Origin of the sequence: Periweissella fabalis (genome assembly GCF_012396505.1) — a bacterium.
Taxonomy (GTDB): domain Bacteria; phylum Bacillota; class Bacilli; order Lactobacillales; family Lactobacillaceae; genus Periweissella; species Periweissella fabalis.
Genome location: NZ_JAAXPN010000001.1, coordinates 519,045 through 576,715 on the forward strand (window position 1 = coordinate 519,045; position 57,671 = coordinate 576,715).

44 protein-coding genes and 1 other annotated feature (1 of these 45 only partly in view) are annotated in these 57,671 nt (G+C 35.5%); of the genes, 6 read left to right on the top strand and 38 right to left on the bottom strand.

Annotation, left to right across the window (positions count from 1 at the left end):
- Positions 1 to 855, top strand: partial view of an MFS transporter gene (locus tag HF964_RS02675; protein WP_168721498.1) — the 3' portion only. The gene continues 369 nt to the left of window position 1, outside the view; 855 of the gene's 1,224 nt are visible here — the last part of the coding sequence; its start codon lies beyond the left edge, outside the window; the stop codon is at positions 853 to 855.
- 116 nt (positions 856 to 971) lie between these two features.
- On the opposite strand, the gene HF964_RS02680 is transcribed toward HF964_RS02675, so the two are convergent.
- From HF964_RS02680 to HF964_RS02720, 9 genes are all read right to left on the bottom strand, one after another.
- Entirely contained in the window at positions 972 to 1,970 is a 999-nt protein-coding gene (locus HF964_RS02680; RefSeq protein WP_210726977.1) for a WxL protein peptidoglycan domain-containing protein, read from the bottom strand.
- A 524-nt stretch (positions 1,971 to 2,494) separates the two neighbouring features.
- A complete protein-coding gene (locus HF964_RS02685) occupies positions 2,495 to 3,766 on the bottom strand; it encodes an alkyl/aryl-sulfatase (protein WP_168721500.1) in 1,272 nt (423 codons plus the stop codon).
- Between the two features lie 324 nt (positions 3,767 to 4,090).
- Positions 4,091 to 6,274, bottom strand: a complete 2,184-nt coding sequence (locus HF964_RS02690) for a type IA DNA topoisomerase (protein ID WP_168721501.1) — start codon at positions 6,272 to 6,274, stop codon at positions 4,091 to 4,093.
- Between the two features lie 336 nt (positions 6,275 to 6,610).
- Positions 6,611 to 7,648, bottom strand: a complete 1,038-nt coding sequence (locus HF964_RS02695; protein ID WP_168721502.1) for a sensor histidine kinase — start codon at positions 7,646 to 7,648, stop codon at positions 6,611 to 6,613.
- Positions 7,645 to 8,334, bottom strand: a complete 690-nt coding sequence (locus HF964_RS02700; protein ID WP_168721503.1) for a response regulator transcription factor — start codon at positions 8,332 to 8,334, stop codon at positions 7,645 to 7,647. The genes HF964_RS02695 and HF964_RS02700 overlap by 4 nt, the downstream gene beginning before the upstream one ends.
- Before the next feature lie 163 nt (positions 8,335 to 8,497).
- The gene (locus tag HF964_RS02705; protein ID WP_168721504.1) at positions 8,498 to 8,950 is read right to left on the bottom strand and encodes a DoxX family protein; all 453 of its coding nucleotides are present in this window, start codon (positions 8,948 to 8,950) and stop codon (positions 8,498 to 8,500) included.
- 22 nt (positions 8,951 to 8,972) lie between these two features.
- Positions 8,973 to 9,746 carry a DM13 domain-containing protein gene (locus HF964_RS02710; RefSeq protein WP_168721505.1) on the bottom strand — a complete coding sequence of 258 codons (774 nt, stop codon included), beginning with the start codon at positions 9,744 to 9,746 and terminating at the stop codon, positions 8,973 to 8,975.
- 379 nt (positions 9,747 to 10,125) lie between these two features.
- Entirely contained in the window at positions 10,126 to 11,094 is a 969-nt protein-coding gene (locus tag HF964_RS02715; RefSeq protein WP_168721506.1) for a DUF4767 domain-containing protein, read from the bottom strand.
- 452 nt (positions 11,095 to 11,546) lie between these two features.
- Positions 11,547 to 14,069: an Hsp70 family protein gene (locus HF964_RS02720; RefSeq protein ID WP_168721507.1), complete on the bottom strand. Its 2,523-nt coding sequence runs from the start codon at positions 14,067 to 14,069 to the stop codon at positions 11,547 to 11,549.
- 338 nt (positions 14,070 to 14,407) lie between these two features.
- Here HF964_RS02720 and HF964_RS02725 point away from each other — a divergent pair, with 338 nt between their 5' ends.
- Positions 14,408 to 15,364, top strand: coding sequence for a WYL domain-containing protein (locus HF964_RS02725; protein WP_168721508.1), 957 nt, complete (start codon positions 14,408 to 14,410; stop codon positions 15,362 to 15,364).
- A 95-nt stretch (positions 15,365 to 15,459) separates the two neighbouring features.
- Here the strand turns inward: HF964_RS02725 and HF964_RS02730 are convergent, their stop codons facing one another.
- The 4 genes from HF964_RS02730 to HF964_RS02745 all read right to left on the bottom strand — a co-directional run bounded on the left by HF964_RS02730 (position 15,460) and on the right by HF964_RS02745 (position 21,583).
- Entirely contained in the window at positions 15,460 to 16,365 is a 906-nt protein-coding gene (locus HF964_RS02730) for a hypothetical protein (RefSeq protein ID WP_168721509.1), read from the bottom strand.
- Between the two features lie 195 nt (positions 16,366 to 16,560).
- Positions 16,561 to 18,102 carry an ABC-F family ATP-binding cassette domain-containing protein gene (locus HF964_RS02735; protein WP_168721510.1) on the bottom strand — a complete coding sequence of 514 codons (1,542 nt, stop codon included), beginning with the start codon at positions 18,100 to 18,102 and terminating at the stop codon, positions 16,561 to 16,563.
- A gap of 163 nt (positions 18,103 to 18,265) precedes the next feature.
- Positions 18,266 to 19,948: a hypothetical protein gene (locus HF964_RS02740; RefSeq protein WP_168721511.1), complete on the bottom strand. Its 1,683-nt coding sequence runs from the start codon at positions 19,946 to 19,948 to the stop codon at positions 18,266 to 18,268.
- Between the two features lie 21 nt (positions 19,949 to 19,969).
- Positions 19,970 to 21,583, bottom strand: coding sequence for an ABC-F family ATP-binding cassette domain-containing protein (locus tag HF964_RS02745; RefSeq protein ID WP_168721512.1), 1,614 nt, complete (start codon positions 21,581 to 21,583; stop codon positions 19,970 to 19,972).
- 185 nt (positions 21,584 to 21,768) lie between these two features.
- On the opposite strand from HF964_RS02745, the gene HF964_RS02750 reads away from it, so the two are divergent.
- Positions 21,769 to 22,992: a glycosyltransferase family protein gene (locus tag HF964_RS02750; protein ID WP_168721513.1), complete on the top strand. Its 1,224-nt coding sequence runs from the start codon at positions 21,769 to 21,771 to the stop codon at positions 22,990 to 22,992.
- Between the two features lie 73 nt (positions 22,993 to 23,065).
- Positions 23,066 to 23,233 (top strand): hypothetical protein, encoded by a 168-nt coding sequence (locus tag HF964_RS02755; protein WP_168721514.1) that lies wholly within the window; start codon positions 23,066 to 23,068, stop codon positions 23,231 to 23,233.
- A gap of 34 nt (positions 23,234 to 23,267) precedes the next feature.
- On the opposite strand, the gene HF964_RS02760 is transcribed toward HF964_RS02755, so the two are convergent.
- The 16 genes from HF964_RS02760 to HF964_RS02835 form a co-directional block, all read right to left on the bottom strand.
- Positions 23,268 to 24,218, bottom strand: coding sequence for a D-ribose ABC transporter substrate-binding protein (locus HF964_RS02760; RefSeq protein WP_168721515.1), 951 nt, complete (start codon positions 24,216 to 24,218; stop codon positions 23,268 to 23,270).
- Positions 24,219 to 24,232: 14 nt separating this feature from the next.
- Entirely contained in the window at positions 24,233 to 25,195 is a 963-nt protein-coding gene (locus HF964_RS02765) for an ABC transporter permease subunit (RefSeq protein ID WP_168721516.1), read from the bottom strand.
- Entirely contained in the window at positions 25,188 to 26,678 is a 1,491-nt protein-coding gene (locus HF964_RS02770) for a sugar ABC transporter ATP-binding protein (RefSeq protein WP_168721517.1), read from the bottom strand. The genes HF964_RS02765 and HF964_RS02770 overlap by 8 nt, the downstream gene beginning before the upstream one ends.
- A gap of 46 nt (positions 26,679 to 26,724) precedes the next feature.
- A complete protein-coding gene (rbsD, locus tag HF964_RS02775; RefSeq protein ID WP_168721518.1) occupies positions 26,725 to 27,120 on the bottom strand; it encodes a D-ribose pyranase in 396 nt (131 codons plus the stop codon).
- Positions 27,121 to 27,441: 321 nt separating this feature from the next.
- Positions 27,442 to 32,430 carry a pectate lyase-like adhesive domain-containing protein gene (locus tag HF964_RS02780; protein WP_168721519.1) on the bottom strand — a complete coding sequence of 1,663 codons (4,989 nt, stop codon included), beginning with the start codon at positions 32,428 to 32,430 and terminating at the stop codon, positions 27,442 to 27,444.
- Between the two features lie 318 nt (positions 32,431 to 32,748).
- A complete protein-coding gene (locus HF964_RS02785) occupies positions 32,749 to 34,239 on the bottom strand; it encodes a glycosyltransferase (protein WP_168721520.1) in 1,491 nt (496 codons plus the stop codon).
- Positions 34,240 to 34,257: 18 nt separating this feature from the next.
- Positions 34,258 to 35,817: a glycosyltransferase gene (locus tag HF964_RS02790; protein ID WP_168721521.1), complete on the bottom strand. Its 1,560-nt coding sequence runs from the start codon at positions 35,815 to 35,817 to the stop codon at positions 34,258 to 34,260.
- 96 nt (positions 35,818 to 35,913) lie between these two features.
- Positions 35,914 to 37,185 carry an alkyl/aryl-sulfatase gene (locus tag HF964_RS02795; RefSeq protein ID WP_168721522.1) on the bottom strand — a complete coding sequence of 424 codons (1,272 nt, stop codon included), beginning with the start codon at positions 37,183 to 37,185 and terminating at the stop codon, positions 35,914 to 35,916.
- A gap of 313 nt (positions 37,186 to 37,498) precedes the next feature.
- A complete protein-coding gene (locus tag HF964_RS02800) occupies positions 37,499 to 37,990 on the bottom strand; it encodes a hypothetical protein (RefSeq protein WP_168721523.1) in 492 nt (163 codons plus the stop codon).
- A gap of 204 nt (positions 37,991 to 38,194) precedes the next feature.
- Positions 38,195 to 39,184, bottom strand: a complete 990-nt coding sequence (locus HF964_RS02805) for a GMP reductase (protein ID WP_168721524.1) — start codon at positions 39,182 to 39,184, stop codon at positions 38,195 to 38,197.
- Positions 39,185 to 39,414: 230 nt separating this feature from the next.
- Positions 39,415 to 41,220, bottom strand: a complete 1,806-nt coding sequence (aspS, locus tag HF964_RS02810) for an aspartate--tRNA ligase (RefSeq protein WP_168721525.1) — start codon at positions 41,218 to 41,220, stop codon at positions 39,415 to 39,417.
- A gap of 10 nt (positions 41,221 to 41,230) precedes the next feature.
- Positions 41,231 to 42,559, bottom strand: coding sequence for a histidine--tRNA ligase (gene hisS / locus HF964_RS02815; RefSeq protein WP_168721526.1), 1,329 nt, complete (start codon positions 42,557 to 42,559; stop codon positions 41,231 to 41,233).
- A 289-nt stretch (positions 42,560 to 42,848) separates the two neighbouring features.
- On the bottom strand, positions 42,849 to 44,693 hold the full coding sequence (gene lepA, locus HF964_RS02820) for a translation elongation factor 4 (protein ID WP_168721527.1): 1,845 nt from the start codon (positions 44,691 to 44,693) through the stop codon (positions 42,849 to 42,851).
- Positions 44,694 to 44,845: 152 nt separating this feature from the next.
- The gene (locus HF964_RS02825) at positions 44,846 to 46,039 is read right to left on the bottom strand and encodes a hypothetical protein (protein WP_168721528.1); all 1,194 of its coding nucleotides are present in this window, start codon (positions 46,037 to 46,039) and stop codon (positions 44,846 to 44,848) included.
- An 8-nt stretch (positions 46,040 to 46,047) separates the two neighbouring features.
- Positions 46,048 to 46,938, bottom strand: a complete 891-nt coding sequence (locus tag HF964_RS02830) for an ATP-binding cassette domain-containing protein (RefSeq protein WP_168721529.1) — start codon at positions 46,936 to 46,938, stop codon at positions 46,048 to 46,050.
- On the bottom strand, positions 46,922 to 47,308 hold the full coding sequence (locus tag HF964_RS02835; protein ID WP_168721530.1) for a GntR family transcriptional regulator: 387 nt from the start codon (positions 47,306 to 47,308) through the stop codon (positions 46,922 to 46,924). Before HF964_RS02835 ends, HF964_RS02830 begins: the two co-directional genes overlap by 17 nt.
- Positions 47,309 to 47,506: 198 nt before the next feature.
- Here HF964_RS02835 and HF964_RS02840 point away from each other — a divergent pair, with 198 nt between their 5' ends.
- Positions 47,507 to 47,932, top strand: coding sequence for an OsmC family protein (locus tag HF964_RS02840; protein WP_250786664.1), 426 nt, complete (start codon positions 47,507 to 47,509; stop codon positions 47,930 to 47,932).
- 2 nt (positions 47,933 to 47,934) lie between these two features.
- Here HF964_RS02840 and HF964_RS02845 read toward each other — a convergent pair whose 3' ends face one another.
- On the bottom strand, positions 47,935 to 49,341 hold the full coding sequence (locus HF964_RS02845; protein WP_168721532.1) for an NAD-dependent succinate-semialdehyde dehydrogenase: 1,407 nt from the start codon (positions 49,339 to 49,341) through the stop codon (positions 47,935 to 47,937).
- A 394-nt stretch (positions 49,342 to 49,735) separates the two neighbouring features.
- Positions 49,736 to 49,990, bottom strand: coding sequence for a CsbD family protein (locus tag HF964_RS02850; RefSeq protein ID WP_168721533.1), 255 nt, complete (start codon positions 49,988 to 49,990; stop codon positions 49,736 to 49,738).
- Between the two features lie 250 nt (positions 49,991 to 50,240).
- Between HF964_RS02850 and HF964_RS02855 the strand changes: the two genes are divergently transcribed.
- Positions 50,241 to 50,681 (top strand): hypothetical protein, encoded by a 441-nt coding sequence (locus tag HF964_RS02855; RefSeq protein ID WP_168721534.1) that lies wholly within the window; start codon positions 50,241 to 50,243, stop codon positions 50,679 to 50,681.
- Positions 50,682 to 50,689: 8 nt separating this feature from the next.
- Here HF964_RS02855 and HF964_RS02860 read toward each other — a convergent pair whose 3' ends face one another.
- The 7 genes from HF964_RS02860 to recD2 all read right to left on the bottom strand — a co-directional run bounded on the left by HF964_RS02860 (position 50,690) and on the right by recD2 (position 57,656).
- Positions 50,690 to 51,085, bottom strand: coding sequence for a tautomerase family protein (locus tag HF964_RS02860; RefSeq protein WP_168721535.1), 396 nt, complete (start codon positions 51,083 to 51,085; stop codon positions 50,690 to 50,692).
- 74 nt (positions 51,086 to 51,159) lie between these two features.
- Positions 51,160 to 51,867, bottom strand: a complete 708-nt coding sequence (locus tag HF964_RS02865) for an HAD family hydrolase (protein ID WP_168721536.1) — start codon at positions 51,865 to 51,867, stop codon at positions 51,160 to 51,162.
- Positions 51,868 to 51,996: 129 nt separating this feature from the next.
- Positions 51,997 to 52,935 (bottom strand): hypothetical protein, encoded by a 939-nt coding sequence (locus tag HF964_RS02870; RefSeq protein ID WP_168721537.1) that lies wholly within the window; start codon positions 52,933 to 52,935, stop codon positions 51,997 to 51,999.
- Positions 52,936 to 53,129: 194 nt separating this feature from the next.
- The gene (gene rpmA / locus HF964_RS02875) at positions 53,130 to 53,441 is read right to left on the bottom strand and encodes a 50S ribosomal protein L27 (RefSeq protein ID WP_168721538.1); all 312 of its coding nucleotides are present in this window, start codon (positions 53,439 to 53,441) and stop codon (positions 53,130 to 53,132) included.
- 48 nt (positions 53,442 to 53,489) lie between these two features.
- The gene (gene rplU, locus HF964_RS02880) at positions 53,490 to 53,801 is read right to left on the bottom strand and encodes a 50S ribosomal protein L21 (RefSeq protein ID WP_168721577.1); all 312 of its coding nucleotides are present in this window, start codon (positions 53,799 to 53,801) and stop codon (positions 53,490 to 53,492) included.
- A gap of 23 nt (positions 53,802 to 53,824) precedes the next feature.
- Positions 53,825 to 53,892, bottom strand: a sequence feature (ribosomal protein L21 leader region).
- Positions 53,893 to 53,970: 78 nt separating this feature from the next.
- Positions 53,971 to 54,948 (bottom strand): ribose-phosphate diphosphokinase, encoded by a 978-nt coding sequence (locus tag HF964_RS02885; RefSeq protein ID WP_168721539.1) that lies wholly within the window; start codon positions 54,946 to 54,948, stop codon positions 53,971 to 53,973.
- Positions 54,949 to 55,016: 68 nt separating this feature from the next.
- Positions 55,017 to 57,656 carry an SF1B family DNA helicase RecD2 gene (gene recD2 / locus HF964_RS02890; protein WP_168721540.1) on the bottom strand — a complete coding sequence of 880 codons (2,640 nt, stop codon included), beginning with the start codon at positions 57,654 to 57,656 and terminating at the stop codon, positions 55,017 to 55,019.
- Positions 57,657 to 57,671: the final 15 nt, after the last annotated feature.

The following is a 57,671-nucleotide window of genomic DNA, read 5'->3' on the forward strand; positions in this document are numbered from 1 at the left end:
AATTCTAATGCTCTAATTGCAACACAGACCCCACGTGAACATGTTGGCCAATCACTTAGTATTTTAGTTACTGGAATGACAGCTGGTACATTGTTAGGTCCATTACTTGGTGGTGCCTTAGCTAGTGTCTTTTCATATCGAATGTCTTTTCATATTACAGGCATAATAATGTTAACAGTATTTGTGCTAACATATTTCTTTGTTAAAGAAACATTTGTAGCCCCTGTGCCTCTAAAAAACGGTCAATTACCAGTTAAAAAAACATTTAAAGATGTAACTCAAAATAAGCTAATTTTAATTTTGTTCATCACTACAATGGCAGTACAAATTGTTAATATGTCAATCAACCCTATTTTAAGCTTATACGTTCGCCAATTAAATGCCAATCCACATACGATTACCTTTGTTGCTGGTTTAGTAGCCGCCATGCCTGGTATTTCAACTGTGCTTGCTGCTCCACGTTTTGGTCGGCTTGGTGATCGAATCGGCTCACATAAAGTATTAATTTTTGGCTTTATCTTTGCAGCTGTAATTTTTTTACTTACGTCTATGACTCGAAATATTCCAGAATTAATGATTCTACGCTTTTTAACAGGGATTTCAGATGCAGCAATGTTACCCTCTGTTCAAACATTGCTTACTCGTAATACAAAAATTAGTGAAACTAGTATCGTCTTTTCATATAATCAGAGTTTCCAATCAATTGGGGCCGTTTTAGGGCCACTACTGGGAGCTTTACTTGCTAACCTCTTTAGTTACTCTGGTATTTTTGTAGCAGGTACATTCATAATGGTTTTTAATCTATTATTCTTTACGTACATTCGTAAACATAATCAAAGTAAACCAATTATGTAACAGATCATAAGTTCTACGTTAGATAGTCCTTGTTACTCTAAAATTCGATAAATTTGTTTATTACAAAAAGCGACTAACTCAAAATTTGAGTTAGTCGCTTTTTATTTAATACTATATTATTTACGGCGATTAGAAATCCAACCACCAATTGCAATAATTGCAACGGTTGCACTTATACCACTAAAAATCCATCCCCATGGTATCGGCTGTTTATCAGACGTTACCGCTTGATGTTGGCCTGCTTTGGCAATTGTTAATTGCCGCGTTAAGTGTCTTTGCTGTTTAGTTAATGCATCATCTGTATCAATCTTTAATATATACTTTCCAGCTTGAAGATGGACTCCGCTAGCCAATACATCAAGTAAAAAATTAGAATTAGGTGCAATTCGTAGCTGAGGATAGCTAACTTGGCTAACAAGCTGCTTTTTATCATTCAACACAGTTGCATTAACCTCCCCATAAAATGCAGCAGGCACCGCATTTTCTACATGTACAACCAAATTTTCATGGTGTCGTTGCCGCTCGACTTCAACATTTTGTAATACAATATTAGGCTGTAACCGTTTTGTGACGTGTAAATCGACCCACATTGATTGACTTGTAATTACCTGCTCATGTTTGTGCTTAGTGGTAAAATTCCACCCACCCATAATTAAGCCCACGAAACGCAAATCAACATTGCCTATAAATCTTCCAGTTACAGTTACATGAGCATGTGGAGCTAACGTAATAACTTTTGGATCCAAGAGTCGAAAACTATTTACAAATTGATATTTTAGTGAACTATCTGAATTAAACTTTTCGGCAACTTTAGGAGTGTCTGTCGAAATTATACCATTAGTCTTAGTATAAGCATTCCCTACTGACTGATAAATTTTAAGCTTACGATCGGTTAAATTTGTTATTACAACTTGTAAATCTTGAGGACGTTGTGGCCGAACATTTAGTGAAAAATGATTAACTACTTGCGTATTTTGATTCTTGGGTAAAATAGGTGTTAATTCAAATTCCGCTGATGCTTGGGCAGCATGGACCGGGCTAGACTGCACTAATAGAATCATACCAATACAAAAAATAATTAGTGTTATGGTACCTTGAATCTTTTTTTGCACCATTTCTCTCCTATCTATTTAATATTCTACTAAAGTATAATATTATTACACTTTAGTAGAAAAGGCTATCAATATAAATTAAAATGAATTTTCATTAATAAAAAAGACCACATATTATGTAGTCTTTTTTTATATTATATACAATATAATATATTTAAAATAGTTTATTTCCTAGTTTAAGAAATCCCCTCTTGTAAGAACTCTTAAATGAATACTGTTAACTAGCACTATTCACTATATCCCTAACACCCCATATATTTTGAATATACATTAATTATACATCAATTAAATAATATTTAAATGTATATATCTATAATAAAATGGATTATATTTATTTTTTAGTTAGCATACTCAATCAACCGTAAATTCAGCGGCAACTTTCCTAATTTCTTTTTAAGTATACTTCAAATATACTAGATTTCTAGAGCGAGTTTAGCAGTAACTTAACACTAGAAAAGAGCCATGTCACATCTCCTAGTTTTAGATATATAATGCATTAATTTTAAAGCAAAGAGTTGTAGTAAGTATTAAAGTTCAGCTTCTAATTCATTTGCAGTACTTAAATAATAGTGTCGCCCGGTTGCTGTTGTTTCCTGTTCTGCAACTAATCGCAACACTTGCACCTTACTACCAATTGTACTAATCCGTCCAATGCTTAATAATAAGTCACACAATTCTAATGCCCATAGATAATCTTTTTCCGTAATTGCTTTTTGTATAGCAAGCTCAACTTTACTTGCCCCACCAATTAAATTAATCATTTTATTGGCTGCCTCTTGTGTTGGTAAACTATGTAAATTTGTTGGGTTGCCATCAAACCATCCAACATACGCTGCAAAAATAGCTCTAACAGACCACTCAACCGTTCCATAAATTTCAGTTAAATATGGTAAATTTTTAAATTTTTCTGGTAAGGACACAGTTTCAACAACTTCTTGAACTGGTAGTCCTTGATTAATTGCAATTAAAGTTTGATTAAAGATGGATTGAAGTGCATCACGATAATTTGACAGCGTCTTTTTAACTTCTTTATATCCGATCAATGGTTCTAAATGACCAGGTAGTACATATTGTGCATCATAAGAAACTAGTAAGTCTAAACTCTTCAGCCAATTCCCAATATCACGATATTGTCCACCACGTATTGGGGCTAGGTTTGGAAAACACCCGTAATAATTATCACCACAACAAAGGACTTGTTGATCTGGTAACCAAATATATCCCATATCACCATTTTCACCAGGTGCTGTCGCAAGTTGCATCAAGACGCCATCTATTGTCCGTGCAGATACACCATTATCAATGAATTCAGTTGGTTGTAACGGCTCATAACCACGCATACCAACCATATGGCCTTCTAACTTACCAATTCCCATTGTAATTGCTTCAGCATTAGTAAGATGGTACCCCATTTGATGGGCACCACGATCATTTAAAGCATGTTTAATATCATTAATTGCCGTTAATGGCTTATCTTGATTATTAAATGCATATATATTTTCAACAGTTGCTTTAAACGTTGATGCACCACCACGATGATCTGGATGTCCATGGGTATAAATAATTGTCTTAACTGGCTTATCAGTTTCTTTTTGTAGATCAGCTAATAATTGTGCCGAAGCATCTGGAGATTCCAACGTATCGATTAAGATCACAGACGTTTGTCCTTCAATTGCAATTACATTACTGGTTCCATAACCGCTAAAAAAATAAACATCGTCCCCAATTTTTTTCATTTGGGGCTTTGTATTAATTGTAGCAAAGTCGTTTAGTAGGTCTGCACCATTTTCGACTAACATGCGTGATCCTCACTTTGGTAAATTTTATTATTATAATATAACATATTACATGAAATGTATAATATATTTTGTATATTAAATTGTAAATATTATGTTAATTTAGTGAAAACAATTTCGTATATTCTTAAACACAATGAAATTTTATAATAAATTAACAGAACAAAAGTTATTTTTTTAATTTAAAAATAACACATTATTAAATTAATTAAGATTCACAACTATTACTTAGTAACTTAGCTTTAAAAATAATTTTTAGGTTTTTCTTATATCATTCAGAATTTAAAAATAGCACGTTCATTTATAAATTATAAATGTATATTAGTATCAAATACTTGCATCATTTTCTGGAAATACAAAAGTTATTTTATCATCATTAATTTTTAATTTAGCATTAAATACTTTACCATTTTTACTTTTAAATCCTTTTAAAAGTTTCGTTTCTTGATTATTTATTAAATCACGTAATGCATTAATCGGAACTTTTTTGCCACTCCATTGCTTTGGTAATGTAAAGCTGCAATCACCATCTTTACGATAATTTGAGCATCCATAGAATTTGCCTTTATCAACGATTGCACCTGTTTGGCAGCGGGGACAATTCCCCAATATTAGCTTTTCTTTTTGCCCTGGCTGTTGGGATTTGTATAGCGCAATTTTATTCTGTAGCTCTTGATCGTTAGCTATTCGTTCAGGCGTATTCACAATAATTTGCTTTACAAAATGTTTAATCTGATTTAAAAAATTCTCTGGTGTACGTGTTTGCATACTGATTTGTTGAAGAGCTAATTCCCACTTTGCTGTCATTTCAGGACTAACAAGGAGCGGTTGAGTTGCTACTGCTTGGCATAAAATTTTACCTGCGGGACTTACTATCAAATTATTTTTTTCAACTGTTAAATACTTTTTTTGCTTCAACTTTTCAATAATATTAGCTCGAGTTGCCTCAGTACCAATTCCTTGTGTATCTTTCAAGATTGCTTGTTCTTGTGTATCGCTAAGTTTCTTGGATACCATTTTCATTGCTGATATTAATGTCCCTTCAGTCAATAATTCAGGGGGTTGAGTAAACTTTTCTAACATTTTAACATCGGCATCAACTAGTTCACCAAGGACCAATTTAGGTAGAATCATTTCCTTTTCTTCTGGCTTTTTGGTATTACCAAATAACTCTTTCCAACCAACATTAGTTTCTGTTTTACCAACGCTTTTAAAATTAGTTTGGGATATTTTAAAAAGCAGTGTCGTTTCTAAATATCTATAGTGTGGTGCAAACATAGCTATTGTAGTTCGTAGTACCAATTGATATATTTTTTGCTCTAATTCACCAAGACTAGTTAATTTTTTAATATTTGGGATTGTTCGTGTAACAATAATTGCATGATGCTCTTGCACCTTACTATCATTGACATAACGTGCTTGTGGCTCTAAATTTGGTGTTGCAAAATCAATCCCTAGAAAACGTTTGTATTTGACAAGAGTATCTTTTAAATAATTGAACTCTTGTTTAGTAATGTAATTACAATCAGTCCGTGGATAAGTTACGAGTTTGGCTTCATACAAATTTTGTACTGCCCTTAATGTCGCACTAGCACTAACCTTATATAGCTTATTGACCTGACTTTGTAAATCAGATAAAGAAAACAAACGTGGGCTTGCAATTGTTTTGGGGATCGTTATGGCATCAATCACCTCACCATATTGTTTACCTAAGTTAAGGTGATTGCTTTCCATAAATTCAACTAATTTTTTATCACCAAAAAACTTTTGATTTGGTTCTAATTTAGCACTAAATTCTATTTTTGTTTTTGTTGTTATCAGTGCTTCCAATTGTAAATAACGCTCTGGAATGAAATTTTCAATTTCATCTTGACGTTCATGGACAATTTCTAGTGTTGGTGTTTGAACTCGACCAATTGAAAATGTTCCATCAATACCATATTTTTTTAGCAACAATGTAAACAATGGACTAGCATTCATACCAACTAACCAATCACTAATTTCTCGTGTTTGAGCTTCTAGGTATTTTGGATAGAAGTCTATACCTGGCTTGAGATTGACAAATCCGGTTCGAATAGTTTCTCGCTCTAGGCTATTAATCCATAAACGTTGTATTTCAGTATTTTTAAAATTTACCTTAGCATATTTCATAATCGACCAGGCAATATTTTCACCTTCACGATCAGCATCTGTTGCAATTATTATTTTATTTGCTTGAGTTAGTAATCTTTTAACTACTTCAAATTGTTCTCGTTTGTCTACTGGAACAGTATATTGATATGTGTCTGGGAAAATAGGCAAATTATCTAATGACCAATACTTATATTTTTCATCATATTTATCTGGTGTTACCAATTCAACCAAATGACCAAATCCATAAGTTATATAAGTCTCATTTGGAAAAATTGGATCACTAATTGTGTAGTAGCCAGCATGCTTTGTCGCAGCTGCAAAACTATCAGCATAAGCTTTAGCTTGGCTTGGCTTTTCAGCAAGAATTACAGTTATCATTATTGTACTCCGAAAATAATCTTCATTATATCTAATTTGTTCGCTTTTTAAATCCACTCATTTTAGATTTTGTATTATACCATCATAACAGATTTTGAACATTTTCCAAACGCTTGTTCTGTGCTAATTTGTATCTTGTTATCAACAAAATTAAATTTAAACATGTATCGTGGTAATGTGATAGCAATCTTTTTTAAAGTAATTTACTATTAAAATACTCCCTAACTGTTAGACATATGCTAGCTATACACAAAAAAGCTAGGAAAAACAATTTTTCCTGGCTTTCTACTAGTATTTATCGCTAATGTACTTTTATAAATTTGTATATATCAATAACTAATCTGTATAGATTGGTAATGCAACAGAAAAGCGACTTCCGGCTCCAATTTTTGATTTAACTGAAATTTTACCACCAAGTTTTTCAACTAAATTCTTAGTAATAAATAATCCTAAACCATGGCCACCAGTTGCTTGATTGCGTGATTTTTCAACTCGATAAGTTCTCTGGAAAATTTTGGTTATATCTTCTTCTGGAATACCCTTACCCTCATCTACAACTTCTATATTAACCATATTGTTATCAACTTTAACATCTATCTGGATTGGTGTTCCACTTTGAGAGTATTTCAAGCTATTTTCAATTACATTATACAAAATACGATATACTACATCTTCATTAGCCTTAATTGCTGGAATAGTTTCAAAACCTGAAATCATAATTTCTCGTTGATCATGATCAATACGTGGTTTAAAGGCATTCAAAACTTTAATTAAAATATCATCAACCATAATCTCGTCTGTGATAACGTTAGTATTTTCACTAGAATTGTCAATTGTTACCTGCATCAATTCATCAGCCAAAATAGTAATACGCTGTGCATTCTCTGAGACAGATTCTAAATAGCGTTTTTTTTCATCATCACTTAAAATATCATCTGATAATGCTTGGCCAATAGCAATTAATGAAGCAACTGGGGTTTTAATATCATGAGAAAGATTAGCAATCATTTCATTTTTTTCTTTTTCACTTTGCTTAAGTTCTTCAACTTGCTGCGTAATTTGCTTTACCATTGTATTGTAATCCTTGGTTAAAGCAGCTAATTCAGTAGCAAATGGATACTTATTAAGCGTAGTGTAATGACCTCGTGCATTTTGTTGGCTTGCTTTTTGCAAATTCATAATTGTATCAAGCAACGGCTTAATGACAAAATAATTTATAATTGCAAATAGCAACGTTGAAATAATTGCAGTTGACATTACATAACTTGCTGTTCGAGTATCGATGTACATTAATTTCAGAAAAATAGTTGTCCCAATAGCAATACACAATAATATACTTGCATAAATTAAACCGAGTAATTGCTTTAGTTTCATGCGCTTACCTCCAATTTATATCCAATGCCCCAGACTGTTTTAATAATTGGCATGCCAGGTTCTGTGCCAAATTGGTTCAATTTTTCACGGAGGCGATGAACATATACATTTACTGTATTCATATCATCTAAAAATTCCGATTCCCAGACTAAATGCAATAATTCTGACTTAGAAAATACTTTATCAGGTTCTTTAGCTAATGTCCAAAGCAGTGTAAACTCTTTACTTGTTAATTCTATTAATTCATCATTAATAGTTGCTGTATAACGATCATGATCAATTACTAAATTTCCAAATTGTAATTTTTGTGATACTTCAGGGTATACTCGTCGTAAAATATTTTTCACACGTAAGACTAATTCTAAAGGATTGAACGGTTTTGTTAGGTAATCATCTGCTCCTAACGTTAATGAATAAAGTTTATCTTGGTTGGCACTTTTTGCCGAGATAAAAATAAACGTCATTTTTTCATATTTCTCAAGGACTTCTAAAATGAATTCATACCCATCCATTTGAGGCATCATTATGTCGGTAATTATTAAGTCAATTACTTGATTATCCAATATTTGTAAAGCTAATTCTGCATCTGTTGCTTGAAAAACACCATATCCCTCCTTTTCTAAGTACTTTTTTGCAATTTCGATGATTGTTTTTTCATCATCTACCAATAAGATATTTTTAGTCATTATCCGCCCTCCAATGTAATTAGTAATTTGGTCTATGTATACGAAAAAATGCACGAGCCTTATAATGGCATCGTACTTTTTTCGTTTATTGAGAATGAAGTATGGGTCATTCTCGTTAAAGGCTATTGATTACTAGTATCAGGTATAGTGTATAAGAAATTAGCTACATCATCAATTCTTGATTTCGTTTTGCTTTAAATTTTGTAAGTAATTTAAACACTCGGTAATGGTTGGCACGTTTGAAGAATACAATCAATAATATTGCTACCAACATTTGAATTGGATAGATATAAATCATATTTGATAACCAATAATTGGTATTCATAAAGACAGCCCCTGCTAAAGCTCCCTTTGTAAGTACACCAAAAATTAAACCTAAACCAACGCAAACTTCTCCAAGCGGAATCAAAATATTGAATACAGGAAATAAGTGGCCTACAATATTAACAACGAAAGCTTGATACCAAGCTGGAATCCCATTACTTGTTTGGTGAATTGAATTAACTAACCCAAAAATATCAAAGTGTGCTTGAAACTTAAAGATACCTTGTTGTAACCAAGATAGTCCTAATAAGATTCTTACAATTGAAAAAATAATATTGCTAGCTTTCTGCATCGATTTTCCTACTTTCAGTTAATTATTTAACGTCAGCAGCACCAAATGTTACGTGTGCTTCATCACAGTGAATTAAAACTTGCTTGAAGTCTTTGATGTTAGTGCCAGCTGGAAGTTTAATTTTTTGGTTAGCATCAGTCAAACTAATTTTACCAAGGTTAATGGCACCGTTATCAACAGAGCCATCCTTTGAAAGGTAAATATGTAAGTCTGGACCAGCAACAGTTTTAAAGTTTGAAAGATCAATTTCATTACCATTAACTGTTACATCACCAGAAACTTGCTTACCATTTTGACCCTTAAATGAACCTGTTAATGAAGCAGCAGTGTCAGTAGTTGTTGCCATATTTGCATCTGCATTATATGTTGCATGACCAAATAATGCGTGGGCTTTATTACAGAAAATTAAAACATCACTATACTTCTTAACATTTGTACCCTTTAGACTAAATGTTTGTGTCTTTTTAGTCAATGAAATTGGTGCTAAATCAACACCACTCTTAGGATCAGTCCCTTTAGCTAAATAAACATGTAAATCTGGCCCAGCTGACGTACTAAAGTCAGTAAGCGTTAACTTATCACCTTTAATCGAAACATGCCCCGCAACCTTCATTTTGTTATCGCCTTGGAAAGACCCAGTAAATCTAGCAGTATTAATTGTTTTAGTCATCGAGCTAGTTGCTTCACTACTCTTTGATGATGAAGATGATTGAGCTGAATTACTACCACATGCTGCAAGTAAAATACCAGCTGCCCCAACGGCAAGTAAGGTTCCAAATAACTTAGATTTTTTCATGATGTATTCTCCTAAAATATAAATAGATTTGCTTTGTACTATCAAGCTATGTATACATCTTATCAACTAGTTCTTAATAAAGAATTACACGCCTATTTAATAACTATTAACTGCTAATTTTTTTTAGTAATTAAAAAATGTTTGTCTCATAACTACCTTGTAGTAATAATTTAGACTACAAATATTTATTTAAAAACCAAGATACTAGTATAAAACACGAATATCCCGACTAAACTTTAAATTCAGTCGGGATATTCGTGTTTTATCTTAACTAACTACTTTTCACTAGCCTCAAATAATTTAATAATGGCACTGATTTCATCATTTTCACATCTATAATCAGATACTAAGTAATCTTAAAAAGTGAATTTTATTAAGACTATGGTTTTAAATTAATAATTTGTGCAGCATAATTAATATCGTTTTGTTGCTTACGAGTCCGATATGTTGCCATAATTAAATCATGTAGTGAAATCTTCTCTTCTGGGTTAACAAGATCATTAGATTTCATCTCTAATTCGTTGGCATTATACTTATAGCCTAGCTTAGGGCTTAGATTATAGTAGCCAACTTTTAAAGGCCCATCTTCAACATGCATGATTGAGAAACTTTCTTCATGTGCAATCGATGTAATTTTTTCGTTAGAAAGTGACATATAACTTTCAAGCATTGCACCAAGTTGTCGGTAATCAAATGTCATACCTTGGTACTTAACTAGTTGCCATCTTGTATCTGGGCTTAATTTATTTAACTCTTTAGGAGTAGCTGTATAAATTTTGGTGAATGCTGTCACCAATTGCTTATTTTGTGAAAGCTTGACATAGATAAACCCTTTTTTAGCTTGGCTATTAGTTGTATTAACAAATACTAATGGTTTTCCATTATGGATAGTCATTAAGTATAAATGATCTGCATCTTTGAGACTTGCATTAGTCGCATCGGAATAAATTGCAACCACATTATAATTATATTTATCAGCACCGTCTTTACTAATTCCTAACTTCATCTGACCACCATTATAAATTAAATTACGTTTACTAAAATCTTGTGGAAATGTATACCCTAAATAATTACTCCCAGCAACCCCTGGATAATAACGTAAAAAATGGCGAGCTGGTTTATATGATTTTTGCCATTGTTTTACGAACTGGTCTAATGCCAAACTTTGACGATTATTCCACTGAACATTTGGCAATGGCTGTTGTTGAGCTATTTGCTTAGTATTAGTCTCATTTCTTTTAAATTCAAGTGCCGATGCATTCTGTGTAGTAATCTGGTGATTACTACAGCCAACTAGGAACGGACTAATAAATAGTAACATTCCTACCAGTATTTTTTGTTTATTCATTCAATTACTCCCATTTTTAATACATCATTATATTCTATCGTTAATTAACGGATAATATCAATTAAAACCCGATAAATTGTAAAAGTATTATCTAATCATTTCGTACTTTTAATTATTAAATAATTATAAAGTTTTAAAAAAAACATTAATATATTAAAATATAACTATCAAATCAATTATTGGGGGATCATTTTGATTATTCTTTCTACTATTATTGGCCTATATTTTGCACGTAAGTTCCGTAATATACAAGCCTATATAAAAATTAAAACAAATAATAGTTCATCTAATAAAAAACGCATAAAATAATTATGTTCAGAATATGGCAAAGGCCTCCTTGAAGAAAAATTTTTCTTCAAGGAGGCCTTTGCCATAATTCTTGATACTGCTAGTTTCTTCTAATTTTCTGCATTCACCTTGATTTTAAAGCCAACTATTACAAAAAGAATCTATTAATTACCTATTAATTCAATATCACTAGTATCACTTAACACTTTCTGCAATGCTTTAAACATCATATTTAACGAAAGCGTATATGCACACCGATGCTTACTAAAATCATCAAATAATGGGGTTAATACAGCATTACATAATGTCCATGGATCAGTATATTGATAAAGCGCTCTTGCGAGGTGTCCAGATTGATCTCTAACAAGATCAGTAACTAGTTGTCGTGCTTCAATAGGTAAAATAAAGTATTCTCGAGCGAGATTTACAAATTGTTCCCTAGCCACTTCAATTATGAATTCTGCATCAGTTAATGTAAATTGTTTCAATGGCGATGGTATACCTCCAAAATGTTCATTGGCTTTTTTGAGTCTATCGTATAAAATGGCAGCACTTATCCGCCCTTTAAACAAAATAGCAACATCATCTATATCGATATAATCAACGCTAGGTACCTTTTTCATAATTTGGCACCTCAATTCCATCCCGCGTGGACTTAAACTGCTCAATCCAAGTATTTCTTTTAAAACCTTAACGCTATCTGCATCTTCTAATAAACTAAAAGCTAATTTTGAATCACTAAATAAATTTGTACTTAAGCCAAGTTGTCTAATCTCAGCACTTAAAAGATCTTTAACAAAATTAAATCCGTCTGCTTTTAATCCCAAGTATGCCGTATTTAAAAGAGCTTTTTCTTTATCTGTACCATACCAGCGGCTAATTACATATGCAACAGCTAAGCTAATTGATATGTTCTGCTTAGCACTAATTGTTTCTTCCACTTCGTTATATTTTATTAGATCTATATTCCCATTTACTGCCAAATGAAATACTTGATCGTAAGAAAAAAAGCCTTTAGCTATTATCTTTTTAGCAAAATCAATATTATCAATGGATGGAATATCACCATTCTTTATCCGTTCTGACATTAATTCAATAGCTTGTGTATACTGATCAAATGGCACCTCTATTTGCATTAAGCAACCTTTTGAATCCCAATATCTAAACTGTCCCTCATCAAAAGCATCATTAATAACCTCATGAACATTTGCAAAATATTTACCAGGAACTTTGTTAAAATATTTTTCTTTTTCCTCGTCAAATTCAGAGAATAAAGTTAAATTTTCTAATTCATTATCTCCCAAGAAAATCAAATTTTCGGTACTATTTATTGTGTTAATTAACCTAATTGAAATGATACCGTTTCTATCAACACTTACTTCCAATTCATACTGATTTTCATCTAAATCTAAGAAAAAATCAACCGAATTAAGCACTCCTAATACATTTAATTGATTAGCACCTTGTAGAAACGTTAGCTGCTCGACATTCTTTTTATTAATCACTATTTTTGGTGCCACATTGGGTATGATTGTATTACTACTTATTAACTTAACAAAACTACCATTACTTTGTTCAAGAACAACTGACATTGCTGTAATATCTATTACTGTAATGTCTTTATTCAACGTATTCGTTAAAATTGCGGCTTGAATAGCTGTTCCTTTCAAAGCCATTACTTGATCATCAATAACCGTCACATTAGTGTTACCTGAAGTAATAAGTGTTTCCTTTATAAGCGGAACTTGGCTACCACCACCAGCAAGCAAGATATTATCCACCTCACTAATTAAATAACTTGCATCTTTACACAACCTCTCGATAGGTTGTTTTAGTTCATTTATTAATGATGCTACTAATGTGTTAAAATGCGAACGTGATAAACAAGTGTCAATATCAAGTGATTGATTACCATTATTTGTAACGGCTACAACTTTAATATTTGTTTCTTCTTTTTCAGAAAGTTCAATCTTAGCATTTTCAGCAGCAACTGTAAGACGTTTAATTACATTACTGTCATTTGATAGATCAATTGCGTGCTTACTATAAAAATCTTGTACTAACCATTCAACAATTCGATCATCAAAATCATCACTACCAAGACAATTACTACCACTAGAAGCTACTACTTCAATAACATCATTATTTATCTCAACTAACGATACATCATACATTCCAGCACCAATACTATAAAAGATATTTAACTCATTAGCTTGGAATTTCTTTTGCTCAGCATACGCTAATGCAATTGCAGTTGATTCATTGATTAAATTAACTTTCTCAAAACCAGCTATAGTAGCTGCTTGCTTCAATGCTTTCCTTTGCACATCATTAAACATTACTGGTACGGTTATTACAGTCTCAGTGATACTTTCCCCTAATTCAAATTCAGCTGTTTCCTTTAGATCCTTTAGAATTAGTGCTGCAATCTCCACAGGTTTATAGAATTTATCATCAATCATTATTCGATAATTTTGTTCTCCCAAATGGCGTTTGATTGACTTAATAACATGTCGCTTAGTAAAAGTATATTTAGGTATGTCATTACCAATAATTGGTTGCTTTCCCAAAGCTACTCGTGAAGAAATTATCATATCTTTTGCACCACTTTTAATAACTTGTGGCATGTTGTGTGTAAATACTGCAATTCCTGAATCATATGTTCCAAAATCAATTCCAATTAACATAAAGCTTCCCCATTTATATGTATCCTTATTCTGCATTAAAGGCTATCATTTTCCCTTAAAAATTATTATATTCTATTAATTATGTGTTACTATTTTTAAACAAGTTAGCCCGATATTATGTGTTATTTTAGCATAAAAATTAATTATTATTTATAGGTAATACATTATCACCACCTTTATTATATTTTACTATTTATTTAGTTTATTTAATATTTAATAAATATTATTTATTAAATTATACTATAATTAAGAACGTAAATTCGATAAATTACCATCTATAAATTATTAAATATGTTAAATTTATTCTTCTTTTTAGATATTATACGAGGTATTAAATTATGATAATCAAAGATTCAAAACGACTCTTAAACTTGTTATTACGGCTTATTGCAGGTGAAAAAATTGACCGTGACACATGGATTGAAACCAATGAGCTTAAGTTACGAACAGCACAAAATGATTTCAAAGATATTGAAAATGCTATAGGTAACGATCATCCATTATATGAAGTTGTACGTGCTAATAAAACAATATCGATTGTGCGCAAAAATGCTCTTGATGAAAAACATATTTTAATTATTAGTAAATTAATACTAGCTTCCAGAGCATTCGTAAATGTAGAAAAAAGCACTTTAATTAGTAATTTACTGCTATTAACGAATAATCAAAACGTCAAAATCATTCGTCATAGTCTAGCAAACGAGACAAATGATTACAAGGCATTACAACACAATCGTCCACTAATTAATTTAATTTGGCAATTTACAATATGGATTGAAACACGTCAAGTATTATCTTTTGATTATAAAAAAATGGATCATACTACTAAATCATATATTGGATTACCTATTGGTTTATTTTTTGATACATACTATTTCTATGTCATAATGCAACGAGAAAAAGACGGTAAAAATTTTCAAGCATTCCATCGTATTGATCGCTTCAGTAATCTTTGGCCTAATAATAAAGTTAAAATAATTCATCCCGCAAGTCTAAATACCCTAGAAGAAAATAAAATTCGGGCAACTAATAATTTAATGCAACTTGGCTATACAATTCCGATTGAGTTTGATTTTACCGGGAATCCTGAAGCAGCTCTTGATAAATTTCCAGACGCAATTATTTCTGATAAGCAGATACCTAATGGTGTGCACATCAAAATACCAAATGCTAATAAAAAAGGGGCTATGATGTGGTTTTTAAGTCAAGGTTCCCATGTCAAAGTAACAAGTCCAGCTTCTTTAATTACCGATATTCGTAATGAAATCGACGCTCTTCAAAAAATGTATAACTAAAATAGTAAGCTTACCATGTAGTAAGCTTACTATTTTAGTGTGCAATATATTTGCACTTTTTATTCATTTCACCATTATCTATCATATTTTATACTTTACATACTCATTAAATATCGCCCTGAGTCGATCTTTTTAAACTTAACTACCTCCTTATTAGCTGTTATTAATTGCTTTTTACTAATTGGTTGTGTCGTTTCAATTCCTAGGGACTGTTTAACAAATTCGAAAATACTTCCAGTTAAAAATTGAAGTGTGGTGTCTAAATTAGTTTGAACTACTTTGGCAACATATACTTGTCCAGTTTGTGTCTCTACAATAAAAGATTCTGCCGGAAATATTTCTTTAAAAATCGGGCTTCCCTTTGTTTCAAGTAAACAAGGTACTTTATTTTCATACCATGCATTAATTCCTTCTCTAAACCAAGTTTGTGTTTGACCAATCCATGGGCCGCGCATAATTGGAATTGAAATATCATTTATACTTGATTTATCATCCATTTTTATTGGTAATACTTGGCCTATTTTTTTATCATTAATCATCATTTCAATCAAATTATCTCGATTAAAACTAAAAACTTTTTGTTGAATCCTTAGACAAATATTCAATCGATTGGTTAATACTTCTGATAAATAATAATCTGAAATTAATTCATAAATTCCTTGAAGACTTGCTTGATCTACTTCCCCTAAAAATGGAATTTCCCATTCCTTTTCACCTACTTCAACAGTCGTCACAGGAAAAGACTGTAAATCTGTTAATGCGGTTAAATAGTCTAAATCAATATTAGTAAATGCATCCGATGTAATTTCCAATATTGCTTGGAGATAATCAATTGGTAATTCACCACGTTTACACCATTTAGTATAAATATTGACTTTAACGTAATCTAAATTATCTGCCATTGCTTGATTAAGTATAGTAATTAAGTGAGCCCTGCTACCTTTCTTTATTTTCCATAGCCATTGTAAAATCATTTTCATATCTATTAAATCTTTCGTCATCAATCACGACTCCTTTTCGAAATATAGATAACTTTCTTTTTTTGAAAGTTAATATTATTGCATAATTAAATATACCCTAAACAACATATTAGTACAACTGTTTTTGAAATATTTTTATATTTCAAAAAAACGATGATAAAAAAACGTAAAATCAAACTTTTTAAATTAGTTAATAGTTGATTTTACGATTATTTTTTATTTTAAAGACAATGCAGCGACATCAATTTCCCACGGTAACCAATCACGGAAAAATTCACCTTCATGACTTACCAAAATTAAATTACCTTCAAAACGAATCAAAGCTTTCTTTAAGGCTTGTTTAGTATCTTCATCTAGGTGATTAGTTGGCTCATCCATAAGTAAGAAGTTACTTGGAACAAGTTCCATCATAGCTAGTTTAACTTTGGTCTGTTCACCACCAGATAATAAATGCATTTCTTTTTGTGCATTTGCTGCATTTATTCCGGCAGCTCCTAATCGTTGCCGTGCCATGCGTGGCTCCAATTTAGGAAAAGCATCTGCCATTACTTCAAGTGGTGTCATTTTATCATTCGCCCAATCTAAATCTTGGTTAAAATAATTGACTTTTACAGCTGGTGCAAAATTACTTTCACCATTAAGCGGTTCAATTAGTCCCAAAATTGATTTAATCAAGGTTGATTTTCCGGCTCCATTAAAGCCTTTAAGAAGTAATTTTTGCCCATGTGTCATCGCAAAACTAACAGGACTTAATAACGCATGTGTGTAACCCACTGTTAAATGCTTAACTTGCAATACTTCCTGAGATTGCATTGGAACGTATGGAAAATCAAAACTTGCGTGCAACTCTTCATCTGGTGCCTCGATTACTTCCATTTTTTCAAGCATTTTTTCACGTGATCGTGCTTGCTTAGATTTTGAACCAGCTTTGTTCTTGCTAATAAATTTTTCTGCTTTGGCAATTACAGCTTGTTGCTTTTCAAAATTTCGAAGTTGTTGTTCACGCTTCTCAGCTTTTTGTCGCATTGCTTGTTGGAAACTACCGCGGTATTTAGTTATTTTCCCAAAAGCAATATCTGCAATTGTATTAGTTACTTGTTCTAAAAACTCATAATCATGAGAGATAATAATCGCGCTACCATCAAAGCCTTGTAAAAATTCAACCAACCATTCAATATGTGCAGTATCCAAATTATTAGTTGGTTCATCCAAAATTATGACATCATCATTTTCCAATAACAATTTAGCTAAAATAACTTTAGAACGTTGACCACCTGACATTTGGCCCGTTAAATGGTCAGCACCTATCGAATTTAATCCCAATCCAGTAACCACTTTGTCAATTTTAGTATCAAGTTCATAAAAATTAGCAGTTTCCAATTGTTCTTGTAGTTGACCAGCTTTAACTAGTAATTCTTCATCAGCACTTTCACTATATTGAGCATATAGATCATTAATCTGCGCTTCTTTGTCAAATAATTCTTTAAAAGCAGTTTGCAGAAATTGATACATCGTTAAATCGGCGGGTACTTCAGCGTATTGATCTAAGTAACCAACTTTTAGATTTTTCTGCCAGTTAATCATCCCTGTAACAGGTAATGTTTGGCCTGTTAAGATTTTAATTAAGGTTGATTTACCTGCCCCATTTTGACCAACGATTCCCATGTGTTCGTGCTTATTTAATTGAAATTCTGCGTCTTCATACAGTTGTTTATCTGCAAAACTCATTGATAAACCACTAACTTCTAATAATGCCATTTAACCCTCTTTCTCGTTATCAAACGTCCTCATATTCAATCCATGTTACGCTTTTATATTGATGATTTCAACCGTGGGTACTAAAACAACAAAGAGGCCGAAGAAAACGTCTTCAGCCTCTTTTGATATACTTTTGTATCTAGGCACCTTTGGTTATACTGCTTTATTTACCAAATTGTAGCGCATAATTACGCGCATCTAGACGTTCAAAACTCAGGGCCTGCGTCCCAAAACGTTTCAGATCTATTAAGGTAATTACTGTTGCCGGAGCTAGTTTTAAACTCCGACGCACATAATCATAAATATTGCCCTCAATAAACTCAAGGCGGGCCTGCATCCCAGTCCCCGTTAATTGGGCCATTAATTTAGTGCCTTCAGGCGTATACAAAGTTACGACTTCATTGATCGGGAAATGGGCACCTAAATCAACCGATGGAATTTGGCTAATACATGGGGCATCCCCTTGTGTCCAGGCATTAATGCCAATTTTATCCCAGGCAAACTGATTACTATAGCGTCCACCAAGCATTAAATTAATTTTAAAACTTTCGTGATATTGGTTATCTGGATGTGCCTGTAAAGCTTGTCGTTCAGCTAAATATGGGCCTAATTCTTGTTGCGTAATCCCGGTTGGAGCTTGCTCCATGGCTATTTCAAGTACTTGGGCTGGTGATAATGGGACTGCTTGTTGCCAATCACTTTCACTAGTAATTAATTGGATGATGGTCGCATTTAATTGTTCGAGAAAATCTTTAGCCACAGTCCGATTTTTACCATTCGGTACATTTTTAAGTGCTAGTTTAGTGCCTTGTTTATTGACTAATTCCTTAATGAGTTGCGTCGCTTTTTGATTAGCAACTAACACAATATTGTAGCCTTGAATTGCTGAGTTTGGTAACTTATAATCAACTAATTTAAGCCCAGTCCCATCAAAAATACCAACTCGGCCCGCCCCTAATTCATGATCAAGCGTCACATATGCATTAAATTGGACTTCTGGTTGATCAGTTAATTTAATTTCTCGTGGAATTCCACCTTTATATGATTGCAGATATTGGGCTGCATGGATTGGATTACCGGTCGTTGTTTGTAATAAAGCTTTACGGTGATTTACCAATACATCCCGTAACGTCGTTTCATCAAAAATTTCACGCTTACCATCGATAATTATTGTTAGCACTAATTTTTGTTTCAAAATGGCTAACCAAAAATTTTCAAAGATCGTGGCAATTAAGCCTTGTGGTTCCGTAAAAGTCTTACGAACACATGGAATAACAATCCGCACCCCAGGTTTAGTTGGAGTAAATAATGCAGTTGATGGCGTTACCCCTTGGCGTAATTTACCTTTACCGCCATACGTTTGACCATCAAGTTCATGATCAAGTAATTCCACCCAACTTTGTAGTTCAGTAATCGTGGCATCCGGTTGCATTGTTTGATAATACGCAATATTTAATTCTGACCCGGCCATTAATTCGCGTCGGACCGCCTTTTTTAACTGCGGTCCTTGGACATTGCTGGCTGTAATGATTAACGCTTGTACGTTTGGTAGCTGTTGCCAACGATCCATTTGGGCTACAACTCCGCCAGTATATGAATCTTGCACCGCTAAACTTTCGATATGTGTAAAAATTTCATCAAATCCTGGTAATTCGTTATGGTCAATTGCCGTTACATTCAAAGTTAATTCAATTGGTTGTTTAGAATTAATGGGGGTTGCTAATAACTGAGTTGCTAGTGCTCTTAACATTGAGGTAACCCCGGCTTGTTGGGCATCTAAAAGCGATTTGCTGAAAACGGTTTTAGTAATAGTCTTGCGTGTCTTAAATTTATAAAAGTTTTTCACGTTGCTGCCTCCTTGAAACTCTTAATCAGTTGGTGTGTTAAGTGATAATGTACTGATATCTAACACATCGGGTAGCCAATCTTGATAAAAATCAGCCTCATGACTGACTAAAATTAAATTACCAGTGAATTTCTTTAAAGCTCGTTGCAATGCTTGTTTCGTTGTTTCATCCAAGTGATTAGTGGGCTCATCCATAATCAAAAAATTACTTGGGGTTAAGGTCATCAAAGCCAGTTTAACCTTGGCTTGTTCCCCACCCGATAATAATGCTAGTGGTTTTTGGGCATTTTGCTTATTAATCCCCGCGTTATCTAAACTGCGCCTAATTGGTTGCAATTCCATCTCAGGAAATTGATCACGTAGCACATCTAATGGCGTTAATTGATCATTTTCCCAGGTTAAATCTTGATTGAAGTAATTAACGACAATCTCTTCCATAAACTTGCTAGTACCGGCTAATGGAGAAATTTTTCCCAATAAAGTTTTAATGAGTGTTGATTTACCAGCTCCATTAAACCCCACTAACGCAAGTTTTTGTCCCGCCACCATTTCAAACGAAATTGGTTGGATTAACGCTTGATCATAGCCGACAGCTAAGTTATTAACGGTTAAGGTCGTTGCTGGTACTACTGGACCAGTTTCAAAAGGTTCATCATAAATGGCATACGGATCTTCCATCTCAACTTCGACTGGTTGATAAACCGGAAAATCAAAATATGACCGTAAATCTTGGCCTGGCGCATCGACTAAATTCATTTTATCAAGCATTCGCCCCCGTGACTTAGCTTGTGTAGCTTTGGTACCGGCTTGGTTTTTATCAATGAATTTTTGCGTCTTGGCAATCAATTCTTGTTGTTGCGTAAATTCACGTAATTGGCGTTTACGATTTTCATTTTTTTGGCGCATCGCTTCTTGGAAACTACCACGATATTTAGTCATTTCCCCAAAGGTAATGTCAACAATACTATTAGTTACTTGCTCTAAAAAGTCGTAATCATGTGAAACAATCATCGTTGTACCTTCAAAGGCTTGTAAGAAGGTTACTAGCCACGCAATGTGGACCGTGTCCAAATAATTAGTTGGTTCATCAAGTAATAAAACTTCATCGTTGGCTAATAATAACTTGGCTAAAATTATTTTTGATCGCTGGCCACCTGATAATTGTGCCGTTTTGTGGTCAGCAATGTCGTTTAATCCTAAACCAGTGATAATTTTTTCAACTTTAGTAGCTAAATCGTAAAATTCGGCTTGTTCAAGTTGTTCTTGAATTTGTCCCGCTTGCATTAATAATTGCTCATCACCAGTTTCAGCAAATTTTTCATAACATGCACTCATTTGTACTTCCAATTGGTACAATTCGGTGAAAGCTGTCGCTAAAAATTCTCGGACAGTCAAATCATCATCCACGGCAGCGTATTGATCTAAATAACCAATCCGTACGCCTGGAAACCATTTGATCGTTCCATTAACTGGTAAAATTTGTTCAGTAATTAGCTTAATTAACGTTGATTTTCCAGTCCCATTTTGACCAGTAATCCCTACGTGTTCGCCTGTTTGTACTTCAAAACTAGCCTCATTATATAATTGCTTATCATCGTAACTCATTGATAAGTTACTAACTTCTAACAATGCCATTGCTATATTCTCCTATTAATCATAATTATTCCTATTAATCAAATAAAAATTATATTATAATAAAAATTATTATTTGGACTATAAAAGGAATTTTTTATGAAAAAATTTATCTCGTATACTGGTTTATCATTAACTATTGTTGCTATTTTTTTACTTTTTGTTACGCATTACATGTTGATTTAAGCATGGACGAATCATTTACAATCGCGTTAATTAATCACAGCCCTTGGGATTTAATCAAAACTGATGCACTAGATGTTCATCCGCCATTATCTTATCTTATTTTTAAAGCCCTCGCTTGGCCTATTAGTCACTTTACTAATTATATTAACTTAGAAATTATTTACCTACGCTTATGGAATGTTGCTTTTGGTATACTTAGCATCTTTTTTCTAAGTAAGATTATTAAATTATATCAAAAGCAAATCAATTATTATATGCTCAGTGCTTTTATCATTTTGTCACAAATCGTCATGAATGGTTTAACTTTGCGCATGTATCAAATTGCGACCTTATTTTTAATTCTCGAACTATATAATTTGCTAAAATACATTAAAGTACGACAACAACGTTATCTTTGGTTTACTTTGTTATTTGCAAGTTTAAGTGCTTATTCGCACTACTTCGCCGCTATTTTTGCCGGTTTGATTCTTTTTTATTACTGGTTAACGTTTTGCTTCCAAAAAGACCGGGATTTAATAATCAAATTACCTTTATTAGCACTTTGTTTCGTTATCACGAACCTTCCCTGGATGACTGTTGCAATTAAACAAATAAGTTCCGTGAAAAAAAAATACTGGATTTCACCAGTTGAATCATGGAATGCCGTCTTCCAACAATCTTTTGATTTAAACTTACTACCCATGTATACGTATTTATTGATTGGACTCTTATTACTACAAATTATTTTTTGGTGGTTTCACCATGATCATCCTTTTGCATTAATTAGCTTCGTGACATTACTTTCATATCTAACAGCCTACTTAATTGGCGTAATTGAAATTTTGAATAATCGCCCAATTTTGATTGACCGTTACCTCTATCCGATGTTTTCGATTACTTTGTTCTTCACTTTAATGAGTTTAAGTGAACTGAAAATTACTAGCTATCTTAAGTATCCGATTTATCTGGCCATTATTGGTTGTGCCTTATATACTATTCCATCACAAGTAAGTCAATTATCAAAGTTTAGCCCGATTACTTCCGCTAATCTTTTTACTAAAAGTATCGTTGGTTCAGAAGTAATTACTCCTAATAATTATAGTACCACGGTTAATGTCTTAAATTTAGCTGCTAAAAATCCAAGGTTTATTTATTGGATTCCCCTAAATAATTATACGTTTGGAACAAAATTAGTCCAAACCCCCCAATTATTTAAGGCCGTTTATCCAAATATCAAGCCATATTAGCACCTCTTAAGTTGAAACTAGTCTAAAAACACGTTAGAATAAACTTATAGTATTGTTCGGGGGTGTTGTTTAGATGACATTAGGAAGACTAAAGCTATTAATTAATATATTAGCTATTATTTTATTGATGGTTAGCTTGATATCATATCATATTGTTACCGTCCAAGCATTTATCTTAATAGTTGCTATTAAGTTTATTCCGGGCTTTTTCTTACCAAAACATCAATCAAAAAAACAGTAATATTAGCTTATCGCTATCATTACTGTTTTTTTAATTATCTATATTTACTATTTACAATTAATTCTAATGGTGACTTAATATTTTTAGGTAAGGTTTGCTTATCAAAATGATCAAAGACCGCTTGCATCGCTAATTTTCCCATTTGATAAGGTTTTTGAGCTACCGTTGCAGCCATTTGGCCATTTTTAACTGCCGTTAATGCATCTTTTGAACCATCAAAACCAACTAAAATAATATCGGGTTTATTCCTTAATGCTTGCACAGCACCCAAAGCCATTTCATCATTTTGAGAGAAAATTCCTTTAATATCAGGATGCCCTTGGATGATATTTTCAGTCGTCGTTAAGCCTTGCGCCCGATCAAAGTTGGCAGTTTGCTTGGCAACGATATTTAATTGTCCTGCCACAGCGGTATCAAAACCTTTACCACGTTCACGGGATGCTGAAGCACCTGGAATTCCTTGTAATTCAGCAATTTTAGCACCATTACCAAGTTGCTTTATCATAAATTTTGCGGCCATTTTTCCACCTTCAATTGAATTTGAAGCAACCAATGTTAATATCTTACCACCATTTGATGAACGGTCAACGGTAATAACTGGGATACCGGCATTATTAGCAGCCTTAACTTCTGGCGTAATTGCGTCTGAATCGACTGGATTAATAATTAAAATATCACCCCCGCGTTGAATCATATCCTCAACATCATTGGTTTGTTTAGCCGTATTATTTTGTGCATCAGCAATTTGAACTTTGGTACCTTTAGTTTTAGCAGTGTCATTAAGCCCATTTTTAACCGCAATAAAAAATGGATTATTTAAAGTTGATAGTGATGCCCCGACTCGAATATCTTTGGGTGCTTTTTGCGCAGCTTTATCAACTTTTTGATATGGATTTTCAAGCGTAACTATTGAACAGCCAGCAACTACTAGTAACATCAAACCAGTTAGGATACCCGTAATAAGATATTTAATCTGTTTGCTCATTTTACTTCCCCCCCCTAGGCAGCTTTCTTACGATCAATTAAGACAGCAATAATAATGACAATTCCTTTGACAATTTGTTGATAAAAACTTGATATCCCGAGTAGATTCATCCCATTGTTTAACGTACCAATAATTAAAGCCCCAATTAATGTACCCACAAGGCGCCCTTTACCACCAGTTAATGAGGTCTCACCTAAAACTACGGCAGCAATCGCATCCATTTCATAAGTTATCCCAGCATCAGGTTGTGCTGAATTAAGACGTGAAGTTAGAATAAAACCAGCAATTGAAGCCATAATACCCGATAAAGTATAAATTAAAATTGTGATCTTATTAATCTTTATTCCAGACACAAAAGCTGCTTTGGCATTCCCACCAATGGCGTATGTTTTACGTCCAAAAGCCATTTTGTGTAATAACACATACAAAATAATAAATGCAACGGCCATAATCACAATTGGAAATGGTATACCCAAGAAATAGCCACGACCTACTACTTGAAAGAAAAAACTATTGGTCATTTTCGCACCAGTAATCGGATTCCCATCTGTTAGTACATATGTTGCTCCACGAAATATAGTCATTGTCGCTAAGGTCGCAATAAAAGGTGCCGCACCACCATAGGCAATAATCATACCATTAATTCCACCTAAGATTGCTCCAATTAATACGCCTAGTAAAAATGCAAAAGCTGGATGGATACCAGCAATAATCATCTGAGCTGTAATTGCCCCGGTGAATGCTAGAATTGAACCAACAGATAAATCAATTCCAGCAGTTAAAATAACAAATGTCATTCCAAAAGCAATTAAGGCATTCGTTGATACTTGTCGTAATAAATTCAAAATGTTATTGATATCTAAAAAGCTATGATTTAGTAACGTTACTAAGAAAATTAAGAATACTAAAGCTAACACCGGTCCTAATTTACCAATAAAATCCATGACATTGAATTGCTTGCTCTTTGCGTTATTCATTAATCCGTCCCCCTGTGGCTAAAGTCATAATCGCTTCTTGTGTTGCATCTTTGGTAACCAACGTTCCTGTAATCTGTCCTTCATAAACCACATTAATTCGATCACTCATTCCTAAAACTTCTGGTAAGTCACTTGAAATCATAATTATTGCTACCCCTCGATTAGTTAGTTCATTCATTAAATCATAGATTTCCCGTTTAGCTCCAACATCAACCCCGCGTGTCGGTTCATCTAATATCAATACTTGTGAACCAGCTCCAATCCATTTCGCTAAAACAACCTTTTGCTGATTACCACCTGATAGGCTATTAACAATATCCAACGCTGATTGAGCTTTAATGGTTAACCGCTTAATCAACTTGTCAACAAACACTCGATCCGTATGTTGATCAATTACACCATATTTGGTAAAACTAGCCAAACTTGCTAAATCAATATTATCTGCAATTGTCGCATCAAGCATTAATCCTTCATCTTTACGGTTTTCGGTCACGAAACCAATTCCATGCTTAATCGCAGCCGCTGGCGAGTGATTTTCAATAAGCTGATCACGGATGATTATTTTCCCACGATCAAGATGATCTAAACCAAAAATTGCCCGCATGATTTCTGTTCGTCCCGCGCCCATCAGCCCAGCAAAAGCGACAATTTCACCCGAACGAACATCAAAATTGACATCATTAAAGACCCCACGACGACTTAGGCCCCGGGCTTGCAAATAAATATCACCAATCTGGTTTGTTCGAGTTGGGTAAAATTCCGTCAATTCACGACCGACCATTGCTTTAACAATTTGGTTAACATTGGTCTCGTCAACTGATGTTGTCATGACTGAAATCCCATCACGCATCACCGTAATTGTGTCGCATAACGCAAATATTTCTTCCATGCGATGGGAAATATAAATAAACCCCACCCCTTGTTGTTGGAGTTCTTTAACGATTTTAAATAATTTCTGAATCTCATTTTCGGTCAAAGCTGAAGTTGGCTCATCCATGATAATAACTTGTGCATTAGTCATCAATGATTTGGCAATTTCAACTAACTGCTGATTGCCGACACTTAAGTCCTTAATCAAAGTATCCAAACCAAATTCAGCGCCTAAATAATCGAGATATTGCTTAGCTTGAGTCCGCATCACTGGCGTTTTCAACAGTCCCAACCGATTAGTTAGTTCACGATTAATAAACATATTTTCAAGCACGGTCATTTCACCATAATTGTTCATTTCTTGGTGAATAAAACTAATTCCGGCTTGTTCTGCAACCAAGGCATTTTTAAATTGCGTTTTTTGGCCATCCACCTCAATTTGACCACTATCACTTGAAATTATACCCGTTAAAATATTCATTAACGTCGATTTACCAGCCCCATTTTCACCCATCAAGGCATGGATTTCCCCCGGGGCCAACCTAAAATCGACACCTTTTAAAACATTATTATTACCAAAACTTTTGTTAATTCGTTGCATTGCAATTTCCATAATACCCCTCCGTATTACTATCAAAATTGTGCGCAGTTAAATTAATTTAAAAAGTTACGCCACTTTCCAAAATAATATTGGCATATGGCGCCATCTCCCCTGTGCGGATAAATGCATGCGTATCGGCTAAACGTTTTTTCATATCGTCGTGAGGAATAAATGCTAATTCGGTATCGGGTAATAAGTTTTTAATCGCTTGCAGTTGACCAGGATTAGCGGTCTTTATTTCCTCGGCCAAATATATTTTTTGTACTGCTAATTCGGTTAAAACGTTTTGGAGTACGACATTAAAGCTAGGAACATTGTTAGTTACCGCTAAGTCAATTTTTTCAGTTCCCTTCGGTACTGGCATCCCAGCATCACCAATTGCGAGGGTGTCAAAATGCCCCATTTGGGCAACTACACGAGAAATATCTGAATTAATAATGCGTCCTTTTTTCATATTAAATTCCTTTCAACGATCAAAATGTAATTAAGTAAATTTGTCTACATTCCCATTTTACCGATATTTTAGAGCGCTTTCAATTATTAACTAGAGATAATTCATTTGTTCATCAGCCGCGTAATGGAATTGCATATTATTTCCCGAAAATTGTCTATTTTTTTAAACTAATTTAGTTATTACAAACCTGAAATCACGATGTTAAAAAAATACCCCTCGAAGAAAATTCTTCAAAGGGCATTTTAGAATATTTAAATATTGTGCCATATTAGTGTGTTGTCTCACACCATACTTCCGTTGACGGTTTAATTAAATACTTTTTTACTTATCATCATGTTTCTTCCGACTACTTAGTCCTAATAAACCAACCAAGCCCAGCATTACTTCACCAATAATTGTTAACATCGTTGCCGTTTGTGATTGTTCATCAGTCTTAGGCAAGCCGGTTTGTGTATTAGTTGGCAGTGCTACTTTTCCATCAGCATTTTGCTTAATTTCTGGTTTATTAACATTTACTGGTATCATCGGTGTTTGTTGATCACCATTATTATGATTATCATGTGCTTTTGGTTGAACCGGTGTTACACCATTACCATTATCAGTAAGTGTCGGCACAACTAAATCAAAGTTATGAATATCATTAAAAGCTCGTAAAGCTTGTTCATTAGCTAACATCAATTCTTGCGCGGCGTTTTCCGCGTTTTGTTGCGCATTTTTACTGCTATTATTGGCAAGTGTGACTTGCTTAGCAGTATTTTCAGCGGCAACTTGGGCAGCTATAACATCGGCTGGCGTCACAACATTTTGGCTAGCAGCAGCTAATGTTTGGGCTCGTAATTGACTAGCTAAGGCCCGAAGCGCAAAGAAACGTCTTTGAGCTAGCAATTGCCGTTGAACAGGTGAACCCGCAGCAGCTTTAGCAGCAGCTTGTGCATATGCGTTGGCTTGCGCAATGGCAGCTAATGTTTGGGCATCCGCAAGTTTAGTTGCTTCTGCATATTCCCGAGCTTTATCCGCGTGTTGTTGGGCAACTATTACCGCTTGATTTGCATCGGCAGCATATTGTTTAGATAACTTAAGCCATTTAGCCGCGGCTTGAACAAAGGCTTTTACCTCAGTATTATTAGGTGCTTTGGCTAACAATGCGTTGGCTTGTTTGACATATCCTTCGGCCTTAGTTACATTAGCAGCTTGTTGGCGTGCATACTCAGCGGCTTGGTTAGCCGCATCTTGAGCCGCCTTAGCACTTGCTAAAGCTGCTGGATAGTAGGTTTTAGCCGTTAAGTTAGCAAGTTCATTGGCTGCTTGATTAGCATATGATTTAGCCGTTGAAGCGTTAGTATCGTTGGCTACACTCGTTGCCGTACTATTTTCAGCATTCGCCGTTGCTTGGGCGGCTGATGCAACACTTGCTGCGGCACTCGCAACACTCGCATCACTGGCGGCCGCTGAGGCGGCATCAGAAGCATATGAGTTTGCAACTGAAGCAGCATTTGAAGCAGCTGCGGCGGCACTAGCAGCGGCCGCTTTTTGATCTTGGGCATCACTATTAGCAGTATTAGCTACCGCACTGGCGGAATTAGCGACTGAAGCGGCACTCGTGGCAGTTGAACTTGCTGCAGCAGCGGCAGCAGCCGCACTGGCAACAGAACTGTTACCACTATTGGCAGTTGCGGTACTTGCAGCTGAACTAGCAGCGTTGGTCGCATCATTAGCGGAACTTTGCGCATCACTGGCTGAACTCTTAGTAGCCATTGTGCTATCACTAGCTTGACTCGCACTTGAACTAGCATTACTTGAGTAATCACCGGCACTCGTGGCGGTTGAACTTGCGACAGCCGCCGCTGAAGCAGCACTGGCAACAGAACTGTTACCACTATTGGCAGCCGCAGTTGCAGCGGCTGAACTAGCAGCATTGGCTGCATCATTAGCGGAACTTGTCGCAGCACTGGCATGTCCACTTGCAGTGTTGGTATATGAATTCGTTGCAGTAGCACTTGAATCCGTATTCGTATTATCATTTGTAGTATTGTCAGCTGCTATATTTGTACTATCAGCAGCTGATTTAGCTGCCACTACCGCAGTGTTTGTAATAGCCTGTTGTTCAGCTAGCAACGCATTCGCTGCATCATTGGCTGCCGACGCCGCGACACTTGCACTTGAAGTAGCTATCGCTTGTTGTGCGAGCGCATTTGCATTCGCACTAGCTGCAACACTCGCAGCAGATGCGACACTATTAGCTGCAAAAACAGCGTTGCTAACGGCAGTTGAAGCCGCTGATGCATAGCTAGCCGCAGCACTCGCATATGAACCATAGGCTGGATCATTCCCATAACTAGCCGCAGCGGCCGCACTGGCTGCCGATTGAGCATTACTTAAGGCGTCATTTGCCGTTGAGGCTGCACTTTGTTGATTTTCTAAAGCTTCCGCGGCAACAGAAGCTGCACTAGCAGCCGTTGAAGCGGCCAAATTAGCATTTCCTTGGGCGGTGCTCGCAACTGATGCAGCACTCGCAGCTACACTGGCGGCACTTGAAACAGTATGCACATATGAAGCAACATTAGTGGTATTGCTGTATTGCTTCGCTAATGATTGTGCCGTTGAATTAGCCAATGCGGCATCATTTGATGAACTCGTAGCAGTACTTGCAGTGCTTGTGGCAGTTGCGGCTGTCGTTGAAGTAGCACTCGCTTTGCTTTGCGCAGCGCTATTATTGTCAACGGATGTTAAGTCCCCAACGACCACATCATAATTAACTTTGACAAAATTAATGCTTGAAGTGGCTCGTAAGATGGTATTAGCTGGTAATTTAAGCCCATCCGGCAAAGTAATCGTCCAGTTTCCACTTTGGTCCGCTTGCACCATGTATTTAGTTGCGTCATATGGATCAGCAGTTAGTGTGCCAGCTGGTAAGCCTTTAATTAGATTACCCTTACCGTCCGTTAAAGTAACATACGCCCCCGGTAAAGTTGTCCCAGAAACTGTCGTCGATTGATCAGTTACTGTTGGTACAATGTTTACCTTGTTATCGGCAGCGGTATCAAATTCAAGATATTTGTTATTCGTCAATGCTAAAGCAAGTGCATTAATAGCTACTTCTGAAGCGGATGTTAAGCCTTGTGCGGTTGCTTTTTGACCTGGATACAGACTAGCTTGATAGATTGGAATACTAAATGATAAGTATGGTCCAATGGCAGCACTATTAGGTGTCCCAAAAATAATTTTTTGCAGTTGGCCTTTAAGCGTCCCGCCGTTTTGGAAGTAAAAGACATTACTGTTAATGTTTGTGTTTTTAGTTAAATCAAAAACGAGTTTATGTGCGTGATACATTGAAATGACTGAGCCGCCACCTTGTGCATCTAGTAAGGTTACTTGACCACTACCATCAGCAGAGATATTAGCATTTGCGCCATCTTCAAAGGTAAAGTTTCCAGCCCCCCAAAGGTTGATTAAATCTGAACTTTGTGTTCCTAAATTCGTTGCTTGAACATTTAATGTTCCACCGTTACCAATTACAAATATTCCATTATTATTCAGTTGAATAATCCCCATATTTGTATTTTGTAACGCACCATTTTGGCTAATGTTAATGGTTCCGTAATCATTAACGGTCCCCGCACCGGTAATGTAAATTGCTTTGTTTCCAGTTGAATTCGCACTAGTTGAGTTATAGTTAATGACCCCACTCTTATTAACTACTACTGAACCAGTACCATCAAGATAAATTCCTGAAAATCCTGGCATGTTCAATGCTTGAAGATTCAATATTCCCTCAACAATCACTGAGCCCCCATTTGTATACACAAGCGCATTGGTCCCAGTTTCGTTTGCCCCACCAACAATGGTTCTAGCTAATGTTACTGTAGCACCTTGGTCAATCTTAAAAGTCCCACCAGCAGCCAACACAATTGCCGTTCCACCAGCTGTAGTTCCTGTAAAATTAGCTCCTGCTAATACTTCAACATTGCTTGATTCAAAAATTTCTTGGTCTCCACTACCATCTAATTGCACCCTATTCCCATCAATTGGTGATGTATATGTTCCACTTGGTAATAATTGTGTGTTAACGTTCCCAGAAATAAAGACGGGGATACCATATGAACTAATCATTTGTGAGCCTTTATAGTTCACGTTACTAAATGTTAGTGATTGAACATCAGCATTATTGGCATTACCGATTAATCGAATTGGTCCCCACCAAGAAGCTGCCCAAATATTAAGATCAGTAAACTTAACCTGAGATTGGGTATTACTGGCGTTCATTACAACAAAATTATTTTGCCAATCTAAAGTATAGTATTTATCTGTTGTCCCTGTTGCACCACTAATCGTCAAATTACGAACTGGAATACTAGATCCGGCAAAAAATGGAACATTTTTCTGTGACAAGCTAATATCATTTTGTAAATTAATCGATGTGATACTTCCATTAAACAATGCATCTCGGAATTGTTGGGCGGTTGAGACATTTGCAACCGTGCTAGCATCCTTAGCTGCCAACATTTGGGGCTTTAAAGTTGCGCCTTTAGTATCTTTGGCTGCGGTCGAACTCAATGTAGCCACCGAACTAGCACTTTTTAACGTATTCGCTACTTGGCCAGCTAAACTATTAGCATTACTTAAAGCACCGTTACTACTATTGCTAGCGGTAGTAACGGCAGTCCCTAAGCTATCAATGGTATTAGGCGTATTTATGCCCGATGCATCAGAAATTACGGTGTTAGCTGGCGTTGGTTGCGTAGTTGGATTTGTTGCTGCACCAGCATTACTAGTTGCAGCTGGACTTTCACTGGCGTTAGCTGGCGTAATCGCTGTTGTTTGCGTTGGCGGTGTTGGTTGTTTATCTGGCGTTGCTAATTCCGGATGCTCAACACTAATCGTTTGCTTAGATGGCGCAGCTGGTGCTTGACTAGGCACAGCACTATCCGCGATAGCACTACTTACTGTTGCTTGACTAGTCGCCACACTACTTACTGTTGCTTGACTGGTCGCTGCACTACTTGATATTACACTAGGATCTGTTTTGTCATCATTAGAATCAGAAATTTTTTGTCTGTAGATTGCTGTTGTATTTGTATTATGTAATTCATCAGCAGCAGCATGACTTGGCATACCAGTGATCATACCGACACCAAATCCAATAAAGATAATCGGTGCATATAACCAATTTTTACCAGCTTTATACATTTTATATCGCCGTTTTGCGATTACATTATTATGAATATTAATTTTTTTTGCATTGCCTTTCCCCCAAAATGATGTTATTAAAATCTGTTTTTTAACAACTTTAACAATAGATTCATTAAGCATATCGATGCTCTTTTCGATTATACGAGGTATTTTGAGCAATATTGTCTTTGTAATATTTTGCTAATACTTTATTTGGCTTATCAATAAAATAAGTTTTACATTATTTTAAAAAGACTTGTAATTTACTTTCTTTAAAAATAATATGCATTTAAAATGCATATTATTAAAATTGATAAATATGCTATTTTTGATAAATAAGTGCCTGTAAACTGTTTGTAAACTAATATTTTTTTCATTTTTATTTTCTAGCACTTTCAAATAAAAAATTTAGTTTTCTAAATACTGATAGGCTTAAATACAAAACACTATTTTACGGTATCAGGCCTTAATAGCTGCTTGCCATTGACTTACTAAATGTTTATCATCAAATGCTTGGGATGTTTTAAGTGTATTAGCTTTCAATGCTTGTACTTGCTTAACATCCCCAAAAGTTTCAATAATTAACTTGGCTAAATTATGTGGCGTCCGATTAGTAATCGTAATCCCGTTTTTACCATTTGTAACCAAGTTTTCATTAATATAATCTACTGCATAGCAAGCCACTGGAACGCCATGACTCATACTTTCAAGGGCATTGATCCCAAAGCCTTCATTTTCTGACGTTGTGATGAATAATGAAGCATCTTGGTAAATTTCACTATTATCAATACTATAATCCAATACATGGACGACTTCCGCTAAGTTGGCTTGCTTGATTTGTTGTTCAATTTGTTCGCGATATTCTGGTGACGCGTAGTACCCTTTCAAGTACAACTCGGTATCTGCTTTGCGTTCATGAATATTTTGGAAGACTTCAATCAATGCCGTAACGTTCTTGTCTGGTGCCAAGCGGCCAACATAAACTAATTTAGTTAACGCGGTTTGCTTATTAGTATCATCAATTGGATATGAAGCGGTTTGCAATCCTGTGGTTGCATTAACCGCATAACCTTGCTTAATTTCAGCGGCTTGCGTAGCAGTTCCTGTTGCAATCAAATCAAATCGCTTCCCTTTAGGGGCAACAATCCCTTCATATGCTAACTTAATACCTTTTTCACCGGTAATTGAATTCTTTTCCAAGTGACTTTCGTGCAAGTACGCAATTGTTTTAATGGGATTAACCACCCCCAAAACAGATTCCACCACACTTGGTCGATCAGCTACAAAGACTCCTTGGCTAGCACTATTTAATTCATTTAAAAAGAAGGTAAATAATTGATTTTGGGTATCAAAAACATAATCTTGGCCGTAGAAATCAAGTAATTTGTACATGCTAGGTGAGACAACCCCATTAATAAACATGTGCACAATTTCAATGACGGGCTTGCCATCAATATCAAAGAAGGTTTGTAAGGCTACTGAGCCATCTGGATGGTAAGTTTGTTCCATTGAAAGGAACCCCCGCCAGTCATAGAATTGCGTTAATTCTTTGTTTCCGACCCGATCAAAGTAATCAATATCACCCGCTAAACCAACAGTCCCTGGCATAATATTCATTTTAGCTAACGTCCGGCCCATGTAATCAATGGTTGAGTAGTTAGCATCAACGCCTGTCACATGATAATCACGTAATGGGACTGTTTCTAAGAAACGCACACTCAATTCTTTGCGTTCAACATTAGTGGCCTTTTGGAAATAATCATACATATTCACATATTGATCACTAGTAAGACCAAGGGTTGCGGTATCCCGTGATAAGAACCGGTTGTATTCTTTCGTTACAATTTTAGCTGCTTCGCCATTAGCTAATAAGTCCTTGGTCCGACTAATTTGCGCAAATTCAATCCCTGAATTAAAAGCATAAATATTTTCTCCGACTGAATAAATCATTTTGTTGTTCCCCCCATTTTATCGTACAAGTTTAGCATCGAGTTGCTTGGCATCATCTAAAAGTGCTTTCCAAGCATGCCAAACATTTTCTTCTGAATAACGTTTGGCTGAGTCATAGGCTCCCGTACTCAAACGTTGTAAAGTTCGTTTGTGCGTCAAGACGTTAATCATCTTTTCACCCATTGCTTTGTAATCATCAAATGGGACGACATATCTATTAATATCGTCTTGGACAATTTCATTTGGTCCATAGTTAACATCATACGTAATTCCCACAACCCCATGTGAGGTGGCTTCCATGACGGCCAAATTAAAGCCTTCCATCCGTGAGGTCAACCCAAAGATTTGAGCATCGTTAAGGACACTTTGAACATCACTATTATATCCTTTCAAAGTTACCACGTCTTCCAGGCCAAGTTCCTTAATTGTCGCTTCAACTTTCTTCTTTTCCGAGTAGTTATTCGTTGAATCCGCATACCCATACAAGTCCAACGTTACTTCCGGAACTTTAGCATGCGCAATTGCTACGGCCCGCACTAAATCATCAAGGTGTTTCTCATAAGCAATCCGAGCAACGGCCACAATTTTACCAAAAGTCCGTTCATTCGTTTTAATCCGTTTTTGGTTTAACATTTCATCGGGCACAATCCCGACTGGAATCGTGTAATTACGGCGAATACCAGGGAACCGGGCAATCACATCTTTAGCTTGTTTTTGCGTAGCTGAAACCACGGCTGAATATTGATCGATGTTGGTTAATGCATATTCGTAATTGTTATTCATCACTGAATTCATTGGATCTTGGGCATCCCCGGCTTGTGAGTTATGCAAGTGCATGACTGTAAAGGCTTGTTTACGCATCCGCGTTAAGGCTTGGTCGGCTAGTAATGATCGGTCAAGCACAAAAATATTAGTTTCATCGTTTTGTTCATTGATTTGGTTCAAGAAAAATTCAAATAATTCATCGATCGTATCAAATTGGTGGACATGGCCACCTTGTTCACTCAACAACCACCCCGTTTTTTCAACTTCATTAACAGCATTGGTGCGATGAAAGTTTCGTAAAACAACTTCTCCACTGGGAGTATACCAAGCTTCGGTGCCAATTTTATTGTCAGGAGTATACCACTGTGATAATGAACGGAACCCACGTTGATCATAAAAATCAACTCGGTATAAATTACCAAAGCCATCAAACATTTCAACTGAGAAGACTTCCTTTATTCCATGCACGTAGTTAACTCGGGCAACCATGCGATTATCTTCACGTTTAACGATAAACCGATTGTTATCAGTTTCATCCGTAAAACTTAAATTCTTCAAGCCAAAATCAATGTCATTCACATGTAATTCTTTTGGTTCAACAATCAAGGCATGTTGATAAAAATCAAACATGTTAATCATGTGCGCATCATCAACCCCCGCTGTCCGAGCTGTTACATGTAAATCGCGGAACCAGTCACGTGTTAAGAAATAATAACTGGTATCGTTCTTATCAAACAATCGTGCCCGCTTCAATTGAGCATGTTCAATCCCAGATTTATTATCCGGCATTCCAAAATTAATAAAATAAATCATCTTAAATCCCCCCCTATTTAATTTAAATAAAAAATTACATCTAAGTTAAATTTTGAGCTAAAAAAAAAGTTAAGTCAATACAATTTGACTTAACTTTTACTTATTATCTAACATTTCTTTGGCATAACTAATGTAGTAATGACGACCATTTGCACTCGTTTCTAAATCAGCTAACGCATATAACGTCTTAATTTTTAAATCAACTGCTTTTGTTTCCCCAATAGCAATTAGTAAATCACATAATTGTAAAGCCCATAAATAATCAGCTTCAGAAATAGCTGTTTCAAGTGCATTTAATACTTTATCAGATCCACCAATCAATGCGACCATTTTAGCTGAATACAAATATTGCGGCATTTTATGCAAATTAGTCGGATTACCATCAAACCAACCAACATACGCTGTAAAAATCGCACGAACCGTCCATTCGACACTACCATAAATTTCTTGTAAGTATGGTAAAGTTCGTAAGTGATCAGGTAAGCGAACTTGTTCAACAACTTCTTGAACCGTCAGACCTGCATCAATATGAGCTAATGTTTGATCAAAGATGGATGCGATTGCATCTCGATAATTACGCAAAGTAGTTTTAACAATATCTGCTCCTTCTAAAGGCTGTAAGTGCCCTGGTAATACTGTGACTGCATTATACGTAATTAACAAATCTAAACTTTGAATCCAACGGCCAATATCACGGTATTGCCCACCACGAATGGCAGCTAAATTAGGAAAAGCAGCATAATAATTGTCTCCTGAACACATAATCTTTTGATCAGGTAGCCAAACGTATCCCATATCACCGTTTTCCCCCGGGGCACTAATTAACTGTAAATGTACTCCATCAATCACACGATCAACAATTCCATCAGTGATTATTTCAGTTGGTAATAATGGTGCATACCCGCGTTGACCTTGTGTATGGCCTTCACGCATTCCAATTCCCTGAGTAATTGCTTCATCATCATTAAGACGATAGCCCATTTGATGTTGCGTACGCTTTAGTAAGACATCATTTATTTTTCTTGAATCTAGCAATTGATGATCACGATTAGCAAAAGCAATCACTGATTGTGCTGTTGCTTGAAACATACCAGCTCCCCCACGGTGATCCGGATGCCCGTGCGTATAAATAATTGTCCGTACTGGTTTTGGTGTAATTTTTTGCAATTCCATCAACATTTCTGCTGCCCGATCTGGTGAGTCTAATGTATCAATCAAAATAACACTCATTGCACCTTCAATCGCGACAGCATTGCTATGTCCATACCCAACAAATAGATGAACTCCTTCACCAAAATGGAAAATTTGCTTTGTTTCGTTTATTGTAGCAAATTCTTGTAAAATATTAACGCCACCTTTTTCTAACATTAGAACTGGCAACCCCCTTTCACCTATAATCTTCTTATATCATTTATTGTATTATACTACAATTATAGAATATAAAACTAATGTAAAAAATCAGATTTAACTAATTTATAATTTTTTACATAAATTACAAAATCAACTAAAATAAATAAGTTCAAGTAACGATGTAAATCTACGCATTTATATTAAAAATGTATAATCTCAAAGTAACAAAACTGAAATAATCAATTAGTAAACATTAAAATATATGTAAATAACATTTAATTATTCACCTATAATGTAATTATACATTACTATAGTTAGTATAAATAATCCTTTATTTAGAATTAAATTTTTGTATAAAATCTTTAAGCCGATGACTTACCATATGTTTAACATTAAGTTTATTAAAAAAATTATTTGGTAATTTTTCTCGAATATCATGTTTAGCCATCAAGATTAATATGCTACTAAAACTATCCCGATATAGCATTGGTGTGCTAGGTTCATGGATAGCCATAAAAACAAATAAATGTAAAATATCATTTGTTGGAGCTTCACTTGATTCTAAGGCAATTTTTTCTGATGTGATTAATCCATTCAAATCCGTACTTAAAACAATAGCTTCTTGTTTATCATTAGTAGGTATGAGCTTAACTAAGATTTCTTGCTTTGAAATAGCATCATGAATTTGATATGGAAAGCTTTCTTTTATAGTATTTCTACCTTTTGCTTGTTCTAATTGTTGCTTACGATCATTATTTCTACTACGCTGCTGATGCTGTGTTGCCAATAAATATTCTTGTTTATCTAAAAGTTGTTGATTCATATCCTTAGTCATATTATCAGCGTTAGTAGCTTGAATTGCCTTAATACTTTCAACTGTTTCAAACTGTTCCGTATATGCTACTTCTCCATTAATCTCGATAACCTTACTCCTTATTAAAACATCACTTTTACCGTTTAATTACCATTTTTAGTTTACTATATATAAAAAGAGAAGATGAAATAATACCATCTTCTCTTTATTTTTTTAATAAGTATCACCATTCACAATTGAATTTTTGACGATTACATAATCAACTTGGTGTAAGTCTTTTAAGACGCGGCCACCGGCATATGAAATTGCTGATTGTAAATCTTCATGCATTTCTTGGAGCGTGTTATCAATTGAACCGCGATAAGGAACAAATAATTTCTTACCTTCAACGTGGCTGTATTCACCCTTTTGGAATTGTGAAGCGGAACCAAAGTAAGTTTTAAACATCTCACCGTCAATTTCAAACTTTTCACCGGGCGTTTCCTCATGACCAGCAAATAATGAACCAATCATAACCATATCAGCACCAAAGCGAATTGATTTAGCAATATCACCATTATAACGAATACCACCATCCGTCACAATTGGCTTGCGAGCCGCTTTGGCACATAATCGTAACGCGGCTAATTGCCAACCACCGGTACCAAAACCGGTTTTAAGCTTCGTGATACAAGCTTTACCAGGTCCAACCCCAACTTTTGTGGCATCAGCACCGGCATCTTCTAAATCTCGCACCCCTTCAGGCGTGGCAACATTTCCAGCAATTAAGAAAGTTTCTGGTAAACGGGCTTTAATAAATTTAATCATGTCCATCACAGTTTCAGAATGACCATGGGCAATATCAATGGTAATGTATTCTGGTACGATGCCTTCCGCCGCAAAGCGTTCAATCAACGCATGTTCATCTGCTTTAACTCCAATACTAATTGAAGCAAATAAACCGGCTTGATGCATTTTAACGACAAAATCGTAACGAGTTTCTGGTTCAAAACGATGCATGACATAGAAAAATCCCTTTTCAGCTAAGTGCATCGCTAATGGTTCATCAATTACCGTTTGCATGTTAGCTGGTACCACCGGAATTTTAAAAGTCATTGGACCAAATTGAACTGATGTATCGGCTTGTGATCGACTTGTAATCACACATTTACGTGGTACAAGTTGTACATCTTCATAATCAAAAACTGTTAATCCATTATTCATTATCTATCCTCAAACTTTTTCATTTTAATTTACAAAACACGAACTTTATTATTTATCCAAGCCCCAAGAAAACATTATACCGAACTTTATTTACAATTGAAAGCTAAAAATGATTTTAATACGAAAAATATCCTAATAAATAAAATATAGTTCGTGTTTAACTGATGAATTCACTAAGAAATACGAACTTTACAGAAAAAAGGACTCGCTACGCGAATCCTTTTTTGATATTATTCTTCAGCCATATTAGGTTGATCGTTTTCAGCATAAACTGGTGCTTTCAAACCTAAGTCAACTTCAATTTGTTGTTTTGAAACTGGTTGTGGTGCTTCAGTCATTGGTTCAGAAGCCTTACTATTTTTAGGGAAGGCAATCACTTCACGAATGTTATCTTGCCCAGCAAGAATCATTGCTAAACGGTCAAGTCCAAGAGCAATTCCACCAAGTGGTGGGAACCCAAATTCCATGGCATCAAGCAAGAAACCAAATGCTTCATGCGCTGATTCAGCGGTAAAACCAAGTGCCTTGAGCATTTTTTCTTGAATATCCATCGTGTGAATACGGATTGAACCTGAACCAAGTTCATAACCATTCAACACTAAGTCATAACTTTGTGCGTGAGCCTGGTGGGGATCTTCACCTTCATTAAAGAAATGTAAGTCTTCTTCATTAGGCATTGTGAATGGGTGGTGTGCCGCAATCCAACGGTCTTCCTCTTCTTGGTGTTCAAAGAGCGGCCAGTTGATAATCCAAGCAAAGCCCCATTTTGATTCATCAATTAATCCAAGCGTTTTAGCCGTGTCACGACGTAAGTAATCCAAACTACCTGCAACAACATCCGCTTTAGCGGCGACAAAGAGTAATAAGTCACCAACTTTGGCATCCATGGCCGCTGTGATTTCAGCAAATTGGGCGTTCAAGAACTTCGCAACCGGCCCATTAAAGCCTTCTTCGGTAACCTTAACCCACGCAATACCCTTAGCACCGAAACGTTCGATGTATTGGGTGTATTTGTCTAAGTCTTTACGAGAGTAGTGCTCAGCCCCACCAGGTACAGTAATCCCTTTAACAGCGCCACCATTAGCAACCGTACTTGAGAAGACGCCAAATTCTGATTTAGCTGCCAATTCATTTAAGTCAACTAATTCATAGGCAATCCGTAAATCCGGCTTATCTGTTCCAAATCGTTCCATTGCTTCGGCCCATTCAAGCACTGGGAATGCAGCTGGATCAACCGTTACACCGGCAGCATCTTGCATAATCCGAGCAACCCAGCGGCCAACTAATTCACGGATTTCATCTTGGTCCATAAATGACATTTCGACATCAAGTTGGGTAAATTCTGGTTGCCGATCACCACGTAAATCTTCATCACGAAAGGCACGTGCTACTTGGTAGTAACGGTCGAAACCGGCCCCCATCAATAATTGCTTAAACAATTGGGGGGATTGTGGTAAGGCATAAAAACTACCTGGGTAAACCCGTGAAGGAACAAGATAGTCGCGCGCCCCTTCTGGCGTTGATTTTGCCAAGTATGGTGTTTCGATATCGACAAAGCCTTCTTCATCTAAGAAATCATGAGTTGCTTTAGTAATCTTTGAACGCATTAAAATATTACGTTGCATTACTGGGCGACGTAGATCTAAGTAACGATATTTCAAACGTAATTCATCAGATACACTAATTTCATCTTCAATATCAAATGGCGTGGTCTTTGCTTCAGCCAAGATTTTAGCATTGTGAACTTCAACTTCAATTTTACCCGTCTTCATATCAGCATTGATAGTCTTAGCATCACGGGCCTTAACGGTTCCTTGAATTTCAACAACGTATTCTGAACGCATTTGATCAGCAACTGCCAAAGCATCAACACTAAATTCTTCAGAAAATACTAATTGCACAATTCCTTCACGATCACGTAAAGAAATGAAAATTAAGGCTCCAAGGTCACGGCGTTTTTGCACCCATCCTTTTAATACAACGTCTTTTCCGACAAATGATTCATCAACCAATCCCGCATATGTTGTCCGTTTCATAACTAATCTCCTACTCTGCGTCATCAGCTAAGTTAGCTAATGCGTCCTCTTCATTTTCAATTAAAAATGGCAATTCTGTATAAATTTTAACCAATGGTACTTTAATTTGCTCCCCAGTTTCCATGTTCTTCAAATTAACTTCTTGGTTAGCTAATTCCTCTGGACCAATTGTTAGCACGTATAATGCATTTAATCGATCCGCCGCTTTAAATTGCGCCTTTGGTTTCCGGTCTAAGTAGTCCCGTTCAGCGGTGTAACCGTATGAACGAATTCCTTGTACTAATTTTAAAGCTTCAACGTCAGTTTCTTCACCAATATTAGTAACATAAAAATCAAGTGGTTCCACTTCAGGTAACGGTGTTTGTTCATTTTCAAGTAAGAGCATCAAACGTTCAAGTCCAATCCCAAAACCAATTCCTGAAGTTTCTGGTCCACCAAGTTCTTCAACTAAACCATTGTAACGACCACCACCAGAAATGGTTGTCCAACCATGACCAAGTGCACTTGAATTTGTCATGATTTCAAAAATCGTGTGGTTGTAATAATCTAAACCACGAACCATTGATGCATCAATTTCGTAATCTAAACCAAGCGCATCAAGCATAGTTTTTAATTTATCCCAGTGTGCTTGGGCCGCTGGTGTCAAATAATCAAGAATTGATGGAGCATTTTCAACAAACACTTGGTCTTTAGCATCTTTTGAATCTAAAACACGCAAGGGATTTTTGTGTAACCGTTCTTGTGAATCAGCACTTAATTCCGCTGCATGTGGTTCTAAGTAATCAATCAAGGCTTGCCGATAAGCGGCCCGTGATTCGGCATCCCCTAAAGTATTCACCGCCACTTTTAAGCTCGTTAAGCCAAGTGATTGGAAGAAATCAATCGCCATGGCAATAACTTCGGCATCTAAAGCTGGTGAATCAGCCCCAAAGGCTTCCACCCCGATTTGGTGGAATTGACGCATCCGACCAGCTTGCGGCCGTTCATAACGAAACATTGGTCCGATGTAAAATACCTTGTAAGGTTTTACTTGTTCGGGCGCAAATAATTTATTTTCAACAAAGGCCCGAACCACGCCGGCTGTACCTTCTGGGCGTAAGGCGATGTGGCGATCACCCTTATCGTGGAAATCATACATTTCTTTAGTTACAACATCTGAAGTATCCCCAGCTGAACGTGAGAAAACTTCAAAATTTTCAAACAATGGTGTCCGAATTTCGTTGTATTGGTAGTTATTAAATAATAACCGCGCTGTTTCTTCAACATAGTGCCATTTAAGACTGTCACCAGGTAAAAGATCCGCGGTTCCCTTTGGTTTTTGGAATGATTGTTTAGCCATTGTATTACCTTTCTATATGCGTGACTGGACAAAAAAAGCGCCCTCACTAGCACAAAATACTAGTAAGGGCGCTTAAAAAAGCACGGTACCACCTTAGTTTATCACTTACCTCGTAACGCGAGGATACGCAGCCTAAGCTGGACTTCAAAAGTGTCTTTCAAGTAAATATTAGCTTGGTTCACAGCCACCACCAATTTTCTGCGCCTAACATTTACCGTACTTTTCTTTATCTTTAGTCATCAGTTATTAAACATAAATATAACGTGTTTTAACATTTATTGCAAGTAGATTAATGACCCTTTTTAAAATCATCATCGTCATCAGTTTTAAGTACCGCCATAAAGGCTTCTTGTGGCACATCAACAGTCCCAACTGACTTCATCCGCGCTTTACCACGTTTTTGCTTATCAAGCAACTTCGCCCGGCGATCGGGATCCCCAGTGTGAATCTTAGACGTAACATCTTTTCGGTAGGCTTTAATGTTTGTCCGTGCAATAATTTTGGCTCCAATGGCTGCTTGCACGGGAATTTCAAAGTTTTGACGAGGAATAATATTTTTCAACTTACCAGTAATGATTCGCCCACGTTCGGCCGCAAAATTACGGTGCACGATGAAACTAAGCGCATCAATTTTTTGTGCATTAAGCAAGATATCAATCGTTACCAAGTCACTTTGACGGTAGCCAGCTGGTTCATAGTCTAGTGAAGCATAACCACGTGTACCTGATTTTAACTTATCAAAGAAATCAAAAATAATTTCTGATAATGGCATGTAATATTTAACATTTACCCGTGCAGCATCGATGTAATCCATTGTATCAAATTCACCACGTTTACGTTGGGCAAGTTCCATGACCGTCCCAACATAATCGTTAGGCACCATGATACTTGCATGAACATATGGTTCTTCAATATAGCGAATTGCTGAAACTTCAGGCATTTCCGCCGGATTTGAGACATCGACTTGTTCACCATCGGTCTTTGTAACATGGTATGTTACGGATGGTGCGGTCGTGATCAAGTCCAAATCAAATTCCCGTTCAAGCCGTTCTTGAATAACATCCATGTGAAGCAAGCCTAAGAAGCCAGTCCGGAACCCAAAACCAAGTGCTTGTGATGTTTCCGGTTCAAATTCTAACGCGGCATCGTTAAGTTGCAACTTTTCCAACGCTTCCCGTAAATCAGTAAATTTAGCGTTATCGGTTGGATATAACCCTGAATAAACCATCGGTGTCATTTGACGGTAACCTTCAAGTGGTTCACTAGCAGGGTTAGTAGCTAACGTAATTGTATCCCCAGATTGGGTACTCTTAATATCTTTGATAGACGCCGTAATGTAACCAACATCCCCAGCACCAAGGAATTCACGCGCAACTGGCTTGGGTGAATTAACTCCAACTTCAGTCACTTCGTATTCAGCACCCGAGTGCATCATCTTAATTTTGTCACCAACTTTAACAATGCCTTCACGAACCCGCACCGTCAAGACAACGCCACGGTATGGGTCATAAGCTGAATCAAAGATTAAGGCTTTCAATGGCGCGTCAAGTTCACCGTCTGGAGCAGGCACCGTTTTAACGATTTGTTCCAGTAATTCTTGAATCCCAATACCTTGCTTAGCCGAAGCTAACACGGCTTCAGAAGCATCAATTCCAATAACATCTTCAATTTCTTCACGGACAACTTCCGGTTGGGCCGCTGGTAAATCAATTTTGTTAATCAATGGCACGATTTCAAGATCATTATCTAACGCTAAATAAACGTTTGATAATGTTTGAGCTTCGACCCCTTGGGCAGCATCAACCACCAAGACCGCCCCTTCACCGGCTGCAAGCGCACGCGAAACTTCATATTGAAAGTCCACGTGACCTGGAGTATCAATCAAGTGGAAAATGTATGTTTCACCATCTTCAGCATCATAATGTAACTCAACTGAGTTCATTTTGATGGTAATTCCGCGTTCCCGTTCCAATTCCATTGAATCAAGTAATTGATCTTGCATTTCACGGGCCGTAACGGTATGTGTTAATTCTAAAATTCGGTCAGCAATTGTTGATTTACCGTGATCGATATGGGCAACAATACTAAAATTTCGAATATTTTTTTGGCGTTCTCGCATTTCTTCTAAGTTCATTATCGAGTCCGTCCTTTCTATCTTCCATCATTTATCTGGATTTAACGTCCCTTATGCATGCCACATGCAAAGCGGTTTAAATCTATCCTATTAATTTTACCAGTAATAGCAATAAAAAAGAACTAGCAAGTGCTAGTTCTTTTTTATTTATTTTAACTAATTGATTTAATTGTATGCCGCCATGATTGAGGTTCAAAAATAAGGTAATACAATATCGCGTTAATGAATACCCAAATTCCAGCTAACATTAAGTATAGTTCCCGAGTACTACTATCACTAGGCATTATCGTAGCTAAGACAATTGCCGTGTAGAGTAAGATGACGATCCAAAGTGGCCAACGTAACTGTCTAAACATCACAAATTGGTCATTGCGTTCCATTGACAAGTAATCAAAAAGCTTGATTGCTACCAACCCCATAATCAAAGCCAAGACGATTAATGCCATCCCCATTTGTGGTGTTTGGATAAACTTATTAAATTGGCGTAGCATTGTGTTGGCATATCGCAAGGAGGCATCAGCGTGGCCAAAGTATTTAATATTAACAAATACTTGAGGTAATAATTGTACTGATAATAAAAATAAGCCTGTTAAAAATGCACTACCAAAGCGCTTACCAATTAGCACACTGGCTAAACAAAAGAGCATGCTAACACATAATATCCAACCAAATGCATTAAATAAACTACTAAAATCACTTAATTTACTAGCGATGTTGTAGTATTGGGCTGGAACAACTAAATACGTCGTTGCAAAGTAAATCCCATACCCAACGGCAATCGCCAACAAGGGCCCACCAACTAATAAGACCATTTTAGCTAGCATGATTTTAGTCCGTTTAAAGCGAGTACTTGCTAAAAACAAATTAAAGTTTTGTGCATTATCTTCCGCCAGTAAAAACATCAAAACAAAAATAAACATGATGCTCATCGGTATAATCATGCCAGCCACAAACCAACCATTATCTCGGTGACTACCATCTTCAAGGTAACTTTCAGGCCCCATGTATTTAGTTTCTTTAGTAAAAAACTGAGTGCCACGCTTAACAAATTGTGCTTCAGTTAATGGCTGTTTACGCTCTTTATCACTAATAATATATTGTGACTGATTTAAGCCATGTTTTTGATCAGCTTGAATTTGTGCTTGGGTTTTATGGGCATTGGCTTTGATAATTTCCACATCACTAGCATAATCAACTTTGAACGTTTGCGAATGCATAAAGGTGTTCGTTGATTGCCATTCACCAAGTTGCGTACTTGTTTGATAAATAAACACACCTAAAATTATTACCATCACTGTTAATAGTACTTTGTAATACCGGCGCCATAATAAATTATAAATATTCATAATAACTCCTATTTCTGCAAAATATAATCAGCTTCGTCAACCAATTGCGAGCGGAATAAATCTTCCAACGATAATGGTAATTCTTCATATAAAAGTGGGCCTAAACTAGCAATTTTGGCATCTAGTTGCGGCGTATAGTTTTCAAAAACCATCACTGATACACGTCCACGTTCTTCAACAACCGTTCCAAATGCTTGCAATTGACTGGGTAAACCATCCTTAAAGACTAATTGCACTTTACGCGCCGTTTCGCGTAAGTTTTCTAAGCTATATTGGCAACTAACGGTGGTATCTTTTAAAATTATCGCTTTATCAATTAGTGTATCCAATTCAGTTAAATTATGTGAAGAAATAATTAAGCTAATTTGATTTAATTGTACGGCATTAATCAAAATTCGTTTAACATTTTCACGAATTAAAACATCTAAGCCATCAAACGGTTCATCTAAAATAACAAATTGAGCTCGGGTTGCCAAAGCTAATAAAACATTAAACAACCCTTGCATCCCTTTAGAATAATTTTTAACTCGTTGTTTAATAGGTAAATTGTGCTTAGCTACCTCTACCAAGAATTGCTTAGTATTGAATTTTGGATAAACAATTGCATACATTTTAGCAATTTCAATTGGCGTATAGTTAATATTAAAATTATTGAGTGGATCAACAAAGAAAATATCTTGTTTAAGATTTAAATGATTATCAACTGATTGATTATCAATTGTTATTTGGCCTTCATCGGCTATATAGATTCCTGTCATCGTTTTAAATAGTGTCGTCTTACCAACTCCATTACGACCAACAATACCGACAATTTGCCCTGGCTCAATACTAAAATTAATATTTTCAATAACCGTTTGATTATTAATTACTTTCTTTAGTTCATTAACGTCTAGCCTCATGTGTTCCTCCATACCATTCACTCATTAGGTCAATTATTTCTTGTCGTGATAAGCCGATATACATCCCTTCTGTTAGAAGATCATTTAGTTGCCGCTTAAATTGATTCATTTGTTGCCGATCAGGCCCCAAATCATTTGAATTTTCAGCTACAAATGTGCCCCGTCCAAGAACGGTATCAATAACTCCTTGCCCTTCTAGAGCTTTATACGCTTTTGCAACTGTATTAGGATTAACTAATTGCTGTTGAGCCATTTCACGAACTGATGGTAACTTATCACCAGGTTGTAAGATGCCTAACAAGATATCTTGTTTAATCCCAAACATTAATTGTTCATAAAGTGGCCTCCCACTGGTTGGGTTGATATTCATGTTAGCCCCACCTTTCCATATTTATGTATATTATATGTACTACTATACATAGTACATTATAGTTTGTAAACAATTTTGTTTAATAAATTAATTTTATTTTAATTGATAAATTTTAATATTTAACTATTTTCTTATTCTACGATTGTTTTTGATAACGCTTTCATCTAAAATAAAGTTATCTTATAATTTGGAGGGCTTATTATGGATACTCGTTGGAACAAACCATTGTATGTGACTACAGCTATAAATGATGAAGGCCTTGAAGGTCACGCATACATCCCAGATGAAATTAAAGTCAAAATTAGTAATCCGATGAATAATCATCCTGGTACTAACCCTGAGCAATTGTTGGGAATGTCTCTGGCAACCTGCCTCAAGGCAACTTTACAAGCCATCGAAAATGAACATCACGTTAAGCAAAGTGCCCAAGTCCACGTTAATGTTGCATTTGTTGGTGAACAAGCTGTGTATGAATTCTTAGTTCATGTCCAAATTCGAATTCCGGGAGTTGACTTTACAACAGCACAAAATTTCGTTAAAGAAGCAGAAAGTCGATGTCCAGTTTCAAAATTGTTAAGTGGCAATCAAAACTACACCGTTGAAACTGTTGAAAGATTCCATTAATTTTAAACAAAACCACCACCAGCATTATTTAAATCAATTGGTGTGTGGCGGGTAACAATTAGTTCTTGATTGACAAAGGTTTTAATTCCTTCTTCACCAAGCTCACGACCGTAACCAGAATTTTTAACACCACCAAAAATCAATTCAGGTAAAGTTCCACCGTATGAATTAACAAAAACTGTTCCAGTTTCTATTTGGCTTGCAACTTCAGCTCCATGATTTGCATCACCACTAAAGACTATCCCACTCAAGCCATAATGTGAATCATTAGCTAGTTCAATTGCTGCTGCCTCATCTGACACTTCGTAAACTTGCCCCACTGGACCAAAGAATTCAGTATCATACATTGGATTTTCCGGGGTCATATTCGTTAAAATAATTGGATCAAAATGTGCTGTATCTAAATCTGTGTTAATTTCACCAAAAGCCAATTTAGCACCACCAGCAATTGCTTTTTGAACTTGATCAACTAACAATTGCTTAGCTTTGACTGTACTTAAAGGTGCCAGTTGTGTAGCTGGATCAAGTGGATCTCCTACATGGACATTATCAAATTTACTAATTAGTAAATCTAATACCTTGTGATAATTTTTAGATGTCACAATAAAACGCTTTGAAGACGTGCATACCTGACCGGCATTGTACAAGCGCGCTTGACCAATAATTTTATCAAGTTCATCAAAATTAGCATCATCTAAAATAATAAAAGCATCATTACCACCAAGTTCTAATGAACTCTTCTTTAAATTAGCCCCGGCTTGTTTAGCTAAAACTCGACCACCAGCCTCTGAACCTGTAAAAGCTAAGCCTTGGACACGTTCATCTGCCAGAATATTCGCAATTTGATCATGAGTTACAAATAAATTTTTAAAAGCACCTTTAGGGGCACCAACGGCAACCACTGCTTTTTCAAACGCAACCGCTGAACCTGGTGTATTAGCTGCATGTTTTAATATAACTGGATTCCCAACCATAAAATTAGGTGCAAATACTCGAATGATTTGATAATATGGGAAATTCCATGGTTCAACAGATAAAATTACACCTAGCGGGCGTGAAATAATTTGTGCTTCCCCCATCGTAGTCTCAACTTGTTCTGGTTGTAAAATACGCTCTGCATTGTCAGCATAATAGCGCGCAATCATTGCCGTTAATGCTACTTCTCCCTTAGCTTCAACAATGCGCTTACCCATTTCTTTCGTTAATACTTCAGCCAATTCTTGTTCATGCTCTTCAAAATAACCAGCTAATTTATTTAACACATGCTGACGTGAACTAACATCGTCATTACGCCAACTTTTATATAACTCATGGGCTTGTGAAATTACGCTTTCTACTTCTTTATCAGTTGTATTCTCATAGGTGTGCAATAGTTCATTGTTATAAGGATTAATTGATTTGTATGCCATTTAAAAACCTTCTTTCAAGAATTTATTGATATAACCTAACAACGCCATTATAGTCCTTTTTTCATACTGCGAGTAGAATATTGCTTAATTTATTCAGTACCTATTGTTCAGATAACTTTCCTAATTAAAATAAAACAAAAGACTATGAGCTTTAGCTTCATAGTCTTTTATTTGTGGACAGATATTTTAGATGGACAAGCATGAAGATATGGAATAAATCCATGCCTTTATAATACTCTTAAGCAGAACAAATTACAACCTTCACAAAGTTATAACCTCTAAATAATCACATATATAGCAATATTTTTTTACATAACTATTTTTTTGCTCATTAGTTAACTTAAAATCTATTTTAACAAACAAAAATAGCGCTATACAGAAATTGGGCGATAATTTACTTATCTTCCTTTTTATCTCGAAGATTATCAACTGTATCATTAAATTTTTCAGCAACCGTGTCAGATACATCTGAAATCATATCTGAGGCTTTATCTTTAGCATCGATAAGTGCATCTTTTGCTTTACCTAAAAGGCCTTCTGTTTTACCTTCAGCTTCTAATTTTTGGTTATCAGTCACTTCACCGGCAACTTCCTTTACTTTACCGGTTACTTGATCTTTAGTACTTTCAACTTTTTCTTCAAATGACATAATAATAGTCCCCCTTTTAATATGCCTTCATTATATTACTATATTGTATATTTGAACAAATAATTAGCATCGTATTATACCAAAAAATTACTACATAATATTTTTAAAACTACTTTACAACTTTTTTATAATCAATCCTTATAAAAAAATAAAATTTATTTTTTTAAGCATAGCAAAATAAATTCATTGTATCACCAAATTTATTTTGCTATATTAATCATCGCTGCTCAACAACGAAAGGATTCTAAAAATGAAAAAAGTATCAATCGCAATTATAATGCTATTAATTGTCTTAGCATCATCTCCAGTTAATGCTGCAACTTCACTTACAAGTACTGCATCGGTATCATTTTATGATAGTCATCCAACAGGTAAATTTACTGCAACAGGTGCTCCTATTCCTTCGGTTCAGTTTATTAACTATCAAGCAACTTCAATCACTAAATATAAAGTACTTACTTGGCATGATTGGCCAATTATCAACTTATTTATGTCACATGATTGTCACCGAGATTTTTATGGTATGAAGTTTAAAACATTGGATGGTTGTATGCATCAAGTAAAACTAACGCCCTCCGAGGCCAATCAATATTTGCACGTTAATAATTATCCCGTTAATTTAGTTTGGCGTAAGCATACATTATTTTTTAATAATTACAAAACTACTGCACTGCCACTTAAGATAAGTTAAAGCTTTAATTATAATTCACCAGTTATGAATTGAGCTTTCCCATTAGCAAAACTCCAATCATAATTAGTGTTTTCAACCATATTAATCATAATATCCGTTGGTGAAATACCTAATTGTTCACCTACAAGAGCGACGAAGTCATGATAAAAAATTTTCTTCTCATTATCTGTTCGAGGACGTGTTGTAATTGAAAGGATAATTACATTTTCAGTACGCTTAAAACCTAAGCCAGTATCTTCTATAATCATTTCATCAGCTTGGTGCAAATTAACTATCTGATATCGATCACCTTTTGGTGCATTAAAGGCAGCCAAAGTTACTTGATATGCGATATCTAATAACTTTTTGCGCCGGTTAGCATCACCCCAAGCCTCTTTATTTAAATCAAATCTTAACAGTGGCATAACGTAACCCTCATTTCTATTCTTGTCGCTATCTTAGCATTAATATTGTACTTCTAAATAATAGCATTCGTATTTTAAACTTTTTTTACATCCATTAAAATTTCTTCGTATGGTACTTCTTGAATACTTGGATAAATATACTCTGTTAAATCAGTAAAATTCGTAGCTTTACTTGTTCCTGATAGAACTGCAATACCAGCTTTGGCAAAGTGGCCCAATTGAATATCCATTCTTGAATCGCCAACGACAATTACATCATTAACGGTTAATTTGCAATTTTGACAGAATGCATATAGTGCTGCCGGATTAGGTTTGGTCGGATAGTCATCAGCCGTCGCAATAAAATCAAATAAATCAAAAACATTGGCATATTTTAACGTCTTTATAGTTGAATTTGTTTCATCAGATGTTGCGATTCCTAATTTATAGCCAGCTTTTTTCAAACGCGTCAACAAACCTATCAAATCACCAATCGGCTTTACATTATCGAGATGTGCTATCAAAAATTCATAAAAAAAATCTTTTACAAATTGCTCTGCTTGTAAATTAGTATCAAAAACATGATATTGTACTAATATCTGCGCAACATCTAAGGGTGTTCCTGATGTTAAGGCTGAGTCACTAACTAGCTCCCCATTAACCATTCCTAAGGCCTGAACAACTGCATCCTTTTGATCAGTTCTAATCGTAATGGCTTCTAGAAATTCAACTGTTGCTTGCATCCAAATGGGCCCAAATTCAAATAATGTGCCATCTTTATCAAAAAGTATGCCTTTTCCCATCCACTTTCCTCCTTTAAGCTTATTTTAATTAATTTTATCATTAGTTGTAAGGCCTAGCTTGGAAAATATAAAAAAAGCAGAGTAAACTCTGCTTTTTTTATTATATGTTTTAATATGATAGTATTATCTTTATTTCAAAACCATAAATGAAAATTCTTTTTTCCAGTAAATATTCTTGAAATGTAATACGATCATCCCAATTATTAAATAAGCAACACCTAAAAATAATAAATGTGGCACTTGGCTGTATTTATCATCGAAGCCAAAAATAATTGCCGTTACATCTTTTACATTTGAGTACATTGGGAATACTGAAGTAACCAACTTTCGAAATGGTGTTAATGTTGAATATGGAACAATACTTCCTGAAGTTACAAATTGTGAAAGCATTATTGGTACAGCTACCGCCATTGCATATTGTTCTAGTAGTAGGAAAACAATATGTAATAACAAGAAGCTCACATACATAAATAACATACCGTGTAAAATTAAATCAAGCGTTACCATTGATGAAAGGTTATTAATGTGTTGTAATGTTAAGGCTCCTACGATGGGTGAGAAAATTGAAATAATAATAAACGCTAATTGCAGTGAAACATAGTCCATCCAAATTTTCTTTTCGTTCATAATCTTAGCTCGAAAGACTCCTACAATTACAATTCCTGATGATAAAGCCCCAATAAAAGTGGCGATTGTAAGGAAGAATGGTGACATAATTTCATTTGCTTTTTCAGCTACTTGTCGTGAAAAAACATCACTACCACTATTCACATAATATCTAACATGTTTATCCTTATCAACATCCACCATCATAATTGCTTGGTTCTTTTGGAGTTCTTCTTCACCTTGCTTTTTACTAGTTACGAAATTGGACTTAAAAGTAAAATCTTTACTATCTTTAAAGCCCTCATATACTTGTCGGTTACCCGTAAAAGTTATGTCCAACTGATCGATTTTGTGTACTGACTGCTTGTATGTACCAATATAAATTCCAACCATAAATAGCGGATAAATAATACCTAAAAAAATTGAAAAAATAACTGGTTTCTTCGAAAAAAATGTTTTCATAAATTCTCCTTAAAAATTTAAATTCGGCAATAAAGAAACATTATACGCCTCTTTTTATAAAAACTAAACTATTTGCTGCTACATATACTTGTTAGTAATGCTTCCAAGTATCTTAAAAATTAAAAACATTTAAAGTTTGTGAACAAAAAAAACCGCAATCCCAAAGGAATTACGGCTTTTTCACAAAGTTCTAATTATTTTGCGATGATTGCGTTGTATTGTTCACGAGTGTAAACAGATACTTGACGCTTGTCACGGCCTTTACGTTCAAACTTAACAACACCGTCAGCGACAGCGTATAAAGTATCATCGTTACCACGACGAACATTTACACCTGGGTAGATGTGAGTTCCACGTTGACGGTAGATGATTGAACCAGCAGTCAATGATTGACCGTCAGCTACTTTAGTTCCAAGACGACGACCAGCAGAGTCACGTCCGTTGGCAGATGATCCACCCCCCTTGTGGTGGGCGAACATTGTAAGGCTTTCCATGTTCAATAACATTTTGAGCACCTCCATGATTTAGTTTAATTTTGATTTAGTAAAATTGAATTAGTCAGCAATGATGGCGCTAATAACAACCTTAGTGTATGGTTGACGGTGACCTTGCTTAGTGTGCATGTGCTTCTTAGGCTTGTATTTGAAAGTAACAACTTTCTTTTGCTTGCCTTGCTTTTCCACAGTACCTTCAACCTTAACACCAGCAACGAATGGTTCACCAATCTTTGCAGTGCGGTTCTTGTAAAGAACAACCTTGTCAAAAGTAACTTTTTCACCTGCTTCAACGTCAAGCTTTTCAACGTAGATGGCATCACCCTTTTCTACTTTGTATTGCTTGCCGCCAGTTTCAATAATTGCGTACACAGCCATATTGTGCACCTCCTTTGTGTTTTTCTTAGACTCGCCATAACACGCGCTATGCTTAAATACGTGATCCGTGCGGTTGTAGCAACACGTTAAAATACGTGAAACACAACATAGGTTATCATATCAAAAATTATAATATCAGTCAATATAAATTTATGAAATTATTTTATAATTGAACATCTTCATTGTCTTTTGAACGTAATAAATCCTCAATTGGCTCATTATTATGAATACGCTCAATTGCTAATGCAAACAATGGTCCTACTGATAATTGTGTTAATTTACTAAATTGCTTCTCTACTGGCACTTTAATTGTATCAGTAGTAATAAGTTCCTTAATCGGTGCATCACGTAAAATCTCAACTGAATTAGCTGATAATACCGCATGCGTTGCAACACCATACACTTCTTTAGCTCCGGCAAAATCCAACGCTTGTGATGAAGCCGACATTGAAAGACCAGTATCAATAATATCATCCACAATAATAGCACGTTTACCAGCAACATCCCCAATAATTGATGATGGCCCTGCTTCATTATTTTCATCATCACGATTATCAATGATTGCAATTGGTGCTTTAAGTAATTCGGCAAATTTACGTGCACGACTTACACCAGAATGTGATGGCGAGACAACAACGACATCATCTCCAACTAATTTACGGGTAAAGAAATAGTTAGCAAGTAATGGTGCACCCAATAGATGATCAATTGGAATATTGAAAAATCCTTGAACTTGATCAGCATGTAAATCAATCGTAATCAAGCGATCAACACCATTCATTTCAAGTAAACTAGCAATCAACTTAGCTGTAATTGGTTCACGAGAACGTGCTTTTCGATCCTGACGAGCATAACCATAATATGGCATCACAACATTAATTGTAGCTGCACTTGCACGCCGTAATGCATCAACCATAATCATCAATTCCATTAATGATGTATTAACGGGATCAGCAACAGATTGGATTACATATACTTCTGCTCCACGTACTGATTCACCAATTTGAATTTGAATTTCTCCATCGGCAAAATGGTTTACCTCTGCTTCACTTATTGAAACATTCAATTCTTCCGCAATTTTTTGGGCTAATGGTAAATTAGAATTAAGCGCAAAAAGCTTAACCTGTTTTTCTTCTGACATTTTCCTACCTCAATTTCACATTATAACAACTATAATTATCGCAAGCTCAACGATGTCTTGCAACTAACTTAATCAACTTTTTCAACAAAATCATATGGTGAGACATTTTCCATCCCAATCATTGGATCAATTTCATTATTTAATATCATATCGTCGGTTAGTATCGTTCCAAATACAACAGTTGGTTCAGCTAATTTTCCTGTTAATAATCCTTTATCTTTATTTGTATTTAAGGCCTGATAACTAGAAACCTCATCAAATAAATCTAACGACGTATTGGCCGCCATTTGTTCATTAATTGAACTAGTTGATAATGGCTTAGCTTGTTGATTAGCTTTTGTTTTATCAGGATTTAATTCACTTTTAGAATTAATTAGTGCTTTAGCTTTAATTAACTCTTCCGTGTCATTTTTTATAATAACACTTTCTTCACCACTTAAGACTTGTTGAATTCGTTGTTGAAGTGTGCTTGCCCGGTGTGCTCCGACGTTATTTACACCACGTTTAAATGCATCAGGTTCACCAATCAAGATTAACATCTCACTGGCACGTGTAATTCCTGTATAAATCAAATTACGTTGCAACATTACTGAGTATTGTTGCACCATTGGCATAATTACTAACTTAAATTCACTCCCTTGAGCTTTATGAATTGAAGTTGCATATGCTAAAGTCAACCTTTTCCATTCTGACCTTGGATATGTTATTTCACCAGCATCAAAGGCAATTGTTAGTTGATCAACTTTTTCAACGTTTCCTTTATCAGTCTTTAAAGTTAAACCCACAATTTGGCCAATATCTCCATTAAACACATTACTTTCAGGACTATTAACTAAATGTAATACCTTATCACCAACGCGAAATTTTTGCTGATTAAATTCAACCTCACGAGTCTTTTTAGCATTTAACGGGTTTAAGATATCTTGCATAACTTGATTTAAATTATCAATTCCTGCTAAGCCACGATACATAGGTGCTAAAACTTGCATGTCATTAAAAGCAAATCCCTTCTGTTGTGCTCGTTGAACAACTTTTTCAATCACACTTGGAATTTGATTGGCATGAGCAGCAATAAATGTCCGATCTGACTGATTAATTGTCAAATTATCTGGTAAATCACCATCCTTAATGGCATGGGCTAAAGGAATAATTGAACTTTCGTTAGCTTGGCGATAGATATGTGTTAATTCAACTTGTTTAAATGTGTTACTTGCTAATAGATCAGCAAATACTTGTCCGGGGCCAACTGATGGTAATTGGTCTTTATCACCGACGAAAATTATTTGCATTTTAGTCGGAACCGCACTCATCAAGGTATTGAAAAGTAAAATGTCAACCATTGACATTTCATCAACAATTAGTAGCAATCCTTTTAATTCTTCAACATCCGGAGCTTCATTTCGCTCACGACCAGTTAAACCTAGCAGTCGATGAATAGTCTTGGCTGGTAGGCCAGTTGTTTCGGTCATTCTTTTAGCCGCTCGACCAGTAGGTGCGGCTAAAAGAATTGGAAAATTATCTTCTTTGTAAGCATTTACATCAAGATCGACTTCATGTAATAGTGCAAATGTTGCTACTAACCCATTCACAATTGTTGTTTTACCCGTACCTGGTCCGCCAGTAAGTACAAAAACTGGTGCATTGATACCATCGATAATGGCTTGTTTTTGCAAATCATCGTACTTAATTTTAAACATCTTTTCAACTTTTTTAATAGTTGCCAAAATACGTTCATTACTATAAGTAATTAGATTTTTTTGGCATGATGTTTGAACTAATTGCGTCGCACTCTGCCATTCTGCTAAATATAAACTAGCTAGGTAAACTTTTTCGCCATCCGCAACAACTCGTTGACTAGTAACTAACTTTAATAATGCTTCTTGAACCTGTGATAATGTAATCTCAACTTGCACACCAACTGATAATAATTGTCGTGCACCTTGTAAGACATCATTAACATCGCTATAAACATCACCGCTATTAAAACTTTGTTGATCTAGTGTTGCTAAAATCCCCGCCTCTATTCGAATGGTACTATCCATTTTAATGCCAATAACTCTTGCAACTTGGTCAGCTCTTTTAAAACTAATCCCGTCAATATCTTCTACAAGTTGATATGGATTACGATGAATAACCTCAAGTGCTTCATTTTGATATTTCTGATAAATTGCTGTTGCAAGTGTTGAGCCAAAGCCATATTGATTTAGACCGATTACAACTTGTTCCATCCCATTATTTAACTTTAATTGTTCAACTAAATTCGTAATTACAGCTTCCTTCAAATTTAAAGGTGCTAATCTACTGGGGTCCACTAAAATTTGATTAATTGCATCTAATCCTAACAGATCAACAATCCGTTCAGCGGTTTTTTCACCAATCCCCGTGAAACTGTCACTGGCCAAATAATTAATTAATCCACTTTCTGTAGTGGGCCCTTCTGATTGATAATTAGTTACTTGAAACTGTTGACCATACTTTGCATGTTGTACAATTTTACCAAAAAAGCGGTACGTGTTTTCTTCTCGCAGTTCACCAAATGAACCAGTCGCAACTATTTCAGGTTCTGCCCAATCAAAATTATTCTCCAACACTTTTAATAAGACTACTTTATAGAAACTATCTGCAGCCGCAAAAAAAATTGTTGTAACCTTACCTAATAAGTAAGGTTGCTCTGTTTGGTCTTCAAATAATGATAATTCATCGTTCATGGTGACTCCTTTTAA

Coding starts and splice junctions, on each gene's coding strand:
- HF964_RS02680 (WP_210726977.1), bottom strand. CDS start 1,970: ATGGTGCAAAAAAAGATTCAAGGTACCATAACACTAATTATTTTTTGT.
- HF964_RS02685 (WP_168721500.1), bottom strand. CDS start 3,766: ATGTTAGTCGAAAATGGTGCAGACCTACTAAACGACTTTGCTACAATT.
- HF964_RS02690 (WP_168721501.1), bottom strand. CDS start 6,274: ATGATAACTGTAATTCTTGCTGAAAAGCCAAGCCAAGCTAAAGCTTAT.
- HF964_RS02695 (WP_168721502.1), bottom strand. CDS start 7,648: ATGAAACTAAAGCAATTACTCGGTTTAATTTATGCAAGTATATTATTG.
- HF964_RS02700 (WP_168721503.1), bottom strand. CDS start 8,334: ATGACTAAAAATATCTTATTGGTAGATGATGAAAAAACAATCATCGAA.
- HF964_RS02705 (WP_168721504.1), bottom strand. CDS start 8,950: ATGCAGAAAGCTAGCAATATTATTTTTTCAATTGTAAGAATCTTATTA.
- HF964_RS02710 (WP_168721505.1), bottom strand. CDS start 9,746: ATGAAAAAATCTAAGTTATTTGGAACCTTACTTGCCGTTGGGGCAGCT.
- HF964_RS02715 (WP_168721506.1), bottom strand. CDS start 11,094: ATGAATAAACAAAAAATACTGGTAGGAATGTTACTATTTATTAGTCCG.
- HF964_RS02720 (WP_168721507.1), bottom strand. CDS start 14,069: ATGTTAATTGGAATTGATTTTGGAACATATGATTCAGGAATTGCAGTA.
- HF964_RS02725 (WP_168721508.1), top strand. CDS start 14,408: ATGATAATCAAAGATTCAAAACGACTCTTAAACTTGTTATTACGGCTT.
- HF964_RS02730 (WP_168721509.1), bottom strand. CDS start 16,365: ATGACGAAAGATTTAATAGATATGAAAATGATTTTACAATGGCTATGG.
- HF964_RS02735 (WP_168721510.1), bottom strand. CDS start 18,102: ATGGCATTATTAGAAGTTAGTGGTTTATCAATGAGTTTTGCAGATAAA.
- HF964_RS02745 (WP_168721512.1), bottom strand. CDS start 21,583: ATGGCATTGTTAGAAGTTAGTAACTTATCAATGAGTTACGATGATAAG.
- HF964_RS02750 (WP_168721513.1), top strand. CDS start 21,769: ATGGACGAATCATTTACAATCGCGTTAATTAATCACAGCCCTTGGGAT.
- HF964_RS02755 (WP_168721514.1), top strand. CDS start 23,066: ATGACATTAGGAAGACTAAAGCTATTAATTAATATATTAGCTATTATT.
- HF964_RS02760 (WP_168721515.1), bottom strand. CDS start 24,218: ATGAGCAAACAGATTAAATATCTTATTACGGGTATCCTAACTGGTTTG.
- HF964_RS02765 (WP_168721516.1), bottom strand. CDS start 25,195: ATGAATAACGCAAAGAGCAAGCAATTCAATGTCATGGATTTTATTGGT.
- HF964_RS02770 (WP_168721517.1), bottom strand. CDS start 26,678: ATGGAAATTGCAATGCAACGAATTAACAAAAGTTTTGGTAATAATAAT.
- rbsD (WP_168721518.1), bottom strand. CDS start 27,120: ATGAAAAAAGGACGCATTATTAATTCAGATATTTCTCGTGTAGTTGCC.
- HF964_RS02780 (WP_168721519.1), bottom strand. CDS start 32,430: ATGCTTAATGAATCTATTGTTAAAGTTGTTAAAAAACAGATTTTAATA.
- HF964_RS02785 (WP_168721520.1), bottom strand. CDS start 34,239: ATGATTTATTCAGTCGGAGAAAATATTTATGCTTTTAATTCAGGGATT.
- HF964_RS02790 (WP_168721521.1), bottom strand. CDS start 35,817: ATGATTTATTTTATTAATTTTGGAATGCCGGATAATAAATCTGGGATT.
- HF964_RS02795 (WP_168721522.1), bottom strand. CDS start 37,185: ATGTTAGAAAAAGGTGGCGTTAATATTTTACAAGAATTTGCTACAATA.
- HF964_RS02800 (WP_168721523.1), bottom strand. CDS start 37,990: ATGAATCAACAACTTTTAGATAAACAAGAATATTTATTGGCAACACAG.
- HF964_RS02805 (WP_168721524.1), bottom strand. CDS start 39,184: ATGAATAATGGATTAACAGTTTTTGATTATGAAGATGTACAACTTGTA.
- aspS (WP_168721525.1), bottom strand. CDS start 41,220: ATGAAACGGACAACATATGCGGGATTGGTTGATGAATCATTTGTCGGA.
- hisS (WP_168721526.1), bottom strand. CDS start 42,559: ATGGCTAAACAATCATTCCAAAAACCAAAGGGAACCGCGGATCTTTTA.
- lepA (WP_168721527.1), bottom strand. CDS start 44,693: ATGAACTTAGAAGAAATGCGAGAACGCCAAAAAAATATTCGAAATTTT.
- HF964_RS02825 (WP_168721528.1), bottom strand. CDS start 46,039: ATGAATATTTATAATTTATTATGGCGCCGGTATTACAAAGTACTATTA.
- HF964_RS02830 (WP_168721529.1), bottom strand. CDS start 46,938: ATGAGGCTAGACGTTAATGAACTAAAGAAAGTAATTAATAATCAAACG.
- HF964_RS02835 (WP_168721530.1), bottom strand. CDS start 47,308: ATGAATATCAACCCAACCAGTGGGAGGCCACTTTATGAACAATTAATG.
- HF964_RS02845 (WP_168721532.1), bottom strand. CDS start 49,341: ATGGCATACAAATCAATTAATCCTTATAACAATGAACTATTGCACACC.
- HF964_RS02850 (WP_168721533.1), bottom strand. CDS start 49,990: ATGTCATTTGAAGAAAAAGTTGAAAGTACTAAAGATCAAGTAACCGGT.
- HF964_RS02855 (WP_168721534.1), top strand. CDS start 50,241: ATGAAAAAAGTATCAATCGCAATTATAATGCTATTAATTGTCTTAGCA.
- HF964_RS02860 (WP_168721535.1), bottom strand. CDS start 51,085: ATGCCACTGTTAAGATTTGATTTAAATAAAGAGGCTTGGGGTGATGCT.
- HF964_RS02865 (WP_168721536.1), bottom strand. CDS start 51,867: ATGGGAAAAGGCATACTTTTTGATAAAGATGGCACATTATTTGAATTT.
- HF964_RS02870 (WP_168721537.1), bottom strand. CDS start 52,935: ATGAAAACATTTTTTTCGAAGAAACCAGTTATTTTTTCAATTTTTTTA.
- rpmA (WP_168721538.1), bottom strand. CDS start 53,441: ATGTTATTGAACATGGAAAGCCTTACAATGTTCGCCCACCACAAGGGG.
- HF964_RS02885 (WP_168721539.1), bottom strand. CDS start 54,948: ATGTCAGAAGAAAAACAGGTTAAGCTTTTTGCGCTTAATTCTAATTTA.
- recD2 (WP_168721540.1), bottom strand. CDS start 57,656: ATGAACGATGAATTATCATTATTTGAAGACCAAACAGAGCAACCTTAC.